Here is a 57,671-nt window from a genome sequence, read left to right as displayed (position 1 = left end):
CGTCACCCGATTGGTCGGTTTATTAAGAACCCCCGGATTAGCTGATAATCAGGGACTCTTACTCAAAAAATGCAATCAGGTTCATACCTTTGGGATGAAATTTTCGATTGATGTGATTTTTATCTCTAAAGAAGGTGAAATTGTGCATCTGCAACACGACATGGCACCAGGAAAAGTCAGTCCCCATGTCAAAAATGCATACTGGGTACTGGAGCTTAAGTCTGGCTCCTGCCAAAAATACAACTTAGAAATCACGCAGCGTCTTGTCATTAGGCAATAATTTTAGAAAGGTATGATTAATCATGGCAAAAAAATCCGAACAATTAACCTTAGATGAACTCAGAGATAAGTCAGTAAAATCAAAAACAAAATTATCTTTTGGAAAAGAAATGGGCGGATACAACAAAAAACAGGTCACCGAGTATATTGACAATCTAACCGATAGCTTAAGCAGTGCCGAAGAGTCTTTTAATAATCGACTTGAAGAATACGCTGCCATGATAACAATGTTAAAACAGGAACGTGATCAATATGGGGAAATGTATAATCACTGTAAGAGTTCAAAAAGTGAAATGTCAAATCAAATTGATGCGTTAAAAAGAGAAAATGACGAATTGAATCGCCTGGTTAATGAATTGAGTATTAACCCAGGGCCACAACCGGTTGAAGCGCTTGATGAACATCCTGGCAATGCCGTCATCGACGCACAAACTAAACTCGAAGAATACTTGAGCTATGAACAGGAAAGCCAAGAAATGAAAGCACAACTGGATCAGCTTAAATCGATGGTTCGGGAGTTAAGTACTGAACTTGAAACCTATGCCACCAAAAATCCGGCCGAAACAGCTTTGCAAAGTTGTTCAACTGACCAAAATCTGCCCAAAAAAGATGTCCTAAAATATCAATATGAGGACATTCTTAAGGAACGCAGTGCGTTACTCACAGAAAATAATGATTTAACTAAAATGAATGAACAGCTATCCGATGAAATAATGCTGCTCAAAGCACACATAGCAACACTCGAGTCAACCACCAATCAGAAGATTCAGCAAGCAATAACTGCGTATCAGTCAAAGACAGATGCGTTTATAAAGAATCATCAGATAACCCTGGGAAAACTCTCAGAAAACATGACCAATTCGTTACACCTGATTAAGACAGAGGGTGACGACTTCGTAACACTAAAAAATATGCTACTGGACGAGACGATTCAAAGTCCGTAAAAAATAGAGATGAATTTCTGATTGTGCGTTTAATCAATTCGCAAAAGGTTATAAAATAGAATAACAATTTTATTTTATAATTATGGAGGATTGATATGTTTGAAAAGATAATCGTTGTTTCCGAGGTTTCCAACGCATCGAATGAGATGGTGAAATGTATCCGAAGTCTTCGTGCTCTGGGTGCGACGGAATGTTTACTGCTTCAATGTTTTAATCCCCATGACGTTGACTCTGGCGTTTCCTCCTATTTAACATCCATATTTAATGAGAACCTGAAAAATCAGTCCAAGCTCCTAATTGAGCAGGGATTTACCGTAAAAACTCAAATTATTTCTGGCAATCTGAAAAGTGAAATCAATCAGATTGCCCAAGACGGTGATTACGCTCTAATTGTTGTCGGAGCTGAGAAGCACTCCATGGTAGGTGCCCTTTTTTTAGGTGGGGTTGCTTACGATATTATCTATGGTTCTACAAAACCCATCCTGCTCGTTAAGGACAATCATCAGGATCAAACTGTCCGAAATTCAGATGATCAAATCGATCATATCCTGTTTCCCACCGACTTTTCTGAAAATGCTGATATTGCCTTTGAATATGTTAAAGCGATGGTCAAACAGGGCGTCAATAAGGTGACGATTTTTCATATTCAAGATGAATCCAAAATAAACCCTTATCTGCTCCATCGATTGGTTGAGTTTAATGAAATAGACAATGGCCGCCTCCAAAAGCTTAAAGATGAATTACAATTACTCAATACCGTTGAAGTAGAAATAAAGATCCGTTACGGCATACCCACATCAGAGATTATTAAGTTGGTTGACGAGGAACGAATTCCCATGATTGTGATGGGCACCCAGGGGCGAGGCTTTATTAAAGAAATTTTCTTGGGCAGTGTCAGCCATAATATTGTTCGTCATGCTTCGGCCTCGGTTCTTTTAATTCCCGGCAGTCGGGCAGATTAGAAAAATTTAGTAAAAAAACGATAAACAGCTGAAATGAAACCCTGAATTTCAGCTGTTTATTTAATTTCGGGAAATATAACTTGAATTTTTATGCATGGCCAAATATAATGAAAGACGATACTTATATCGTAGGAGGAAAAAATGAAAAGAAAAAGTTATGTATTCATAACAATTGTGTTAGGAGTTGCCTTGTTTTTAACCGGCTGTGGTAGTAAATCTACCAGTAACGTAGATCCACTAGCTGATGGAGTATTAACTGCCGGAACCAATGATATGTATTTGCCATTGGAGTTCCGTGATGAAAACAATGAACTGGTCGGATTCGATATCGACTTGGGTCAGGCCCTGGCAGATGAACTCGGGGTTGAGATTAAATGGGTTCCTACAGCTTGGGATGGTATTTTCAATGGCTTAAACGCCAATCAATATGATATTGTTTTATCAGGAACCAGCATTACAGAAGAGCGTTTAAGCGGGTTTAACATGACCGATCCTTATCTTGCCAATGGGATTGTCATTGTCTCACGTAAAGATGCAACACCAGCAAAAACACCTAAGGATCTTGCTGGAAAAACAGTCGGTGTTCAAATTGAAACCACCGCTGATTATGCTGCGGAGGCTTTAAAAACCCAGGAAAACGTCGAATATACTATAAATAAATATGATGCTATGCTTGATGCCTTCGCCGCTCTGGAAGGAAAGCAAATTGATAATATTATGACTGATGTCAGTGTCGCTCAATTCTACACAACACTAAAACCTGATGTCTACACAATTTCATCCGATGTATTATCAAATGAACCCATCGGCATCACCGTAAGAAAAGCCGACACAGCCTTCAATGAACAGTTAAATACGGCACTGGATGCATTACGAGAAAACGGAAAATTAACCGAGCTATCCATGAAATGGTTTGGCCAGGATGTCACACAGAATATCAATACCGAATTAAAAGTCATTGAATAATTATAATTGTTAAAAGATCCCCGACGCTGAGATTTGATGTCAGCGTCGGGTCTTTTTGATTGCCAACACTTTTCTTTGCCATTATAATGATGATACACTACGTGATCCAAAATACGAAGGGAACAAGAAAAAGGTGAAAGATTTAATCTATTGGTTATGGTTTCTGCGTCTTGAAAAAATATCCCTCAAACAAAAAAATATGCTGATCGAACAATTTATGTCTCCTGATGTGATTTATTCATTAAAACCCGAAGCCCTTTTAAAGACGAAAATCATTGATGAAACGACTGTCAATGATTTTTGCCAGTCCCGTTCGCTGGTGCAGGCAACTAAGGATTTATCTTTTTTAGAAAAAAATAAAATTAGTCTGCTTTTGCGTCATGACCCTCAGTTTCCAAAATCGCTCTTAAATCTTTACACCCCGCCATTGGCGCTTTATGCCAAAGGCGATTTGTCGTTGCTACAAGCACCGCTATCGATTGCAATAATCGGTTCCCGCAACCCTACGATAGCCGGCGAAAAATACACCAAATTATTTTCACAGTCTCTTTCGTCAGTCGGAATTACCATTGTCAGCGGCTTAGCCGATGGCATTGATGGCAAGAGTCACTGGGGCAGCATCAATGAATTGGGAAGCACGATTGGCGTTTTAGGAACCGGCATGGACATCTGCTATCCTCGAGTCAATCAAAAGTTATTCGATTTGATGGCCCAAAAAGGTCTGCTGCTCAGTGAATTTAATCTGGGTGAAAAACCCCTGCCATATCACTTTCCGCAAAGAAATCGAATCATCAGTGGGCTTTCGCAGGGAGTTCTGGTGATTGAAGCCCGTAAAAAAAGCGGTTCACTGATCACAGTCAACCATGCCTTGGAACAGGGCAAAAATGTTTATGTAATCCCTGGGGACATTGGCAGCAGCAACTGGGCTGGCGGAAACCAATTACTAAAAGAAGGTGCAAAACTTGTTACCGATCCCAGCGATATTTTAGAAGATTATGTTTTATTCAATCAATACACGGATCACTCAGAAGCAAAGACTGATCCATATAATAAGCAGACTGAATTAAAACTGGCCAATCCAGATGAACAGCTACTCTTTGATCTGATTAAAAAGGGTTATCGCACCATTGACGATTTGGTGGCAGGCTCCGGATTACCCATCAATCAGGTGACTAGTCTGCTGACGATGATGGAAATAACAGAGATCATTCAAATTAAATACGGAAATATCCTGCTAATTTAAGGACAATGCGTTATATTCGACTGCATAAGTTTGTATTTTGTGGAAAGATTTGCTATAATGTTGCTATTTAAAGAAAAAAGCGTCGTTACTATATAAAAGAGAAGGAGGTATTCAATGAGTAAAACCTTGGTTATCGTTGAATCGCCGGCAAAAGCAAAAACGATTAAGAAGTATTTACCAAAAGGCTACGAAGTTGAAGCGACGATGGGACACGTCATTGATCTGCCCAAAAGCCGAATTGGTATTAATATAGAAGAAGATTTTAAACCGGACTATATAAAAATCCGGGGCAAAGCAGAATTACTAAAAAAACTGAAAAATGCGGCCAAAAAAGCCGATCAGGTCTATCTGGCCACTGACCCCGACCGGGAAGGGGAAGCAATATCCTGGCATATGGCAAATTTTCTGGACATCGATTTAGCGACAAAATGTCGGATTGAGTTTCATGAAATTACCAAAAAAGCGGTCAATGCGGCCATTGAAAACAAACGAACAATTGATATCGATTTAGTCAATTCACAACAGGCAAGACGAATTCTGGATCGACTGGTTGGGTATTCACTAAGTCCTTTTTTGTGGAAAAAGGTGAAGAAGGGGCTTAGTGGCGGTCGGGTTCAATCCGTTGTCACTCGAATTATTGTCGATCGGGAGGAGGAGATTGCCTCTTTTATTCCTGAAGAGTATTGGAATCTGGAACTGCTTTTAAAAAAAGCTGATGACGATAAAACGTTCATCTCCAAATTCTATTCAGAAGATGGCAAAAAGAAGACCATTACCAATGCAGAAGAGGCGTCTCGGCTGGAAAAAGTAGTGGAAGCCCATCCGATTGTTGTTGAAAATGTTAAAAAGCGGATCCGTTATCAAAAGCCACCGCTCCCCTTTACCACGAGCACCCTTCAGCAGGAAGCGTATAAGGTCCTGGGTTTTACCACCCAACGGACCATGCGTCTGGCCCAGCAACTCTACGAAGGGGTTGATATTAAAGGCAGCGGCCTGACGGGTTTGATCACCTATTTAAGAACCGACTCAACCCGGATTGCCGACGAAGCGATTGCCGAGAGCAAGGAATATATTAAACAGCATTTTGGCAATGATTATCTGGGCACCGAAAAAAAAGCCGGAAAGAAGAAAAATGTCCAGGATGCCCATGAAGCCATTCGTCCGTCATCCGTAATGCTGACTCCGGAAGAGGCCCGCAATTCGTTGGAGCCAGATCAGTATCGCTTGTATAAGCTGATCTGGGAAAGACTGCTCTGTAGTCAGATGGCGGATGCCCAGTATTTCGTTACCGATGTCGATATCGCCTGCAGCAATCTGATTTTTAAAACCAAAGGTGAAACCCAAAAGTTTGATGGCTTTACCCGGGTTAGTAAAGGTGCTGGTAAAAATGATGACAGCATCTTGCCGGAACTGGTCATCGGTGATGCGCTTGAACGGCTTAAGACAACAAAAGAGCAGAAATTCACCAAGCCTCCAGCCCGCTATACCGAGGCGTCGTTGGTTAAAATCCTTGAAGAAAAGGGCATTGGTCGACCCAGTACCTATGCCCCGACCATTGCAACCATTAAAAACCGGGATTATGTGGAAGTGGAAGATAAACATTTTAAGCCGACCGAACTTGGTGTCATGGTAACCCATCTGATGAAGGAATATTTCAGTGATGTGGTTAATATTTCCTTTACCGCCGAAATGGAAGATCGTCTTGATGCCGTTTCAGATGGCCAAACTGACTGGGTTGAATTGCTAAAAACCTTCTACCAGGGTTTTGAAAAAGAACTGACCAATGCCCAGGAAAAGGCTGAATCGGTAACCATCGCTGATCCTGAATCCGATGTGGATTGCGAATTGTGTGGACGCCGAATGGTCATTAAAAAGGGTAAATATGGCCGTTTCTTAGCTTGCCCCGGCTTTCCGGACTGTAAAAATACCAAACCTTATTTTGAAAAAACCGGGGGGATCTGTTCTGTTTGCGGCGGGGATATTGTTAAACGAACCTCAAAAACCGGGCGAACCTTTTATTCCTGCAATAATTACCCGGATTGCGACTATATGAACTGGGATTTGCCCATTCCCGAGAAATGCCCGGTCTGCGGATCAACGCTGTTTCAAAAAGGCCTGGGAAAACGTAAATCGATCTATTGCGATAAAAAAGATTGCGGTTATAAAGCACCAACTGCCGAATAAATTAAAGAAAAAGTGTTAAGAAAGCGAGAATAACTATGTTTCATGCAACAACCATCGTAGGAATCCGTCATAACGGTCAAGTCGCCATAGCTGGAGATGGTCAGGTAACCATGGGCGAAAAAACAATCATGAAAAACAAAGCCACGAAAATCAGACGAATCTATCATGATAAAATCCTGGTGGGGTTTGCCGGATCGGTTGCCGATGCCTTTACCCTGTGCGAAAAATTCGAGCATAAGGTTGAACAGTACAATGGTAATTTAAAACGCTCCGCAGTTGAATTGGCTAAGGAGTGGCGCTCGGATAAGATTCTTAGAAAACTTGAAGCCCTGCTGATCGTCATGGACGAGGCCGAAACCCTGGTATTATCAGGAAACGGCGAAGTCATTGAACCGGATGATGATGTTGCGGCGATAGGCTCGGGTGGATCTTATGCACTTGCTGCAGCCCGAGCTTTAAAAAGTCATTCAAATCTTAGTGCCGAAGAAATGGTCTTTGAATCGTTAAAAATTGCTTCAGAAATATGCGTGTTTACCAACAATAATATTTCTGTTGAAGTATTATAGAAACGGAAGAATGCTAATGAAAGAATTAACACCTAAAAAAATCGTTACTGAACTAAACCGTTATATCATTGGTCAGGAAGCAGCCAAAAAAGCTGTGGCTGTGGCGATTCGAAACCGCTATCGCCGCTCATTGTTACCCACTGATCTGATTGATGAGTTCACGCCCAAAAACATCATCTTGATTGGACCCACCGGAGTAGGGAAGACCGAAATTGCCCGAAGAATGGCAAAACTCGTGAAAGCGCCATTTATCAAGGTTGAAGCCACTAAATTTACCGAAGTTGGTTATGTTGGTCGCGATGTTGAGTCGATGGTTCGGGATCTGGTCAATACAGCCATCCGAAACGTCCAACAGGAAAAAATGAAAGAAGTTTATGCCGAAGCCGAAATAAATGCCAATAAAATTATTCTGGATATTCTGGTTCCCTCAAAAAAAGTCAAAGAAACCCTAAAAACCCCCTTTGACATCTTCATGAAACCATCCCCGCCGACAACCCCAACACTATCGGAGCTGGAAGGGGATGCTGAAAAAGAACAGACCAAAAAAGAAAAACGGGAAGCACTATCAAAGGATTTGGCTGCCGGTCGCCTGGAAGATCAGATGATTGAGATTGAAGTGGATGATGATGGTTCAAAAACCATTGGTATTATGCAGGGAATGAACAGCGATAGTATGTCATTTAATATGAATGATATTCTCGGCGACTTTTTGCCTCAAAAGAAAAAAAAGAAAAATGTCAAAATCTCTGAGGCTCGAAAAATCCTGATCAATCAGGAAGCCCAAAAGCTGATTGACATGGATCAGGTCAATGAGCAGGGCATCAAGGATGCTGAACAGAACGGCATTATCTTTATCGACGAGATTGATAAAATTATTGGTAACGGCAACAACCACGGACCTGATGTGTCACGTGAAGGCGTTCAACGGGATATCTTGCCGATTGTTGAAGGCAGTACGGTTAATACCAAATATGGTCCGATCAAAACCGATTTTATTCTGTTTATTGGAGCCGGAGCTTTTCATGTGTCAAAAATCTCTGACATGATTCCGGAACTCCAGGGCCGTTTCCCGATCAGTGTCCAGTTGGACAGTTTGACTGAAGATGACTTTATTCAGATCCTGACACATACTGAAAACTCGGTCATTAAACAATACCAACAGTTGATCCGAACCGAGGATGTCAATCTGATTTTTGAGGATGATGCAGTCCGATATCTTGCTAAAATCGCCTATCTTCAAAACGAAGAAGACGAAAACATTGGGGCTCGACGGTTGCACACCGTGATGGAAAAATTACTCGAAGAAATATCCTTTTATGCTTCAGATTACGAACAGGACGATTTTATTATTGATATACATTATGTGGAACGCGTCTTCAATATCTCTGAAAAGCGGGATAATTATCAAAAATATTTACTTTAAAAAATATATCTTGTGTTTGTCAAAACATTATGTTAATATATATCGGTATGTATTACACACATTCTCTCAGAGACATCAGGTGCCGGTTACTGGTCGATGTTCTTGATTGATGAGGATGGAGGAAAAACCAAGGAGGAACGAATTATGGCATGTGTTTCAATGAAACAATTATTAGAAGCAGGGGTGCATTTCGGGCACCAGACACGACGATGGAATCCAAAAATGGCTCCATATATTTTCACAGAAAGAAATGGTATCTACATCATTGATTTGCAACAAACTGTGAAACGAATTGAAAAAGCTTATGCTTTTGTCAAAGAATTGGCTGAAAACGGTGAAGAAATTCTTTTTGTCGGAACCAAAAAACAAGCGCAGACAAGCATCGAACGCGAAGCAAAACGAAGCGGCAGCTATTGCGTGAATCACCGTTGGTTAGGTGGAACTCTAACTAACTTCGGAACCATCAGCAAACGAATCGAGCGATTAAATGAACTAGAGCAAATGGAAGAAGATGGAACCTTTGATCTTCTACCTAAAAAAGAAGTTATTCAGCTGAAACGTCAACGTGAAAAATTACAAAAATTCCTGGGTGGCATCAAAGATATGAAGGGTGTTCCTGGAGCAATTTTTGTTATTGATACAAAGAAAGAAAGAATTGCGATTGCTGAAGCTAAAAAACTGGGTATTCCAATTATCGGTATCGTAGATACAAACTGCGATCCTGATGAAATTGACTATATCATTCCTGGTAATGATGATGCGATTCGTGCGGTTGCTTTAATCCTTTCTGTTATTTCTGATGCGATTATTGAGGGACGTCAGGGCGAACAAGTCGAAGAAGAAATTGAAGCAGCACCGGTAGCTGTCGTCGAAGAAGCTGTCAGCGACGTTGAAGAAGTCGAAGAAGTTGCTGAAGTTACTGAAGCAGAATAATTTATAATTACGATCAGGAGGAGAAAAGTGGACGCAAAATTAGTAAAAGAATTACGCGCTAAAAGTGGTGCCGGAATGATGGACTGCAAAAAAGCGCTTGTTGAAACAGACGGAAATATCGAAGACGCAATGGTTTATCTGCGGGAAAAAGGACTGGCTGCGACGAACAAAAAAGCTGGTCGCGTTGCCGCTGAAGGAATCGTTGAAGCATATATCCATATGGGTGGAAAAATTGGCGTACTCGTCGAAATTAACTGCGAAACTGATTTCGTTGCTAAAAACGAAGGATTCAAAAATTTTGTTAAAGACGTGGCAATGCACATTGCCGCAGCCAATCCTTTATATGTAACCAAAGAAGAAGTGCCAGTGGAAGAAATTGAAAAAGAAAAAGAAATTCTTCGAGCTCAGGCGCTCAATGAAGGCAAACCAGAAAAAATCGTTGATAAAATGGTTGAAGGCCGCGTCAGCAAATATTACAAAGAAATTTGTCTGTTGGAACAACCTTTTGTTAAGAATCCAGATCTGACAATTGAAGATCTGGTTAAAGAGCAAATTATGACAATCGGCGAAAATGTCAAAATCCGTCGCTTTGCTCGGTTCCAGATGGGTGAAGGTTTAGAGAAAAAAGAAGAAAACTTTGCCGAAGAAGTAGCGAAGCAATTAAACGCATAAACGCTGAAAAAGAACACATTCGTGTTCTTTTTTTACCGTTGATTCGATTGTAAATTATTTCACATTACGATATAATAAAGAAAATGAAAGGGGGAGTTTTATTGGAACCGAAATACAAACGTGTCATCATAAAATTAAGTGGAGAAGCATTAGCCGGTACAACCAGCCATGGTATTGATACGCCGACGGTACAATCGATCTGCAGCCAGATCAAAGAGGTCTTTGAATTGGGAGTAGAAATAGCCATTGTTGTCGGTGGTGGTAATTTTTGGCGGGGACGAAGCGGTGAAGGGATGGACAAATCTACCGCCGACTACATGGGAATGCTTGCCACCTGCATCAATGCCCTCGGTTTACAGGATGTTCTGGAAGAAATGGACGTGCCCGTCCGGGTTCAAACTGCAATTGAAATGAAACAAATTGCCGAGCCCTATATCCGAAGAAAAGCCGTTCGACATCTCGAAAAAAGAAGAGTTGTTATCTTTGCCTGCGGCACCGGAAATCCCTTTTTCACAACCGATACAACGGCTGCCCTACGGGCAGCGGAAATTGATGCTGAAATTATCCTCTTGGCAAAAAGCATTGATGCGGTGTACGATTCAGATCCCCTGGTTAACCCGGATGCAGTCCGCTATTCTGAATTATCTTACATTGATGTGCTGAATCAGGGCCTGAAGGTGATGGATTCGACAGCAACCTCATTATGTATGGATAACCACATCCCTATTCTTGTGTTTGGTTTAAATGAACCTAAAAATATTTTACGTGCAATTATGGGCGAAAAAATCGGAACAATTATTCAGGAGGTATAGAAGATGGTTAATGAGATCAAAGCCACAGCAAATGAAAAAATGGATAAAGCCCTTAAAAATCTTAATGAAAGTTTGGGAAGTCTCCGGGCTGGCCGCGCCAATCCAAGAATTCTCGACAAGGTCATGGTAGATTATTATGGATCGCCGACAAGTTTGAATCAGTTGGCAAACATCAGTACGCCTGAGCCACGCATGATCGTTGTAAGCCCTTATGATGCTACCGCTATTCCGGCCATTGAAAAAGGCATCCTCAAGTCTGATCTGGGCTTTAATCCCTCCAATGATGGTAAAATCATTCGCTTACTGATTCCCCAGTTAACCGAGGAGCGTCGTAAAGAGCTGGTTAAGCTGGTTAAAAAGTACGGTGAAGAATGCAAGGTCGCCATGCGAAACATTCGTCGTCACGCCATTCAGGAACTGAAGGACGGACAAAAAGAAGGTCTGATCACTGAGGATGATTTAAAACAAGGTGAAAAAGAAATTCAAAAGGTAACGGACGAAGAGATTAAAAACATTGATACCATTCTAAAAGATAAAGAAACGGAAATTTTAGAGGTATAATTGTTTTTCGGGATATGATTTATTTAATTGTTCATTCAATTATATAGTATTTCATTAAGAGTGGGGAGACCCACTCTTAACTATTTTTCAAGTCGGTATCAAAATGATGGCTGCTGTAGAAAATCCGACCCCATATTTTTAGATAAATAAAAAATTAGAAGGAATAAGTATGAAAAAAGTATCAAAAGAGTTCTTATTAGAAGAATTAGCTGCCCCAGTGGTCGAATCACTGGGCTATGAACTAACTGATCTGACCTTTGAAAAAAAAGGAAAGGACTGGTATCTGACCTTGTTTATCGATTCGGATAATGGCATTTCATTAGATGATTGCGAAAAAGTCAGCCGACCAATCAGTGAAATGCTTGATGAACAGGATCCCATCGAACAAAGTTATTTTCTGGAAGTATCTTCACCTGGAATGGATCGTCCATTGAAAAAAGAAAAACATTATCTGTCAAATCTTGATAAAAAAATAGCGGTTCATCTTTTCGCACCAATGGATGGGAAAAAAGATATCGAGGGGGTATTAAAATCATATAATACAGATGAATTAACCCTCGAATTGGAAACAGGTGAACTACTGACACTGGAAAACAGTAAAATTGCAAAAGCAAATCGGTTGGATGAGTTGAATTTTAAACCTCTTCCATCAGCTGAATAATACGGAAGGCGGAGAAAACCATTATGAATCAGGAGTTTATACGCGCTCTGGATGTAATTCAAGAAGAAAAATCAATTGATAAAGAAGAATTAATTCAAGCAATTGAAGCTGCTATTACCACCGCATATAAAAAGAATTATGGCAATGCACACAATGTTGAGATCAGCATTGACCGTGAAAATGGCGATATTCAAGTCTTTGCTTTAAAAGAAATTGTCGAAGTTCCGGAAAATGATCACAGTCAGATTTCGTTGGAAAAAGCCCGGGAAGTTGACAGCAATTACGAAGTCGGCGATTTTTTCAGAAAAGAAGTCCGACCCCGGGATTTTGGCCGAATTGCTGCACAAAATGCCAAGCAATTAATCATCCAACGGATTAAAGAAGCAGAACGAAACATCATCTACGACGATTACCTCAAACGACAAGATGAAGTTCTAACCGGGATTATTAAACGAATTGAAAAAGGTATTGTTTATGTGGAAATTGGTAAATTAGAGGCAGTAATGTTGCCATCTGAGCAAACGGCTGGCGAAACATATACACTGAACCAACGCTTAAAAGTGTACTTGCTGATGGTCAAAAAAACAACCAAAGGACCCCAAGTCAATGTATCCCGAACACACCCTGGGCTGGTCAAGCGCTTGTTCGAATCCGAAGTCCCGGAAATCTTTGACGGAATCGTCGATATTGTCTCCATTTCCCGGGAAGCCGGTTCGCGCACCAAGGTGGCCGTCAAAGCCAATGACCCCAGTATTGATCCGGTTGGTGCCTGTGTCGGTCAAAAAGGGGTTCGAGTTCAAAATATTATCAATGAGTTGCAGGGTGAAAAAATAGATGTCATTAAATGGAGTGACTCGGTTGAAGAATACCTGTCCAATGCTCTGAGCCCAGCGAAAGTTGTTGAAATCATCGCTAATAAAGATGAAAAATCAGCAGTGGCGATAGTTGATGACTATCAATTATCTCTGGCTATTGGCAAGGAAGGTCAAAATGTCCGTCTGGCCGCAAAACTGACAGGCTGGAAGATTGACATCAAAAGTAAAATCGACTATGTCAACCAACTTAGCGAATCAAAAACCCAAAATAGCGGTTTAACCGAGGATATTTTGCTGGAACTAAAAGAAGAGCTTGAATCTGCTGAGACTTTGGAGTTGATGAATTCGTCATTAACAGAAGAAGACTCTGTCTTTGACGATATTTCAGATCTTGAAAATTAAAGGTTTAATCACTATTATAGCTTTTTATGCTATAATACTTAGATAAAACAATGTCAGGGAGGTAAAATGAAAAAAATTCCACAGAGAACCTGTGTTATATGCCATTCCAAATTTGATAAACGTGACTTATTTCGGATTGTCTCAGATAAATCTGGCGAAATTTTTTTTGATCCCACTGGAAAAGCAAATGGACGTGGTGCTTATGTCTGCCAGTCCGATGCCTGTGTTGATCAATTCCTGAATAAAAATTATTTGGAACGGGCATTTAAAAGAAAAGTAGAAAGTGATGTTGTCGAAATTGTTCGACAGCAACTGTCAGAGAAAAAACAAATGAAATAAATAAAATATTGAAGGGAGGAATACTATGTCAAAATTAAGAGTATACGATTTAGCTAAAAAATATGATATTCCAAGCAAAGATTTCGTAAGCATTTTAAATAAGTACAATATTCCTGTAAAAAACCATATGAGCGCCCTGACTGATCAACAAATTGCTGAATTTGAAGAAAAATTCGATAAAAATAAGTATCAAGCAGAGCTGGAAGCTGAGCCGAAAAAGGCCCCAGTGAAGGAACCGGCCAAATCCAGTTCAAATCAAGTTGCCCCAAAGGTGACTCCTGAAACAAAGAAACCAACCAGACCACCCCAAAAAAAACAACCCAAAACTGGGGGGAATGGACCGAAAAAAACGGACGATAAAAAACGACCAGTATCCAATAACCAAGGTCAACAACCCAAGATGCGAGATCATAGCAAAAAAGAAAAAACTGCAAGAAGTGTTTACAAGCGCATTAAGGATGAGAAGAAGAAGTCAGTACAGTTAAACCAGACCTTTGAAATACCGGAGGTCTTAACGGTTGGTGAATTGGCTGATGTCCTTGAAATAAGCGCTACCGAGGTTATAAAAACGCTGATGCTGGCCGGAACCATGGTCAGTATCAATCAGGAAATCGATTTTGAAACAGCTGCGATTGTAGCAGCAGAGCTGGGTTTTGAAGTGGAAGCCATCAAAATTGAAGACGTCGTTTCAAAAATTTTGGAAGAATACGACGAAGAAGAAAGCGAAAACGAAATCCCCCGACCGCCGGTTGTCACCGTTATGGGACACGTCGATCATGGTAAAACATCGCTGCTTGACCGAATCCGTAAAGCGAATGTTATTGCTGGGGAAGCAGGCGGAATCACCCAGCACATTGGGGCCTATACCGTTAATATCAATAACCATGCCATCACTGTTATTGATACCCCGGGTCATGAAGCATTTACTGCCATGCGTTCCCGTGGTGCGCAGATCACCGACATCGCTGTTTTGGTGGTTGCAGCGGATGATGGGGTCATGCCTCAAACCGTCGAAGCGATTAATCATGCCAAAGCTGCTGGCGTTCCGATTCTGGTGGCGATCAATAAAATTGATAAGCCCGGCGCTGACCCGGAACGGGTTAAGCAGGAGCTGACCAAATATAATCTGGTTGTTGAAGAATGGGGGGGAGAAACCATTGCAGTTAATGTCTCAGCAAAAACCGGAGAAGGGATTGAATCCCTGCTGGAAATGATCATCATGATGTCGGAAATGGAAGAACTCACCGCTGATCCTGGCCGGGAAGCTCGAGGGAGTGTGATTGAATCTCAGATCAAACGTGGTAAAGGAGCCGTTGCTACCTTATTGGTTCAGCAGGGTACCTTGCATATTGGGGACTCGATTATTTCGGGAACCACCTATGGTAAAATCCGAACGATGATTGATGATAAAGGCAAACGTCTTAAAAAGGCCGGCCCATCAACACCGGTGGAAATTTCTGGACTATCCGATATTCCGGTTGCCGGAGACGATTTTATTGTTCTGGAAAATGAAAAAGAAGCCCGTCAATTAGCAGAAAAACGAAAAGAGATGCAAAAAGGCGAACGTCAGCGTCGTTCCAACATTTCGCTGGACGATCTGTTTAGTCAGATTCAGGACGGCAATATTCAGGATGTCAATATTATTATTAAAGCGGATGTACAGGGTTCCATCGAAGCGATCAAACAATCCCTGGAAAAACTGGATAACGAAGCCGTTCGCATCAATATTATTCACGGAGCGGTTGGCGCCATTAATGAAACGGATGTAATGTTGGCCGCAACTTCCAACGCCATTGTTATTGGGTTTAACGTTCGACCGGATAAAAACGCCGTCAAGCTGGCTGAAACCGAAGAAGTGGACATGCGGCTCTACCGGGTTATTTATGATGCCGTTGAAGACATCAAAAAAGCCATGGAAGGGATGCTGGCCCCAGAATTCCAGGAAAAGGTCATGGGTAATGCCGAAGTCCGGGAAGTCTTTAAGATCCCAAGTGTTGGCACTATTGCCGGTTGTTACATTACCGAAGGAAAAATCAACCGGAATGATGACGTCCGAATTATCCGAGATGGGATCGTCATACTGGAAGGAAAAATTGCCTCGTTACGGCGATTTAAAGATGATGTCAAGGAAGTTAACACCGGGTACGAGTGTGGTATTGGCATTGAAAAATATAACGATTTAAAGGTTGGCGATAACATTGAAGCATTTACCATGGAAAAAATTGAAAGATAAGCTCAAGCCTATCTTTCCCAGCAAGGAGGTAACACAAAATGGCATCGCATCGTAATGAAAAAATTAATGGCTTGATTCAGCGAGAATTGAGTTTAATCATCATTCATAAAATGAAGGATTCCCGGATCAAAGACAGCAATGTCAGTATCACCAAGGTTAAAGCCGCTCCCGACTTAAAAACTGCCACTATCTATGTCAGCATTCTCGGTGATGATCGTCAGAAGAAGGTTGTCCTCGAATTATTAAATAATGCCAAGAGCTTTTTAAGATCGAGCCTGGGACAGGTCATCACTGTTCATTCGGTACCGTCGCTCAGCTTTGAAATCGACAATTCCATTGAGTATGGCATGCATATCGAGTCAATTTTACAAAGTTTGAAAGACGATAAAAAAGAAATGAAGGATGAGAATGAACACGATTCCTGATGAGATTTTTAATTGTCTTTGCAACAATCAACGGTTTTTGATTCTGCTTCATCAAAAACCGGATGGTGATGCAATTGGTTCGGCAGTGGCTTTGGGAAAAGGTTTGAAGCAGCTGAATAAAACCGTTGATTATTATATCGACCTACCCCTTGAAGACAAGCTGGGATTTTTTGAAGAAATTCAATATTTTAACCAAACCTTACAGGACGACTATGATGTAATTATCTATCTTGACTGCTCCAGTAGCAGTTTTGCCTTTTCTCCGGCGGAAATGCCGACAGCAAAAACCAGACTGGTGATTGATCATCATAAAAGCAATGCCCACTATGGTGATCTGAACTTTGTTGAAATTACCGGTGCAACTGCCGAGATCGTCTTTCGGGTACTCCGAGGACTGAATGTGGTGTTTGATGAGGAAATGGCTGATGCCATTTTTACCGGAATTACCACTGATACCGGCAGTTTTCAATTTTCCAATGTGACTGTCGACACCCACTTAATTGCCAGTGAATTATATGCCATCAAAACCAATTATGCCCATCTCTCCAAACGACTTCATACCCAAAAGAACATCAATCAGATGAAAATGACCGGGGCAGCGATCCATTCCCTGGAAATTCTGGATGGCATGCCAATTGCGTTGATGATTCTGGATCACGAAACCATTGTTAAATTTGGTGGTACCATCAACATTACCGATGATGTGGCCAATTTGGGTCAAAATACCATCGGTGTGGCCATTACGGCCCTGTTAAAAGAAATCGATCCCGGTGAATACCGGGTGTCATTACGGGCCAAATATCCCTATGATATTCACGAAATTGCTTTAAAATACGGTGGTGGAGGTCATGAACGGGCCGCCGGTTTTAATTTTTGTGGCGATGTCGGGGAACTTAAGCAGGACTTGATGGAGGTTTATGCAAATCAAAATGGAGAAGCTTAACAGCCTTGATGGCTATCTCAATGTTAATAAAGAACCTGGGATGACATCCCATGATGTGGTATTTAAAGCCCGGAAGATTTTAAAAACAAAAAAAATCGGTCATACCGGAACCCTCGATCCAAATGCTCAGGGCGTGTTGGTGCTTTGTGTCGGTAAAGCTACTAAAATGGTCGAATACATCACGGATCATGACAAGGTCTATGAGGCTGAGGTGATTCTGGGGTTGGCAACCGATAGCTGTGATTTATCAGGAACCATCATTGATAAAAGTGAAAAGCAGATTGATGGGATCTCTTTTGAAACGATGCTACCCCAATTTACCGGTGACATCTACCAACAGCCGCCCATTTACTCGGCGATTCGGGTTAATGGTAAAAAACTTTATCATTACGCCAGAAACGGTGAAACGGTTGAAATTCCGAAACGGGCCGTTCATATCGCCGAAATTCGTTTATTGAATTTTGATGAAGAAGCCCAAAAAGCCCGGATTATGGTCAACTGTTCAAAAGGCACCTACATTCGGTCGTTGTGCCGAGATATCGGGGCAGCCTTGGGAACCCTGGGGTGTATGGGGCAACTGATCCGCCATCAGGTTGGCAGCTTTACGCTAACTGATGCCTTAACCCTAACAGAGATTGAACAATGCCTCAGTGAGGAGGCTTCTAAATCACTGTTATATCCGCTGGAGTACTCACTGGATCGGTATCGAAAGGTTTCTGCCACCGATCAGGGCCGCCGCTTTTTACTCAATGGTAATAAACTGTTTCAGTGGAACATTCAGGAATCACTGGATGATTTTTATCCCGGCGAAACCCTGCGGCTGTATGATGGAAATCAGCTAATAGGGATGGGCAGATATGTAACGAATGACGAAGGCAACTATATTAAACCGACGAAACTACTGTGAGGTAAAACATGACAGCAAAAACGTATCACGGCGAAGAAATGGTATTAGCCCTGGGTTTTTTTGATGGTGTTCATCTGGGACACCGGGCCTTACTGCAAAAAACGAAAGAACTCGGTCAGCGATTCGGGTATAAGACCGGGGTCATGACCTTTAAGGAACACCCCCTGGAACTGATTTTCCCCAATTATACCCCCTGGCTGATCACCTCCAATGCCCAAAAAGAAGCCATGATTCAGGAAGATGGCATTGATTTCGTTTTCTTGAATCCCTTCACGGAAAAACTGATGAAGCTAACCCCAGAGAAATTTATCACCGACTATCTGCTGAAAAAATACAATGTCAAAGTCATTGTTGTCGGTTTTAATTATAATTTTGGTTATAAGGGAGCCGGAACCACAGCCACTTTAGTCGAACTGGGTAAAAAATACGGCTTTGCCGTAGAAATACTACCACCGTTTATCATCAATACCCATCCCATCAGCTCCACCTTTATCCGTGAGCTGATCAGCTGCGGTCAGGTGGATGAAGTCAAAACGTTTCTGGGCCGAAATTATGCCCTTAGTGGTATCGTTGTTCAGGGCAAAGGATTGGGACACCAGTATGGCATTCCCACTGCCAACATCAAACTCGATAAAAAATTAATTTTGCCAAATACCGGCGTTTATTATACGCATGTCCATTATCAGGGACAATGTTTGCATGGCTTGACCAATTTGGGATTTAACCCGACTTTTGAGAAACACCCGTTTAGCATTGAAACCTATATTTATGATTTTGATGCGGATATTTATAATCACGAAATTACCATCGAATTCATTAAAAAAATTCGGGACGAAATCAAATTTGATACCATTGATGATCTAATCGGTCAGATCCGAATGGATATTGACCAGATCCGTAAGGATTTTATCAAATAATCCATTTACAACCCTAAATGTTTATGATATACTCATTAAGTTACTACCATTCACTTAGTTTTTTGAAACTCCAACAAAATACTCGGTTTATGGCTGAATTAAAAAAACAAGGAGATTTTACATGATCACAAAAGAATTAAAAGCACAGATTGTCGCCGACTACCAAAAAGCTGAGGGTGACACCGGTTCAGCAGAAGTTCAAATCGCATTATTAACAGCCCGTATCAATGACCTTAATGGACACCTTCAAATCCATAAAAAAGACCATCATTCACGACGCGGTCTGCTGAAACTAGTAGGTCAACGACGACGATTATTAACTTATTTAAAAGACAAAGATATCACACGATATCGTGAACTAATCCAAAGATTAGGCTTAAGAAAATAATTTGGGGCGGAGTATTCCGCCCTTTTTTTTTACCTGAAGGTTAGCACTTAATTTCCTTAACAAGGCTTGTGATCCTGATTGCTGACAAACGATAAATCTGCCATTTTTGGCGTATTATAATAGAAAGCGAGAAAAGAATGAATATTTTTGAAACTCAAATTGCTGGCCGCCCTTTCCGCGTGGAAATTGGCGAAGTGGCACAATTGGCAAAAGGTGCAGCGATGATCAGATATGGCAAAACAGAAGTTCTGGCGGTTGCTTCAGCTTCTAAAAAGCCCCGGGAAGGCATGGATTTCTTCCCACTCAGCTGTGACTACGAAGAAAAACAATACTCCGTGGGAAAATTCCCCGGTGGTTTTATTAAACGTGAAGGTCGTCCCACTGAACGGGCAATTTTAAATTCCCGCCTGATGGATCGACCCATCCGACCGCTATTCCCCAAAGGCTTCCGCAACGATGTCCAGGTGGTTGCCACAATTATGTCAGTAGATCAGGATAATGCACCTGAAATTGCTGCAATGATTGGCTCTTCAATTGCGCTGTCAATTTCAGACATTCCCTTCAATGGCCCCACCGGTGCGGTTGCTGTTGGTTATATTGACGGAAAGTATATTATCAATCCCAATGAGGCTGAGCGTGAAATCAGCGAGCTGAGCCTGGTTGTTTCCGGAACGAAAGACGCGATTATGATGGTGGAAGCCGGTGCCAATGAGGTTTCCGAAACGCTGATGCTCGAAGCGATTTTGCTGGCACACGAAGAAATTAAAAAAATTGTCGCCTTCCAGGAAGAAATCGTCGCCGCTGTGGGCAAAGAAAAACAGGAGTATACCTTGTTTACTCCGGCTGAAGAAATCAAAGCCGAAGTAGTGGCTTTCTTGGGTGATCAATTGTCAACGGCTGTTAAAACAGCCGATAAACTAGAACGACTGGATAATATTGAAGCCACTAAAAATCTGGTCAGAGAACATTTTGCCGAAGCTTATCCCAACCAGAGTAATGATATCGACGAAATCCTCAATTCACTGGTTAAAAAAGAAATCCGCCGGATGATTCTCGAGGATCGGATTCGTCCGGACAATCGAAAAATGGATGAGATCCGTCCAATCACTGCTAAAATAGACTATCTTGAGCGACCCCATGGTTCCGGATTATTTACCCGGGGCGAAACACAGGTACTGTCGGTCGTCACACTTGGTGTTTTAGGTGATGTCCAAAAGCTTGATGGTTTATCCAATGAAGATTCCAAACGCTATATTCACCACTATAATTTCCCGGCCTATAGTGTCGGTGAAGCCCGACCCTCCCGGGGGCCAGGCCGACGTGAAATCGGACATGGTGCTCTGGCTGAACGGGCACTGATTCCGGTGCTGCCATCCGAAGATGAATTCCCTTATGCAATCCGGGTGGTATCGGAAGTGTTAAGTTCCAACGGTTCTACCTCCCAGGCCAGTGTTTGTGGGAGCTCGCTTTCATTAATGGCGGCTGGAGTACCCTTAAAAGCACCAGTTGCCGGGATTGCCATGGGTCTGATCAAAGAAGACGATAAACTGGCGATACTTTCGGATATTCAAGGAATGGAAGACTTCCTCGGAGATATGGACTTTAAGGTAGCGGGAACTGCTGAGGGGATTACTGCAATTCAGATGGACATTAAAATCGATGGTATCAACAAACAGATTTTAACTGAAGCACTGGAACAGGCCCGGATCGGTCGCCTGCATATCCTGGGCATTATGAATGACGAAATTGCTGAGTCCCGCAAAGACTTATCACCCTATGCGCCACGAATTATTATCTTCCAGATTAAACCCGACAAGATCCGTGACGTTATCGGTTCTGGCGGTAAAGTCATTAATAAGATCATCGATGATACCGGCGTTAAAATTGATATTGAAGATGATGGCCGGATCTTCATTGCCTCTGTGGATACCGAATCCGGTAATCGGGCCAAAGAAATTATCGAAAACATCGTCCGTGAAGTGGAAGTGGGTGAGGTCTTAACTGGTAAGGTCGTTCGGATTATGAATTTTGGTGCCTTTGTATCCCTACCTGGTGGTAAAGACGGTTTGATTCACATTTCCAAACTGGCCCATGAACGGGTCAATGCGGTTGAAGATGTGGTCAAAATCGGCGATGAGGTCACCGTTAAGGTCATGGAAATTGATGGACAGGGACGCATTAATCTGTCACGGAAGGCCGTTTTGCCAAAGGAATAACATGATTAATACATATTCAATTAAAATACTCAGTCAATCACCATTTCCACTGCCGGAATATCAGACCCCAGGCGCAGCCGGGGTCGATTTACGGGCTAATCTGGATGAAAAAATGATCATCATGCCCCATAAGGTCTATCAGATTCCCACCGGTATTTTTCTGGAAATGCCCATTGGGGTGGAAGCTCAGATTCGAGCCCGTAGCGGTTTGGCACTTAAACATGGTTTATCGCTGGTTAACGGTGTCGGCACGATTGATGCTGATTATCGGGGAGAAATTAAGATAATTCTGATAAACTTACTCGATAAGCCCTACCAGCTGGAACCCGGCGAACGAATTGCCCAGATGGTCTTCTCGGAATATGTCAAAGCCGATTTTGTGGAAGTTTCAAGCGTCGACGAATTAGCCGCCAGTAAGCGGGGCGATGGTGGCTTTGGTCATTCAGGAAAATAAAGGTATTGTTAAAAAGTACGCTGAGGTCATGAACCCTTCATTGATTGCTGCACCGCTTTCCAATCATACTTCCATAACACAATTTCAAGGTGCAGGTATTCCTGCACCTTTTATTATTTCTTATTTGGTAATTGAGAAACTGCCGCAAGCATTGCGCCCAGTTTAGCACGATACAATAGCTACACCAGGCGAATGGCATTTTTTATGCAGTTGCCTACGCATTACAAATTCATAGTGCAAACTGTATACAAAGCAACCATTGTTCGATATTTTTTCATTCCACAATTACCGATTTCTTTTTTTAAACAGAGGAGCAACATGGCAACAACTAAGAAACCAAATCAAACCAAATCGAATAACAAATCAAATAAAGGTAAAACCAAAAAAAAGCCGGCCCCAAAAGCAGTCAAACGATTTTCCATCAGTAACATGGCCATCGGAATCTTCTTAATCATCCTGGGTGTTTTTTCAATTTATGCCTACATCGACTTTAACGCCGGGATGGTAGGCAACTTTGTCAGTCAGGCCTTTTCCTATTGCTTTGGCGCCCTGACGATTTTTGTATCACTCTATCTCTGCGCCCTGGGAGTAGTATTGTGCCTGAATAAAATAACCGATTGGGCTACCACCTTTGTGCTAACCTTCTTACTATTTGTCAACATGATGATCGGTTTTACCATTTATGCCCCCAATCTGATGGATTACAGCCTTCTGGAGCTGTTCAGTTTGGCACAATATGGCCAATACGGAGGGATTATCGGGATCCTGCTGGCGGTGCTGTTTATCAAGCTGTTTGCGGTCAAAGGCACCTTGTTGCTGATTGTTGTCAGCTCGGTGATTATTTTAATTTTTATTTTCCGTAACCGGTTAAAAAAATATTTAAATCAAATTAAAGAAAAAAGCGACAATGCCCCGCCGGTTAAAGATCGGCTGAAAGACCGACTGGCGATGCTTAAGGAAAAACAGCAGATCCGAAAAGAGGTTAAGGCGACCAAAGAACGAACCTCAGAAACTACACTGATTCCGATGGTAGGAGATTTTGACGAAAATGCGCCATTGTTTGAGCCCTACCAGATTAATGAATCGAGTCAACCCGTTCTGCCCACAGAAAAACCGTTATTTGAACCAGTTACCGGGGTGATTCCAACAGCCAAAAAGAAAACCCGGCAGGATCCCTTCGGTTTCATTGAAGAAGATGCCGACGAACCGGAAACCCCGATGAAGATTCACGAGAATTTCCTCAAACCGGCCAATTTTGACGATTTGGGGACGACTAAAAAAGCCAAGGATTTTCACAAAGAAACAAAAACGGACGATGAAACAAAGGTTTTAGACTTGTCAGCAGTCAGCTTTGAACATGAAGTTGAAGAATACACCTTTCCGACGCTGGAACTGTTAAATGCACCAGCCACTAAAAAAAAATCAAAAAAAGATGATGTCATCAAAAAAGCCCGGATCATCGAAGAAACACTGAAAAATTTTGGCGTCAAAGCAAAAATCGTCGAGGTCAATGTCGGCCCCAGCGTAACCCGCTTTGAACTGCAGCTTGATCCGGGGGTTAAGGTTAATAAATTTGTCAATCTCTCCTCGGATTTGGCATTGAGTCTGGCCACATCAGATATCCGGATTGAGGCCCCAATTCCCGGCAAGGCGGCGGTCGGCATTGAGGTTCCCAACGATGTATCAGAAATCGTTGGACTAAGGGAAATTATTGACACCCCGCCCTTTAAAAACAGCAAAAGTCCGCTGACCTTCGCGCTGGGGAAAACCCTGTCAGGGGAAAATGTTATTGGTGATATCGGCAAGATGCCCCACGTGCTGATTGCCGGCTCCACCGGATCGGGAAAAAGTGTCTGTATCAATAGTATTATTATCAGCCTGATCTTTAAGTCGTCACCGGAAGAATTGCGGTTTATTATGATCGACCCCAAAATGGTCGAGCTCAATCAGTATAATGCCATTCCGCATCTACTGATTCCGGTGGTGACCGATCCGAAAAAGGCCGCTTATGCGCTAAACTGGGGCTTAAAAGAAATGACTGACCGCTATATGCTCTTTAAAGATGCCGGAGTTCGGGATATTGAAGGCTACAATGAACAAATGCTTTCGTCCGGGCAGAAGAAACTGCCCCGGATCGTGATTGTCATTGATGAGTTGGCCGATCTGATGATTACCTCGCCCAAAGAATGTGAAAATGCCATCTGCCGGATCGCCCAATTGGCCCGGGCCTGTGGGATTCACCTGATCATTGCCACCCAAAGGCCGTCAGTGGATGTTATTACCGGTTTGATCAAGGCCAATATTCCCTCGCGAATTGCCTTTGCGGTGGCCTCTAATACGGATTCCCGGACGATTCTCGATACCGGCGGGGCCGAAAAACTGCTTGGTAAGGGAGATATGCTCTATTACCCGGTGGGGCAATCCAAGCCGACCCGGGTTCAGTGCACCTATGTCTCTGATGCCGAGATTAATGCCGTGATTGACGCCGTCAAACCCCAAAAGGGCCATCAGTATGATGCCGCCATTGAAGAAGCCATTTCCCAGGAACCGGAGGAAAAACCACAGAGTCGGGAAGGCGATGTGCTGCTGGAAGATGCCCTGAATATTGCCTTTGAATACAACCAGTTGTCAACCTCGATGCTGCAGCGAAAACTGCAGGTGGGTTACGCCCGAGCCGGCCGAATTATCGATGACCTTGAGGAACGAGGCATCATTTCCGGACCCAACGGCAGTAAACCCCGGCAAATTCTGATTACTGAAGATGAATATAATAGGAGAGATTAGCATAAATGAAGACTATCCACATGACCACTCTGGGCTGTGATAAAAACACCATCGATTCAGAAATGATGCTGGGTTTGATTGCCGAGAAAAACTACGAAATAATCGATGAGCCCCAGGAAGCTGCGATTATTATTGTCAATACCTGTTGCTTTATCCAGTCGGCCAAGGAGCAATCGATTGAGTATATTCTTGACTATGTTGGCTACAAAAACAGCGGCTCCTGTCAGCTGCTGATTGTCGCCGGTTGCATGGCCGAGCGTTATCATACTGAACTGGCCATTGAAATCCCTGAAATCGACGGCTTTTTAGGGGTGGGCCATTTTGACAATATCGTCGATCTGATCACGTCGCTGGAACGCCCGGCGTCCGATCCGGCCAGCCCCGTTATGCCCCAGTATTTTGGCGATATTGACAAAGCCATCATCCAGACCAGGCGCTATCTCAAACCTGGGACAGTGTCCACCTTTGTCCGTATCAGCGAGGGTTGCGACCACGGCTGCACCTACTGTGTCATCCCCAAGATCCGTGGAAAATACCGCAGTCGCCCCAGCCAGGAAATTTTTTCTGAACTTCAGTACCTGAGGGAGCAGGGGATTAAGGAGATCATCCTGATTGGTCAGGACATTGCGCCTTATGGCCAGGATCTGGATGAAGGTCTGGACTTGCCGGCACTGCTTGAACAAATTGCCACCAATTTTGATTTTACCTGGATCCGGATGATGTATCTTTACCCCGAAGGTATAACCGATAAGCTGCTGGCGGTGGTCAAGCGCCATCCGGCCATTTGTCAGTATTTTGATATTCCGCTGCAGCATCTCAATGATGAGGTCTTAAAACGGATGGGTCGAAAGATGAATTTTTTGCAGATCTGCCAACTGGTAAAAAAGATCCGCCAAACCCTGCCTGAGGCGGTGCTGCGAACCTCGATTATCACGGGTTTCCCCGGCGAAACGGATGAGGCACATGCGGATCTGATAAATAAAATAAAAGTGTTGCCTTTTGATCATTTAGGGGTATTTAAGTATTCACAGGAAGAAAATACGCCCGCCGCTGAATTTGCAGATCAGCTTTCTGAGACCCAAAAAGAACAGCGTTATGACGAAATTATGATCACCCAGCAGGCGCTTTCTTATCATCAGAAACAACGGTTTATCGGCAAAACCCTGATGGTACTGATTGAAGGTGCCGAGGATGGGTCTTATTATGGCCGTTTTTATGGTGATGCACCGGAAATTGATGGTACCGTTTTTGTCGACAGCCGTGATCCCTTAACAATCGGAGATTTTTATTCCGTTAAGATAGTAGAAGCCCTCGAATATGATTTGATAGGAGATATTGAAAATGAATTTACCAAATAAGATTACTGTAGTCAGAATGGTCATGATCCCTTTTTTCATTGCTGCATTGCTGATTGATTTTCCCTACCACCAGCCAATTGCGGCGGCTCTGTTCATTATCGCGTCATTAACCGATAGTCTCGATGGTTATCTGGCCCGTAGCCGTAACCTGGTTACCGATTTTGGTAAGTTTATGGATCCTCTGGCTGACAAGTTACTGGTCTGCTCGGCTCTGATCTGTTTTGTCCAGCTGGGCTCGGTACCAGCCTGGATGGTGATTATTATCATCGCCCGGGAGTTTGCCATCACCGGGCTACGCTCCCTGGCGGCGGCCGATGGGATCATCATTGCTGCCAGTAAATGGGGCAAGGCTAAAACCATTTCGCAGATGGCAGCCATCATTCTGATTCTCTTTAACAACTGGCCGTTTTCACTTTTCAATGTCCCAGTGGCCGACTGGATGATGATTGTTGCCACCCTGTTGACCCTGTATTCTGGAATTGACTATCTGATTCTGAATAAAAAAGTGTTTCGTTCGATGTAGTAAAAAAGTGTCGGCCGTTTGGCTTCAGTTTTTAACGAAACAATTGTTACACTCGCGGCGTACCGGCTATCACCAGCTCGCCTTTTTCTTACACAATTGTCTGTTAAAGCCGAAAGTAAGACAATGTTTTTTGTTACATCAATACGTATTCATAATCAAACTTTGAGAGGAAATGACCAATGAAATGTGAATTGATTTCTGTCGGAACGGAATTACTCGTTGGGGATACCCTAAATACCAACGTTCAGTTTTTATCCCGGGAACTGTCCCAGTTGGGAATCCGGGTCTTGTATCATACTACTGTGGGGGATAACCCCCAGCGTTTGGAAGAAGCGGTGCGCATTGCTTTTGAGCGCAGTGACCTGATTATTACTACCGGGGGACTGGGCCCCACCCAGGATGATCTAACCAAAGAAGTGATTGCTGAAATCTTTGGCAAAAAGCTGGTTCAGGATCAAAAAACCAAAGATGATTTGATGCAGTACTTTGCCAACCGGGAGTTTACCATGACCCCCAACAACCTCAAACAGACCTTTATTCCCGAAGGTGCCGAGATTCTTTTTAATCCCTGTGGCACTGCCCCGGGGATTTTATTACGGGAGCAGGGTCGAATCATTATCATGCTGCCAGGGCCACCCCGGGAAATGACCCGAATGTTTGAAGAAGCCGTATTGCCGGTGTTACAGCAGGATCATAATCAACTGGTTATTTCACGGTATTACAATCTCTCAGATATTGGCGAATCGGCCGCTGAAGATCGGCTGCTGGATTTGATTGATACGCAGGTCAACCCGACCATTGCCACCTATGCCAAGATGGGTGAGGTGCTGGTTCGAATTACTGCCAATGGCAATGATGAAAATGAAATCAATGCGCTTTTGGATCACTATGAAGGGATTATGTTGTCCCGTTTTGAAGATCATATTTTCACCTTTTCCAAAGCATCACTCCAGGAAACCGTCGCTAAACTATTGTTGGATAATACCATCACGCTAGCCACCGCCGAGTCCTGTACTGGCGGCCTGATTGCCGCTCAGTTGACCGAACACCCGGGAATTTCCAGAATTTTTGGAACCGGACTGGTGACCTATTCCAATGAAGCTAAAATGAAGCTGTTGAATGTTTCAAAAGACACCCTCGATACCTATGGGGCAGTCAGTGCCGAAACCGCCAGCGAAATGTGCAAAAACCTGTCAACACTGTCCGGAGCCCGGCTTAATGTGTCCGTAACTGGGATTGCCGGTCCAGACGGCGGAAGCGACGAAAAACCGGTGGGGCTGGTTTATATTGGTATCTGTTTTGATGATCAAACCGAAGTATATCGCTATCATTTTAACGGCGAACGCAAAGTCGTGCAGCAGAAAACCGCCAATAAGGTCTTCCATCTGATCCGTAAAACCATAGTTGACAAAGTCTGATTGAATCGTTATAATTAAATAAGAACGAACGTTCCAAAAACAAATGTTTTAATAAAGATAGGATGGTTACATATGGCTGAAAAATCAAAAATAAATAGTGAAGAATTAACCGATAAACAAAAGGCGCTGGATGCAGCCTTACGAAACATCGAGAAGAGCTTTGGCAAAGGTTCGGTAATGCGCCTCGGTGACGAAGCTGCCAAACTGAATGTGGAAGTCATTTCGACTTCATCCATCGGACTGGATATGGCGCTGGGTGTTGGCGGCGTACCCCGGGGCCGGGTCGTGGAAATCTACGGCCCGGAATCCTCCGGGAAAACCACCATTGCCCTGCATATCATTGCGGAAGCTCAAAAAGCTGGCGGCAATGCTGCCTTTGTCGATGCTGAGCATGCGCTGGATCCCACTTATGCCAAGGCTCTGGGGGTGGATATTGATAATCTGCTGGTAGCCCAACCGGATACCGGCGAGCAGGCCATGGAAATTGTTGAAGCGTTGGTGCGCAGTAATGCCATTGATGTCATTGTCATCGACTCGGTGGCGGCTCTGGTACCCCGGGCTGAAATCGATGGTGAAATGGGGGATTCCCACATGGGTCTCCAGGCCAGACTGATGTCTCAGGCGCTTAGAAAGCTGACCGGGGTCATTAAAAAATCGAACACCACCACCATCTTTATTAATCAGCTGCGAGATAAAATCGGGGTAATGTTTGGGAATCCCGAAACCACCACCGGCGGGAAGGCCCTTAAATTTTATGCCTCAGTACGAATTGACGTCCGCCGGATTGAATCCCTGAAAAAAGGCACCGAAATTATTGGGAACCGAACCAGGGCTAAAATTGTCAAAAACAAAATTGCGCCACCCTTTAAACAGGCTGAGTTTGACATCATGTATGGTAAGGGTATTTCCAAGGAAGGCGATCTCCTCGATGTCGGCGTCGATTTTGGAATCGTTGATAAGTCCGGCTCCTGGTTTTCGTATAATGAACAACGGCTGGGACAGGGCCGGGATAATTCCAAAGAGTTTTTGATTGCCAACCCCGATGTGGCTGATGCCATCGAAGCGGAAATCCGGGCCAAAAATGCGGCCAGCAAAATAACAGCTGAACCTGAAGCAGTTGAATCAGACCTACTCGAAGATGAAGAGATTGAATAAGCAAACCATCATTAAAACCATAAAAAAAGAGCCGTTTAACGGTTCTTTTTTTGATTTCTTAAAAATAACCCCTGGCGGTGTTCTTTGTTTCTTGACACTATTTTCAAAAGAGTATAAAATATAGATCATGATGAGTAGATTAAAAACATAGCAAATCGTTTATAAGGAGGTGAAAATTATAGACATACTAATAATTATTTTATTCATTGGTATCATTGTTGCGTTTGGGATTGGTTATTTGGTACGCAAAAATATTGCCGAAGGCAAGATAAAGAATGCTGAATTAACCGCCACAACCATTGTGAATGATGCCGTCAAAGAAGGAGAAACTTTAAAAAAGGAAATTCTATTTGATGCCAAGGAAGAATCCCTGAAATTGAAAGAATCCCTTGAAAAAGATAATCGTGAACGACGAGCCGAGCTTCAGAAACTTGAAAATCGCTTGATTCAAAAAGAAGAAAATCTTGAGAAGAAGCTGACTAATTTAGAGCGCAGTGAAGAATCTCTGGCCCGAAAAAGCAAAGAGCTCGAAAAGAAGCAAGAAAAAGTTGAAAGCATGTATGACGAGCAGGTCAAGGAACTTGAGCGAATTTCCGGGCTTACTTATGAAGAAGCAAAAGAAATTTTGCTTGAAGACATCAGTAAAGATACCCGTCAGGAAGCTGCGATTATGATTCGTCAGATTGAAGCCGAATCAAAAGCTACTGCTGATAAAAAAGCAAAAGAACTGATTGCCCAATCGATTCAACGGTGTGCCGCCGACCATGTGGCGGAACAAACCATTACTGTAGTCAACTTGCCAAATGACGAGATGAAGGGCCGTATCATTGGTCGGGAGGGGCGCAATATCCGCACCCTGGAAACCCTTACCGGGATTGACCTGATTATTGATGACACCCCGGAAGCTGTTATTCTTTCTGGTTTTGATCCGATTCGTCGGGAAGTGGCCAGATTGTCACTGGAAAAACTGATTATTGATGGTCGAATCCATCCTGCCCGGATTGAGGAGATGGTCAAAAAGTCTCAAAAAGAAGTCGATAACCATATCAAAGAGGTCGGTGAACAAGCTTGTTTTGATACCGGCATTCATGGCCTGCACCCGGAAATTGTCCGGCTTTTGGGACGGCTTAAATACCGTACCAGCTATGGTCAAAATGTATTAAAGCATTCCATTGAAGTATCTCATCTGGCCGGCATTATGGCCGCCGAATTGGATGGAAACATTAAGATTGCCAAGCGAGCAGGATTATTACATGATATTGGAAAAGCGATTGATCATGAGGTCGAAGGGCCCCATGTTGAAATTGGAGTCAATGTATTAAAGAAATACAAAGAAAATAAAAACGTTATTCATGCTGTCGAAGCTCATCATGGTGATGTTGAAGCCCGGACGATGGAAGCCGTTCTGGTTCAGTCAGCGGATGCCATTTCAGCAGCACGACCTGGTGCCCGACGAGAAACCCTGGTTTCTTATATCCAACGGTTACAGGAACTGGAAACCATTGCCATGTCCTTTGATGGTGTTGAGAAATCATACGCCATTCAGGCTGGACGTGAAGTAAGAATTATGGTTAAACCAAATGAAGTCAATGATGATGAAATGATTTTACTGTCCCGAGATATAGCCAAGAAGATTGAAGCTGAAATGGAATATCCCGGTAACATTAAGGTTAATCTGATTCGTGAAACACGCGCGAGCGACTACGCTAAATAGTCTAAAGGGGGAGAGATTCTCCCCTTTTTTTAGTCAGTTTTTAACGCAGAAGGATAAATGATGAAGATACTTATACTGGGGGACGTCTATGGCCGCCCCGGACGAAAAATTTTAAAAGACAAATTAGCCACAATCATTGCCGAACAGGCCATTGATTTCACGATTGTCAATGGCGAAAATGCCTCTGGGGGCAATGGCCTCTCGACTAAAAATGCCAAAGAATTGCTAAACCTGCCGATTGATGTCATCACCATGGGGAACCATGTATGGCAGCAAAAAGAACTGCTTGAAACCATCGCTGACTTTCCGCAGATTATTCGGCCGCTTAATTATCCCGAGCCGTGTCCCGGCAAGGGTTATGATTTTTTTAACTGTACATTAAAAGATGGCCGCACCAAAAAAATTGCGGTGGTGAATCTGTCCGGTCAGATTTTTATGCCAAACTTAAACTGCCCTTTTAATATGATGGCGCCACTTCGGGAGTCCTTAAAAGCCGCCGCCGATCTGGTTTTGATTGATTTTCATGCTGAAGCTACCTCGGAAAAAATTGCCTTCGGGTATTTTATGGACGGTTACGCCTCCGCTGTTTTTGGCACGCACACCCATGTCCAGACGGCAGACGAACGAATTTTGTCCGGTGGTACGGCCTATATTACCGACATTGGGATGACCGGACCGCTTGATGGCGTGATTGGGGTGGATTCCCAGATCATTCTTGACACCATGTTGACCAAACGACCCAGCCGTTTTGTGACAGCCACTGGTGCTGTTCAGATCAATGGGATTATTCTGACCATCGATGAACTTGAAAACAAAGTGACGCACATCACTCGATTATATCAAACCTACGAAACCGACCAGTAAGGGCCGGTTTTAAATGGAAAATTAAAAACTTCGAACAATGAGTGCTTTGGGTGCAGTTTCCACAAACAATTTTGTAACGTGTAGGCGAACAGTTCAGAGAACTGTCCGCCGTACAGTGTAAAAATTGTTTCGTGCGAAACTGGACGCAAAGCTCACGGATTTAAATATGAAAGGAATAAATTATGAAAGAATACTATGAAAACCCCCTGATTGAGCGGTATTCCTCAAAGGAGATGCTCCATATTTTCTCGGCGGACAATAAATTTCAAAGCTGGCGGAAGCTGTGGGTGGCTCTGGCCGAAGCCGAGCAGGAACTGGGGCTGAACATCAGCGACACCCAGATTGCCGAACTGAAAGCCAACATCACCAACATCGATTATGAGCTGGCCGCCCAAAAAGAAAAAGAATTGCGCCACGATGTCATGGCCCATGTCCATACCTATGGCGCCCAATGTCCAACTGCCAAAGGGATCATTCATCTCGGAGCCACCAGTGCCTATGTCGGGGACAATACCGATGTGATTGTCTATACCCAGGGCCTGGTTCATGTCCGTAAGCAGGTGCTTAATCTGATCAACCATCTGTCCCGCTTTGCCGCCCAGTATAAAGATTTGCCGACCCTCGGATTTACCCATTTTCAACCAGCCCAACTGACCACCATTGGTAAGCGGGCCTGTTTATGGATTCAGGATCTGCTGATGGATCTGGCCGACCTTGATCATCTGCTGGGAAACGTCAAGCTATTGGGGGTTAAAGGCACTACCGGCACCCAGGCCAGTTTTATGGAATTGTTTGACAATGATCACGAAAAAGTTAAAAAGCTTGATACTCTGGTGGCCGAAAAAATGGGCTTTAAAAAATCATTTGCAGTGAGTGGTCAGACTTATTCAAGGAAATTTGATGCTCAGGTGCTTGGTGTCTTAAGCGGCATCGCCCAGACTCTGACCAAATTTGCCACCGACATCCGTCTGCTTCAAAATCTGAAAGAAATCGAAGAACCCTTTGAAAAAAGCCAGATCGGCTCATCTGCAATGGCCTATAAACGCAACCCCATGCGTTCGGAGCGGATCTGTTCGCTGGCCCGCTATATCATCGTTAACGCCCTGAACCCGGCTTTGACCGCTTCAGCACAATGGTTTGAGCGAACCCTGGATGATTCAGCCAACAAGCGGATCTCGATTCCCGAAGGCTTCCTGGCCACCGATGCCATTTTGATGATTGCCATGAATGTTTCGGAAAACCTGGTGGTCTATCCCAAGGTGGTGCGCCAGCACATCGATGCCGAACTCCCCTTTATGGTTACCGAGAATATCATTATGGAAGGAGTCAAGCGGGGCGGTGACCGTCAGGATCTTCACGAAAAAATCCGGGTGTTGTCGATGGAAGCTGGCCATACTGTGAAGGTGGAAGGGAAGCCCAATGACTTGATTGAACGAATCCTTAATGATCCGTCTTTCAATCTGAAAGCCGAGGATGTTGATGCCTTGATGGACCCCAGCCTCTATGTTGGTCGGGCGCCCCAGCAGGTTGATGATTTTATCCGTGAGGAAGTGGCCCCGGTACTTGACGCCAATCAGGAGCTACTGGATCTCAGCAAGATTGATTTAAAAGTATAAAATTGCCAAAAGTTTAATAAAGATATTGACAAAAATAACAGTAGCACTTATAATATAGTAGTTGCTGTTGTAGGGGTATAGCTCAGTTGGTAGAGCAGTGGTCTCCAAAACCACGTGCCGAGGGTTCAAATCCTTCTGCCCCTGCCAAAAAAAATAATTAACTTCGATTCGATGAATCGAAGTTTTTTTATATCAAAAATTGCGATGGCTTTGGAGTGCAAAACGGTTCGGCCTGAAACGCTGGAATTATTAAATAATGCAAGAAATATATTTAAACTTTCAAATATATAATAATTTCACCTGTATTTACGGAAAATGAAACACTAAAAAGATATTGTAAAAGAGTGTCTTTCAAAAAAGCATAAAAAAATAATAAATTAACTTTATCTCACAGCGCTTTTAAGGTATAATAACTAACAATAAATGAAGCCCTTACAAAATGGACGATTAGCCAGACAAAACCCACTGCATTTTGTTATGGCCCAAAAATAAGAAAGATAGAGGAGATTGATGATGAATCGTGTGTTTTCGGAAATTACCCCTGAAATTATAGAGTATAGCGAGTTATGCGTAAAAAATAGCACCATTGAGCCGGAATTATATAAAAAATTCAAGGTCAACCGAGGCCTCCGGGATTTAGACGGCAACGGAGTCTTAACCGGACTGACGGAAATCTCAGAAATCCAGGCTTACATCTTTGAAGATGGCAAAAAAATTGGTACCGAAGGAAAACTATTCTATCGGGGTGTCGATGTGCAAGCCATGGTTGACGGTTTTGTCAAAGAAAAACGGTTTGGTTTTGAAGAAGTTGTTTATCTGCTGCTGTTTGGCAATCAACCCAATGCGGATGAGCTGGAGCGCTTTACGACCGTGCTGGGTAATTATCGCAGCCTGCCCACCAGCTTTGTTCGGGACATTATCATGAAGGCCCCCAGCTCGGATATGATGAACACCCTGGCCCGCAGTGTCCTGACTCTGTTTTCCTATGATGATAATGCCAGCGATGTCTCGATCCCCAATGTGTTGCGGCAATCTCTGGAGTTAATCGCTCTGTTTCCGCTCCTGGCGGTTTACGGTTACCAGACCTATAAACACTATCACGATGACCAAAGTTTGTTTATTCACCAACCACAGCCCCATCTGTCAACGGCCGAGAATATTCTCTACATTTTACGACCAGACAGTCAGTATACCGAGCTCGAAGCTCGGATTCTCGATATCGCCCTGGTGCTTCATGCCGAACACGGCGGTGGTAACAACTCCACCTTTACCACTCATGTGGTGTCGTCTTCGGGCACTGACACCTACTCGGTCATTGCGGCATCACTGGGTTCGTTAAAAGGCCCCAAACATGGTGGTGCCAATATCAAAGTGGTGGAAATGTTTGAAGACATGAAAAAAACCCTGGATGACTGGACTGATGAAAAACAGGTGCGCCAATATCTGGTGGATCTGCTCAATAAACGGGCCTTTGACAATGCTGGACTGATCTACGGGATGGGTCATGCCATCTATTCGGTATCAGATCCCCGGGCCAATGTCTTTAAAGGATTCGTCAAAAGCCTGTCTGAGGAAAAAGGCCTTCACGATGAGTTTGAATTGTACTCAATGGTGGAACGACTGGCACCGGAAGTCATCGGTGAAGAACGTAAAATCTACAAGGGTGTCAGTGCCAATGTGGACTTCTACAGCGGCTTTGTTTACAGCATGCTGGGCCTGCCATTGGAACTGTTTACGCCGATTTTTGCAATTGCCCGAATTGCCGGTTGGAGTGCGCACCGCCTGGAAGAGCTGATCAATGCCGGGAAGATTATTCGTCCGGCCTATATGCATGTCAGCGAACGTCGGGAATACGAACCACTGGATAAGCGCCAATAATTCTAAGGGTATAGACGGCGGCTCAGACGCCCCGTAAAAATCTCTCCGAATATTTAATAGTCTTTCTGATCGTTTCTGTGCTAGAATAAATCAGGAAGACTATTTTAATTTGATCGTGTCGCTATCCAGAACGTAGCTGATTTTTCATGAAGAACTTCGTTTTAGCGGCGAGGCAATTGTAACAAAATTGTGTCTTTATTATGGGTTAGAATTAGTGTATAATATTACAGATGAATTAAATGAGGTTAAGATGTACAATACTTTTGAAGAGATTGGCCAGACGGTGCAGGGTGGCCCCAAAGGTACCCTGGTAGTGGCAGCTGCGGCAGAAAGCGAGCTGCTGCGGGCGCTTTCTGCCGCGAATGGATTATATCTGGATCACATCATTCTGATTGGCAGTCGCAGCCAGATTGAGGGCATCGGCGTTTTGGAACACATTGATCTAAGCACGATGACGATTGTTGATTGTGACGATCTGGCCACGGCCTGTTCACAGGCCGTGGCCCTGGTTCGTCAGGGCCAGGCTGATTTTATTATGAAGGGGCTAGTCGATACCTCAATTTTTTTAAAAGCCGTCATCCATAAGACCGACGGCCTATTGATTGGCCGCCTGCTTAGCAGCATTATGATGGTTCGGATGGCCAGCTATCACAAATTTCTGATCCTCTCCGATGGTGGGATGATTATTGCACCGGATCTGGAAAAGAAAAAAGGCATTATTCATAATGCCGTCGATTTTTCCCGGCTACTGGGGCTTAACCCGATTAAGGTGGGGTGCCTGGCGGCCAAGGAAAAGGTGAATCCCAAAATGCCAGCCACAGTAGACGGAGCCGCCTTAAAAAAGCTGGCCGAAGCCAATTATTTTGGCCAGGATGTGCTCTTGGAAGGCCCGATTGCCATGGACCTGCTGATCTCTAAAACAGCGGCCCGGATTAAGGGCTATGAATCGGCGGTAGCTGGTGATGTTGACGTCATTGTCATGCCCAACATTGAAACCGGAAACGCCGTCATCAAGGTGATGACCCATTTGGGTCAGGCACAATTGGGAGGAATTGTGATGGGGGCCTGTGTCCCGATTATTTTGACCTCCCGATCCGATTCGTTTGAAAATAAATTAAATTCGATTATTCTCGGGGCTTTTTTGACCCAGAGAATGGATAATTGTCACCAATTACGAGAGGAGCATTAAATGAAGCTATTACTGACAGGAAATGAAGCCATCGCCCGGGGGGCCTGGGAGGCGGGGGTCAAGTTTGCCACTGCCTATCCAGGAACGCCCAGTACTGAAATTCTAGAAAACGTCGCCACCTATCCGGAGATTGTCTCGGAATGGGCACCCAATGAAAAGGTTGCCCTGGAAGCTGCTGCCGGGGCGGCCATCGGCGGCGTTCGCAGCCTTTGTGCAATGAAACACGTCGGCGTCAATGTTGCCACCGATCCGCTCTTTACCCTGGCTTATTTGGGGGTAAACGCCGGAGCGGTTCTGGTTACCGCCGACGAACCGGGGATGCACTCGTCCCAGAACGAGCAGGACAACCGCAACTATGCCCGTCATGCCAAGGTTTGCATGTTTGAACCCTCTGACAGCCAGGAAGCCAAGGACATGATCAAGGAAGCCTATGCTGTTAGTGAAGCCTACGATATGCCGGTGCTGTTCCGGATGACCACCCGGGTCTGTCATTCCAAATCGATTGTCTCCTGCAGTGACCGGGAGGAAGTAGCCGATAAACCCTATGAAAAAGATATCCGCAAATATTGTCCATTGCCGGCGTTTGCCCGGGGGATGCAGGTTAAGCTGGCCGATAACTTTGCCCGGCTGGAAGATTATTCCAATACCACGCCCTTTAATTACATTGAAGATAATGGCGCCGAGATTGGCATTATCGGTTCGGGCGTTGCCTACCGCTATGCCAAAGAAGTCTTTGGTAACAGCGTTTCCTATTTAAAGATTGGCTTTAGCTATCCACTACCGATGGCAAAAATCGCCGAGTTTGCCAAAGGCAAAAAAACACTTTATATTTTCGAAGAAAATGATCCGATTATGGAAAAAGAAATCAAGGCAGCCGGCATTGCCTGTGTTGGCAAGGAAAAACTACCGGCCATGGGTGAGCTGACCCCGGATCGAATTCGTCAGGCGCTGCTGGATGAAACACCCGAGGTAATCAATCCCAACCCTGAGATGGTGCTGCCCCGACCGCCAGCCCTCTGTGCCGGATGTCCCCACCGTGGCGTGTTCTACGAGCTGGGCCGCCGCAAGGATCTGATGATCTTTAGTGACATCGGCTGTTATTCTCTGGGGCTGATGCCACCATATAATGCCACCGATGCGATGATCTGCATGGGTGCCAGCATCAGTGGCGGTCATGGGGTGCAGAAAGCCTTTGACATCAAGGGCGATCACAGTAAAAAAGTGGTTTCGATTCTTGGCGACTCGACCTTTTTCCACTCCGGCATCACCAGTCTGATGGATGTAACCTATAACCAGAGCAATACCTTAACGATTATTCTTGATAACCGGATTACCGGAATGACCGGCCATCAGCAAAATCCCGGCACCGGTTTTGATTTAAGTGGCAACGCCGCCCCAATCATTGACATTGAAGCGATGGTGAAAGCCTGTGGCATTAAAAACCTGATTTCGGTTGATCCCAATAATCTTAAAATTGTTGCCGAAGCGATTGAATGGGGCTTAAATGTCGAAGGCCCGGCGGTGATTATCACCCGTTGGCCCTGTGTGCTTAAAAAGTTCTCGGCTCAGGATAATGAAGAATTCCCGACCGCTTTTAAAATGGTGGCCACTGTCAATGTAGATACCTGCATCGGCTGTAAAAAATGCCTGAAGTCCGGCTGTCCGGCCCTGGCTTTTGACCGGGCTAATAAAAAATCCGGTATTCTGAAAGAAACCTGTGTTGGCTGTGGTGTTTGTGCCCAGATCTGTCCCAAACAGGCGATCGCTGTGGAGGTAAGATAATGGAGACTAAAAATATTGTACTCGTTGGTGTTGGTGGTCAGGGGACCATCTTAGCCGCCAAACTGTTGACCAGTGGTTTAATGGCCGCCGGTTATGATGTTAAAATGAGCGAAATCCATGGCATGAGTCAGCGGGGCGGATCGGTTTCATCGCTGGTGCGTTATGGCGACGATGTCCAGTCGCCAGTGATTGAAATCGGCTCGGCAGACATTGTTGTGGCCTTTGAAAAAATGGAAGGGCTGCGCTCCATGGAATATTTAAAACCGTCCGGGAAAATGATTGTCAATGACACCGAAATTTTCCCGCTGTCGGTGATCATTGGGGCGACTACCTATCCGGAAAATATTCTGGATGAAATTAAAAGCAAGGTCAATCTACGGGTGATGGCCGCCACCAAAATGGCTGAAGACCTGGGGAACCCCAAGGTCATGAACGTGATTCTTCTGGGTTCGATTATTAAATCAATGGGGCTGACGGATATTGACTGGGAAGCGATCATTGCCGAAAACGTCAAACCGCAGTTTAAGGAACTCAATGTTAAAGCCCTCAAGGCCGGAATGGACGCGGTCTGAGCATGAAAAAGGGCGATTCAAATTTTAAGTTTTTTCAGCATACCACCTGTGAGTACTTTCCCTGCCATCCGATTGACGATTTAGCCGATTTTAATTGTCTGTTCTGCTATTGTCCGCTTTATGCCCTGGCGGAAAATTGCGGCGGCAGTTTTACCTATACCGAAAAGGGTATAAAAAACTGTAGCGGCTGTAATTTTCCCCATCAGCGGGAGCATTTTGATGCGATGCTGGAAAAGCTGGGAACCCTCATTGAACAACTCAGAACAGCTAAAATTAATCAGATAAAGGAGTAGTGTGATGTCGATTATTATTGGAATTGTTTTTGTTGTGGCGGCTTATTTAATTGGAAACTTGAACTTTGCCTATATTCTGGTAAAATTTTTAAAGAATGAAGATGTCCGAAACTACGGCAGCGGTAATGCCGGCACCACCAACGTCCTCCGGGTCATGGGGAAGAACGTCGCTATTCCGGTATTTGTGCTGGATGCCTTAAAGGGCACTCTGGTGGTTCTGGTTGGCCGCTATGCCCTGAATGTCGATGAGGTGTTTCTCGTTTTAGCCGGGATCGCGGTTGTCGCTGGCCATAACTGGCCCGTCTTTTTGCAGTTTCGTGGCGGCAAGGGTACCGCTACTTCGCTGGGGGTTTTTCTGGTCTATGACTGGGAAGTCGCCGTCATCGCCATTATGATTGGTCTGATTGTGCTGGCAATCTGGAAAATGGTGTCACTGACCTCGATGGTGGGAATGACGATGCTACCAATTTTCACCCTGCTTTTTGGCCGCTCGGTGGCCGAAGTTGTTTTCGCCTTTGTGCTCTGTCTGTTTAGTATCTACCAGCACCGCAAAAACATCGGCCGGATCATCCAGGGCAAAGAAAGCAAGCTGGGACAAAAAGTTAAGATGAAAAATTAAAACACTCAAGGCTCAAGCATGAGCCTTTTTATTTGCGCCCGGCCAGGCGGGTAAATTATCGGCGAAAAACATAAAAATACATTGTATGCCACTATATATATGTTTATAATTAGAGGTGCATCGCAAGATGGTGTATAACAAACATTTTACATTGATGCAATGAAGTCGAACAATAATTGCTTTGATGTCAGTTTTCACAAACGATTTTGTAACGTGTAGGCGAACAGTCGACAGACTGTACGACATACAGTGTAAAAATTCGCGAAGGTAATGAGCCAATCACAAGCTTGCTTGTAGTTGGCGACTACCCGCGACCTCGAAGAAATTCGCTTTGCGATTTCTTCTGGTGTTTGGTGCAAAACTGGCAGCGAAGCTCACGGCACTTTGGCAATTGCCGTATGTTTTATCTACAAGGAGGAACAAAGAAATTGAATCAAATAAATCAGCTGTTTACGCGGGTCTTTACCAAAGAACTGGAAGGTTCCGATAAAACCGTCTACGATCTGTTTTCGTGGCAGACCGTCGACGTGATCTTAAAAAACTATCAGACCGGAGAGATTATTTATGAAATGACCGATCTGGAATTCCCCGAGCATTACTCGCAAAATGCCTGTAACATTATTGCCACCAAATATTTCCGCCGCAAAGGTGTGCCCAATGGCTATGGCTACGAACACAGCATGCGTGAAATTGCTGACCGACTGGTCGGTTTCTGGACCGACGCCATCCGGGCGGAAGGACTGATTGATAGCGACGAGCAGTGGCAAATCTACTATGATGAGCTGGTCTATGCCTTTCTGATGCAGATGTGGGCCCCCAACTCGCCGCAGTGGTTTAACACCGGTCTGAAACGCAGCTATGACATTGCCGGTTCCAAGGATGATCTGTATTACTACGATGAAGAAAGCGGCCAGGTGCTGGAATCGGTTGACCGCTACAGCCGCACCCAGGCCAGTGCCTGCTTTATCCTCTCAATTCAGGATCGGCTGCTGGGGGATCATTCCATTTCCGAGCACTATGTCAGCGAAACCAAGTTGTTTAAAGGCGGTTCTGGCGTGGGTACCAATTTCTCCAACCTCCGGGCGGCCAATGAAGGCCTGACCAGCGGCGGTCAGTCTTCGGGGATGATGAGTTTCCTGCAGGGGTTGGATCGCAATGCCGGGGCCATTAAGTCCGGGGGCACCACCCGCCGGGCGGCCAAGATGGTCATTGTTGATATTGATCATCCCGAAATTGATGCCTTTATCAACTGGAAGGTCAAGGAAGAACAAAAAGTCCGGGCTCTGGGCAAAATGGGCTATGACACCTCGATGGATGGCGAAGCCTACCAGACCGTCAGCGGCCAGAACAGCAACAACTCGGTGCGACTCAATGCCGAATTTATGCAGGCGGTTTTAAACTTAAAAAGTGAACCCGATCATAAAATGAAACTGCGGGGTCGGGTCGATGACCGGGTTGATCGGGAAGTGCCGGTCAAGGAATTATGGCAGCATCTCAATGTGGCCGCCTGGGAATGTGCCGATCCGGGGATTCAGTTTGACGATATTTTCAATGCCTGGCATACCTGCCCGGGTGGTGAAGATGGTGACCTGACGGCTAAAATAAACCGTATCAATGCCACCAATCCGTGTTCTGAGTACGCTTTCTTGGATGACACTGCCTGTAATCTGGCGTCGATCAATGTCTATAAATTCTATAATCCCGAAGACAACAGTTTTGAGATCGAGTCGTTTATTCATCTGGTCGGTCTGATTCAATGTGCTCTGGAAGGCTCCATCTATCACGGCCAGTTTCCGACCCCGGATGTGGCCCGCAAAAGTTTTCTGTTTCGCACCACCGGACTGGGGATTGCCAATGCAGCATCACTGCTGCTGGCGCTGGGCTATCCCTATGACTCAGCTGAAAGCCGCAACCTGATCGCCGGAATCACCGGGATCATGACCGGAACCTCCTACCATGTGTCGGCGCTCATGGCTGGTAAAATTGGTGCCTTCCCCAAATACGAAATCAATAAACCGTATATGGGGCGGGTCATCCGCAACCACAGCCGGGTGGCCGGCGCCCGAACCGATGACTATGAGGCGCTGCACTATGAACCGATTAAGATAAACCACAAGCTGCTTCAAAAAATGGGCTTTAAGGAAATCAGCAGCCAGCTCAAAAACGCCTGGAAACTGGCGGAGGAAGCCGGCGAAGCGCACGGCTACCGCAACGCCCAGGTATCGGTAATTGCCCCCACCGGGACGATTTCCTTTGCGATGGACTGCGGTGCCACCTCGGTGGAACCTTTTTACAACCACGTCGTCTTTAAAAAATTAATTGGCGGCGGCTCGATGGAAATTGTCAATCCAGTGCTGGAGCAAGCGCTTTACAACCTCGGCTACAACGAAAAAGAAGTGGGGGATATTCTCACCTATATTCTGGAAAAAGACGCCAAGGGCTATTTTCTCCATGAGGGAGTGGCCGGAGCACCCCATCTTAAGCCCGAACATCTGCCGATTTTTGACACCGCCAATACCATCTCCCCGATGGGGCACGTCCTGATGGTTTCAGCGATTACTCCAATGATCAGCGGCTCAGTGTCAAAAACCGTCAACCTGCCCCATGATGCCACTGTGGCCGATGTCGAAAACATCCATCTGCTGGCGTACCGCACCGGCACCAAGGCGATTGCCATTTACCGGGATGCCTGCAAAGCCTCCCAGCCGCTGAGCTCCGGGATGGCCGAAGATGTCGATCGCAGTGTCGATGACTACAGCTATGCCGAGCTTTTGGCACTGGTCAAGGAAGGTACAAACAAGGCCTTAAACCGGGTCCGTCCGGAAGGGATGCGGCTCAGTCGCACCCATGCCGCCAAAATTGGCGATATTGAACTGTATATCACCATCGGCTTTTATGAAGACGGCGGCATTGCTGAGATTTTTGTCTCCACCGATAAAGAGGGGACAGTCGTCAAGGGGCTGTTGGCTTCGCTGTCGAAGTCAATTTCGAATATGCTACAGTATCATATCCCGCCGGATCAGATATCTAAAATGCTGCGGGGCCAGAAATATGAACCCTCAGGTTTTGTTTCCCGGCATCCCTATATCAAGTTTGCCTCATCTATTTCTGATCTGATCAGTAAGGTTATCGATATTGAACACGGCGACTTTTCCAATTGCCAGGTCAAACCCAAAAACTTTACCCTGATGAACAAACAAAACCTGGTTCGCAGCGTCAGCGCCGGTGAGGCCACGCCCGACTATAACAAGGATGGCGGCGGGGAAGTGCTCTACGGAGAAACCTGCAGCCACTGCGGCAGTGACCGGATGATGCAAAACGGCACCTGTAAGCTCTGCCTCGACTGCGGCACTACCACCGGCTGCAGCTAAAAAATCGTTGCGGTTTTCGCATTGTTTGATATAATAATTAACTAGGATGTATTGGCCATTGGGAATAAAGCGTTTATCGACGTACTGTGAGCTGTGTGTTCAGTTTCCCACGAAACACAAGAAGAAATCGCAAAGCGAATTTCTTCTTTGTCGCGAGCAGTCGCCAACTACAAGCAAGCTTGTGATTGGCTCGTTGCCTTCGCGTACTTTCTACACTGTACGTCGTACAGGCTGTCGCCTGTTCGCCTACACGTTACGAAAATGTTTGTGGAAACTGCCCCCCCAGCAATTAAGGTTCGTTCTTTATAATTCTCGTTTCTCAATGACCAACTGGAACCAAACTAGGAGATTAAGATGCGAGAAAAGATAAAAAACGCCACCACCATTGTAGTAAAGATGGGTACCACCTCGGTGACCCACCAAAATGGCACCCTGGATCTGCGAAAGCTGGAGATCCTGGCCCGGGTGCTGACGGATCTGGAAAACAGCGGCAAAAAAATGGTGCTGGTTTCCTCCGGAGCCATCGGTGCCGGGATGAACCGGATGAAGCTGACCGAACGGCCCAAAACCCTAAAAGAAAAACAGGCCGCTGCGTCGGTAGGCCAGGGGCTTTTGATGCGGGTTTATCATAAGTTTTTTGATGAATACCATCAGACGGTTGGTCAGATTCTTCTGACCAAGGATGTCTTTAAACACACCATTAAGCGCAACAACGCCATGAACACCTTCCAGGCCCTGATCGCCGGAGGGATCATTCCGATTGTCAATGAAAATGACTGTATCGCCACCGATGAGATTCAGGAGGAATGCTTTGGCGACAATGATATCCTCTCGGCGATGACCGCCGACCTGGTCGATGCCGATCTGCTGATCATCCTTTCGGATGTGGATGGTCTTTACGATGATAACCCGGCCGTCAATAAAGACGCCCGACTGATCCAGACGGTTGATAAGATCGATAATGAGCTGATGAAAAGCGCCGGCAACACCGCTTCCTGTCTTGGCACCGGCGGCATGATCACCAAGCTGGGCGCCGCCAAATACGCCACCGACTGCGGCATCGACATGATAATCGCCTCTGGGGAAGACGTCAAGGTGCTCTATAAAATTCTTGACGGCGAAGAAATCGGAACGATTTTTTTAAGTGATTCACAACAATAATAAAAATGAAACTGGCCGATAATTGGGAAAGACAAGCACCGAACAAAAAGTGCTTTGATGTCAGTTTTCACAACAATAAGAAATCGCTATGCGAATTTCTTATTGTTCGCGGGCAGTCGCCAACTACAAGCAAGCTTGTGATTGGCTCATTGCCTTCACGAAAACATTTTTGTAACGTGTAGGCGAACAGGCGATAGCCTGTCCGCCGTACAGTGTAAAAAATGTTTCGTGCAAAACTGGCAGCGAAGCTCACGGTACTTTAGTTATTGTCAGTACATAAAAAAATAATACGGAGGTTTCTTATGTTAAAGAAAATATTAGTGGGATTTTCGGCCGTAATGGCCGGAATGTTAATGGTTTTTGGTGGCATCTATTTTGTTGAAAAACGCAAAGAAGAAGCCATGGGCGGCAAACTGATGCGGGTTAATTACAAGTTTACCAAAGAATTCGAAGACTAAGGCCCGCCATGTCAAAGGTATTTATTTTTACAGCGTCAACCGGTGCCGGTCATAATCTGGCCGCCCAGTCCTTAAAGGAATCTCTGGATGAAGCCGGCTATCAAACCGAAGTTTATGATGCCTTTAAAGAAACCAACGTCACCCTGGATCGCCTGATTACCAAAGGGTATCAGCAGATGGTGGTGAATGTACCCAAGCTTTATGAGCAGATGTATAATCAGTTTAATAACATGAACCGCTTTCAGCAGGGTATTTTTCAGGTGTTGACCCGGGTGATGAACCCCGACATCGTGCCCCTGATCAAGTCCGGTCACCCCGATCTGATCATTACCACCCATCCCTTTGTGACCAATGTATTGGGCACCCTGAAGGAGCACCATGCCTTTGATGTTCCGGTACTGTCGATTGTCACTGACTATAAAATTCATACCCTTTATCTTAAAAAAATGATCGATGCCTATATTGTCGGCTCCGACTATACCAAAGAGACCATGGTCGAAAAAGGGGTGTCCGCCGACATTATCTATCCCTACGGGATTCCCATCCGCCAGACTTTTTTGCAAAACAACCATCTGCAGCGTCAGGAACTTGTCGATGTCGCTGGGACGATTCTTTTGATGGGCGGTAGTCTGGGCAGTAAACAGATGGAAAAAGCCTTTACCTCGCTGATGAAGGTCAAGGAAAAAATTCGTATCATTGTGGTCTGCGGCAATAATGCCCGGATCGAAAAAGAAATCCGGGCCCATTATGCCCGGGAAAAAACCGACAATAAACTTGTCGAGATCCACGGCTTTGTCAATAACGTCTCCGAGCTGATGGATCAGTCCGATGCCATTATAACCAAACCCGGGGGCCTGACCACCACCGAAGCGATTGTAAAAAACATTCCCATGATCATTCCCTTTTATTACCCCGGCCAGGAAGAAGAAAACGCCGATTATCTGGTGGATGGGGGAATGGCCATCAAAGTGGACAAGATCAAAGATTTAACCTCGATGGTTGATTTTTTGTTTGAAAATAAATACATCATCAAACGGATGTCAGAGAATATGTCCGAGGAGGCCCAGAAACGCTCGATGACCAAAACCATCGAGCTGTGTCACCGTCTGATTGCCGGTTATATCGAGAAAAAAGCCTTACCCGAACCCCAACCGGCCCTCTTTGACCCCTACAAAATTAAGGAAATAAAAGACCAATAGTTGGCAAGTGCGAAAAAAATAAACAATTAGTGTTTTTCTGACAGTTTCACAAACAGTTTTTACACTGTACGGCGAACAGGCGATAGCCTGTCCGCCGTACAGTGTAAAAACTGTTTCGTGCAAACTGGCAGCGAAACTCACAAAACCTTGGCAATTGCCTAACGACCAATAAGAATAGCAGGTGCATATATGAAGAAAGAAATGTCAAAAACCTATGATCCCAAAGAAGTAGAAGATAAAACCTATGCCAGTTGGCAGCAAAAGGGCTATTTCAAGCCGGAAGTCAATCCCGATGGTAAACCCTTTACGATTGTGATGCCGCCGCCTAACATCACCGGTCAGCTGCACATGGGCCACGCCTTTGACGGCACCCTCCAGGATGTTCTGACCCGCTACAAACGGATGGATGGCTATGCCGCCCTGTGGCTGCCGGGAACCGACCATGCCTCGATTGCCACCGAGGTTAAAGTGGTTGATAAACTCCGGGAAGAAGAAGGCAAAACCAAGCAGGAGATTGGCCGGGAAGCCTATCTGGAACGCGCCTGGGACTGGGCCCTGACCTATAAAACCCGGATCACCGATCAGCTTAAAAAACTGGGCGCTTCCTGTGACTGGAGCCGCGAACGCTTCACCATGGACGAAGGCTGCAGCCAGGCGGTCAACGAAGCCTTTGTCAATCTTTATGATAAAGGTCTGATCTATAAAGGCAGCCGCATTATTAACTGGTGTACCACCTGTAAAACGGCGCTCTCTGAAGCCGAAGTGGAATACGCCGAACACCAGGGCAATCTCTGGCATATCCGTTACCCGCTAACTGACGGCGACGGCTATCTGGTGGTGGCCACCACCCGGCCGGAAACAATGCTGGGGGACAGCGGCGTAGCCGTTCACCCCGAAGACGAGCGTTATCAGCACTTAATCGGCAAAACCGTGATGCTGCCCCTGCTTGATAAAGAAATTATTATTGTTGCTGATGACTATGTCGATATGAGCTTTGGTACCGGGGTGGTTAAAATGACACCAGCCCACGACCCCAATGACTACGAGGTCGGCCTGCGCCACAATCTGGAGCAGATTCGGGTACTCAATGATGACGGTACGATGAACGAACTGGCCGGAAAATATGCCGGCATGGATCGCTACGACTGTCGTAAAGCCGTGGTCAAAGATCTGGAAGCGCTGGGACTGCTCGAAAAAATCGAAGACCATCAGCATAACGTCGGCGAATGCTACCGCTGCTCCACCACCGTCGAAACCATGACCTCGGAACAATGGTTTGTTAAAATGGAACCACTGGCTGGCCCGGCGCTCGATGCTGTGCGTCAGCACAAAACTGATTTTATCCCCGACCGTTTCAGCAAAATTTATTACAATTGGTTGGAAAACATCCGGGATTGGTGTATTTCACGGCAATTGTGGTGGGGACATCGAATTCCGGCCTATTATTGCGCCGATTGTGGGGAGATGGTGGTTGCCAAGACGGCCCCCGACCATTGTCCTAAATGCGGCAGTACCCACCTCACCCAGGATGAAGATGTGCTGGATACCTGGTTCAGTTCGGGCCTGTGGCCGTTCTCAACCCTGGGCTGGCCGGAAAACAGCGAGGACTTGAAGAAATTCTATCCCACCTCGGTGCTGGTTACCGGTTATGATATTATCTTCTTCTGGGTTGCCCGGATGATTTTTATGGGCCTCTTCGAAATGGGCGAAACCCCCTTTAAAGACGTTTATATCCACGGTCTGGTGCGGGATTCTCAGGGCCGCAAAATGAGTAAATCTCTCGGTAACGGCATCGATCCGCTGGAACTGATTGAGACCTACAGCGCCGACGCCCTGCGCTTTACCATCATCACCGGAAACTCAGCCGGTAATGATATCCGCTGGCAGGATGAAAAAGTCGAGTCCAGCCGGAATTTCCTAAACAAGATCTGGAACGCCGCCCGCTTTGTGCTGATGAATCTGGATGACGATATCATGGAAAAAAAAGAAACGGCCATCGCTCATCTGGAAAACACCGACAAATGGATTCTGTCCCGGATGAATACCATCGTGGCCGAAGTCAATCACAACATGACCAAGTACGAACTGGGGATTGCCGCTTCCAAGATTTATGATTTTGCCTGGAGCGAATACTGCGACTGGTACATCGAGCTGGTAAAACCACGGCTCTACGGCGAGGAAGAAACAACCAAGGTCGCCGCCCAGTATACCCTGCGGGTGGTACTGGACACCATTTTGCGACTGCTGCATCCCTTTACCCCGTTTATCACCGAAGAAATCAACGGCTATCTGCCGGGCACCACCGGCGATATCATGGTGGCTCAGTGGCCGCACTTTGATGACACGCTGGTCTTTCCGGAGGATGAAAAACAGGTCGAGTTCCTGATGGAAGCGATCCGCAGCATCCGGAATATCCGCGCCGAAATGGATGTGCCCAATTCCAAGAAAACCCAGTTATTTCTGATTTGTGATAATCCCGAGCACCTGACATTGATGGCCGACTCCCTCCACTATTTCCAGAAGCTGGCCTCAGTCTCGACGATTCTGCCAATTACCAAAGCCGACATTCAGGAAAACTATGTCTCGGCCGTGGTGGAGGATTTAGAAATCTATATCAACCTCGACGAGCTGGTCGACAAGGAAAAAGAAATTGCCCGACTGGAAGCCGAGAAAAAGAAGCTCCAGCAGGAAATTGACCGGGTCACCCAGAAACTGGGGAACAAAGGCTTTACCGATAAAGCCCCGGAAAAGGTGGTTGAAGCTGAACGGGAGAAACAGAAAAAATTCCAGGAAACCATGGAAAAGGTGCAGGAACGATTGGATTATTTCAAGAAATAAGTGGCCCCCGCACTGATAATCCTATCAGTGGGATCACAGCTTATTCAAAACCCGGAACACCCTGAAAGATTCAGGCGGTTCCGGGTTTTTTGGTCGTTGATCGACATTCTCAAAGATCAGCTGACCGGCTCCCACACAGCGATTTTCCACTAGCCCTGGGGGAGCCGGTAGGCTTTGGCTAAAGCGCCTATCGCTTATGCGATCTGCCTGCAGTTATAAATGCTTCTAAATAGCGTTAAATGATATATTTTGAAAAGACGAAAAAATTAAGAAAAAAGTCACCCATCGAACCATTTATGTTGATCTTACTCGCGAATATTTTAGTGATTTAATACCAAGATGCATATATTGATACAATGAGGCGAAATCATAATCTCAAAAACCTCAAAAACGAAGGGGTTGCGAAGGGGTTGAGAAGGGATCAAACGGCTTTAATAAGGGATTGGAAGGGGTCGAAGGGGTTTTTCTCAAACTCAGCTATAAAGAACACAAAAGAATAAAATATAGATATGGATTTTTTTAACCCTAAACCCCTTCGATCCCTTCGGAAAGACTAGAACAGGGTGATCGAAAGGAAACTAAAATGTGGCTCATAAGGTATTTATGTAGCTTTCTAATAATTCTTATGGTTAGTTTTAAAAAGCGGTAAATAATCCGAATCAATGCCTGTGACCAGACCGATTTATTTGACTAGATTTTGACCGATCCCACATTTGGACAGATGGATGTGTTATTCTCAAATCAGGGCGATTGTGGCGGCAGGGAGGTTGATCGATTAAGTGAATTAAAAGAAGCAGCATTGCCTGAAACGTGAAATTTACGCTGGTCAGTGGCGGGGAAAAAGTTTATAATTAAAAAGATACGTCAATGCCAATAGTGCCAAAGCCAACTGCGGTAATGACGACCATTGGGCGATCAGCACGATAAAATCAACCATCAAAGACACGGAGGAACAATGGAAACTACAGGTAACATCGGGTTTGAAGAAACCCTCTGGAAATCAGCCGATAAACTGCGCGGCAGCATGGATGCCAGCGAATACAAGCATGTGGTGCTGGGGCTGATCTTTTTGAAATACATTTCCGACAAATTCGAAACCAAATATAACGAGCTGGTGGCCGAAGGGGAGAGCTTTGAAGAGGATCGGGACGAATACGAAGCCGAGAATATCTTCTGGGTGCCCAAAGAAGCCCGCTGGGCCTTTATTATGGATAACGCCAAGGATGTCAAAATCGGCGAGTATATCGACGATGCCATGATCCTGATCGAAAAAGAAAACACCTCCTTAAAAGGGGTGCTGGATAAACGCTACGCCCGGCCGGAAATTGATAAGAGGCGGCTGGGGGAACTGATTGATTTGATCTCCACCATCAAACTTCATGACAGCGGCGAAAAAGACCTTTTGGGCCGGGTCTACGAATATTTTCTCGGCCAGTTTGCCAGCGCCGAGGGCAAAGGGGGTGGCGAATTCTATACCCCCACCAGCGTCGTCAAAACTCTGGTGGAGATGATCGAACCCTATCAGGGCCGGGTTTACGACCCCTGCTGCGGGTCCGGGGGGATGTTTGTCCAGAGTGAGAAATTTGTGGAGGATCATCAGGGCAAAATCGAAAACCTGTCCATTTATGGCCAGGAGCTCAACGCCACCACCTGGAAGCTGTGCAAGATGAATCTGGCCATCCGGGGTCTGGATGCCAACCTCGGCAGCCATCACGACGACACCTTCCACAACGATCTTCACAAAACCCTCAAGTCCGATTTTATTCTGGCCAATCCGCCCTTCAACATCAGTGACTGGGGCGGGGCCCAGCTTCTGGATGATGTCCGCTGGCAATACGGCACGCCGCCGACAGGAAATGCCAACTATGCCTGGCTGGAGCACATGGTCTATCATCTGGCCCCTAACGGAGCCGCCGGGATTGTCCTGGCCAATGGCTCCTTAAGCTCCAATACGTCAAACGAGGGGGAGATCCGCAAGAACCTGCTGGAAGCCGATCTGGTCGACGCCATTGTGGCCCTGCCGGACAAGCTTTTCTACTCTACCGGGATACCTGTTTCTCTCTGGATATTAAACCGCAACAAGGCCGATAACCCCGGCTTTCGCAGCCGCTACCACGAGGTGCTGTTTATCGATGCCCGCCAGCTGGGCGAAATGATCGACCGCCGTCACAAAATTTTAACCAATACCGATGTGCAAAGAATCGCCGGGACCTACCACCAGTGGCGCACAAAAGATGGGGTCTATGAGGATATGAAGGGCTTTAGCAAAGCCGCCAAACTGGCGGAGATTAAGGAGCATGAATATGTCCTGACCCCGGGGCGCTATGTAGGGATTGAAGACGCCATTGATGACGGCATCCCTTTTGAGGAAAAAATGGAAAACCTGACCGCCGAGCTGGCAGAACTGTTTGCCAAGTCCCGGCACCTGGAGGAGGAGATCCGGAAGAATCTGGGAGGGATCGGGTATGAGTTTTAGGGAGACTCTGGTAGGGATTTTACCTGCTGATTGGAAAGTAGATGTAATAGACAACCTGAAAGCCAATAAAAGAAATGCAATTTCTATGGGACCTTTTGGTTCGAAAATTAAGAAAGAATGTTTTGTAGTTTCTGGAATACCAATTATTAGAGGCACAAATCTAAAACCGTTTTACTTTAATGAGGATGAGTTTGTATTTGTGACTGAAGAAAAATCCTTGGAATTGAAATCTAGTTTTGTCGAACGAAAGGATATTGTAATCACCCACAGAGGTACATTAGGGCAAGTTGGCTATATACCTGAAGGATCAAAATTTCAGAAATATATTGTGTCGCAAAGTGGAATGAAATTGACCTGTGATGAGAATAAAATAATTAGCAAGTTCTTATATTATTATCTAAATTCCAGTATGGGACAGAATTTTTTATTAATGAATCGTTCTCAGGTTGGTGTGCCTGCGATAGCGCAAGCATCGACAGCCTTGAAAAAAATACCTGTCCCAATACCATCATTAACCGAACAAAAAGCTATCGCTCATATCCTCTCAACACTGGACGAAAAAATCGAAGTCAACAACCAGATCAACAAAACCCTGGAAAAGATGGCCCAGGCCATTTTCAAGCAATGGTTTGTGGATTTTGAATTTCCCAATGAAGACGGCGAACCCTACCAGTCCAGCGGCGGGGAAATGGTGGAAAGTGAGCTGGGGTTGGTGCCGAAGGGGTGGGAGGTGGCTGAACTTCAAGACGTTGCGCAAATTACGATGGGTCAGTCTCCAAAAGGAACCAGTTATAATGAGACGGGTGAAGGGATGGTTTTTTATCAAGGGAGAACGGATTTTAATAAACGATTCCCGCTAAGAAGGCTCTTTACAACTGAACCAAAGCGAATCGCTAAAAAGGGGGATATTTTACTGAGCGTAAGAGCACCAGTGGGTGACTTGAATATTGCCAATGAAGACTGTTGTATCGGACGTGGCCTTGGGGCTCTTAGATCAAAAGAAGGTTTTGATTCGTATTTGCTTTGCACGATGTTTAAGCTCAAAGAAAAATTTGATATTTTTAACGGCGAAGGTACCGTTTTCGGTTCGATCAATAAAAATGATCTGTGTAGTCTAAAAATTATCAAGGCACCGGATGATGTCATCAGTCAATTTGAAAAAGTTGTTTCATTGATTGATAAACAAATCTATACATTAGAGATGGAATCGAGAAAGTTGACTAGAATCCGTGATGAGCTTCTGCCCAGGCTGATGTCAGGTGAGATTAGAGTGCCGTTTTTAGACGGCTTCAATGAGTTGTGAGCTATCGTAGTTTATTAGATAGCATAGATAATTCGAAAAAAACTTATGGGTAGGCGGATAGATGAGTGAATATTTAAGTACAAAATACAAAGAAAAGTTAGACAATAACGTCATCGATATTTCTTATCAGGATATTGTCAATTTGTATAATCAAAACATCAAAGATGAAAAAGAATGTGCGGAAGTAACCCAAAGTTCATATCGAAATGAGAATTATTATGATGAATACGGCGAAGATAATCAGAGATTTGCATTTTACAAAGAAGTTTTGTATAGAGATAAAAAGACCGCAGGTTTCATTATGGAATATCCACATGGCACTATAATAACCCAGGCAGAGAGAAATAGTTACTATCGCGGGGAGAATCAAATTTACACAAGTAGTATTCCTACTCTAACTAGAAAGTTAAGCCAAATTACTTCAGTGGAAGATATAGAAATTTATAAATTAATTGCCGATATGCGCATCGCGGAATTTGGAATATTTCTTTTTTCTTTTGGGTATGTGCAAGAGTGGGAAAGCAAATATTGCACGGTACTTTTCGATGCTTTAGCTCAGCATTATGGGTTAGAAACGGATTGGCTTGATATCACTAATGATTTTAACGTAGCGTTATTTTTTGCGACCTGTTTTTTTGACCTGCATGAAAGGGCTTGGAAACCATTAACGAAAAATGAAACTGAAAAAAATGAGAGTACAAAATATGGGATGATCTTTCATTGTCCTCAGTGGCAGGTTGGATTGAGAAACCTTACAGAAATGTTTATGGATTCTCAGAATGAAGAAGATCAAATCTTGATAAACAGTATTTTACCTATTGGTTTTCAACCATTCATGCGTTGCCATATGCAGTATGGGTATGGCATTAAAATGGAAAAAGAGTACCCATTGCAACAAGATATTATTTTTGAAAAACTACGATTTAGACATAATGAAAAACTTTCAAGAGATGTATTCGCTATGATGGAACAAGGCAAAAAGATATATCCACATGAAGGTTTATCAAATTTTCAGGATATTATCGATCAGATTAGAACAGCGACAACTTTTTCAGATGAAGCATTTGAATATGCTTTCGAAAAGGGCAGTTATTTCAAAGATAAAACAGTTTGTCGGGATAAAGTTATTAATGCGAAATTCTGTGGAAAAAATATTATTATTGAAAAAGATATCCATCCAATTAAAGTATCTCGCCAAAGAAGGAGAAGGCTGGATAGGGAATATTCTCAGTTTTCGATTGAGAAAAAATATGGCATAAAATTGAGCACACGATATGTTGTTTATCCTCAATAACGTGGGCCACAAGGGGCCGGTGGTGTTATTCACACACGCTTGAGAATAATTTATGAGCATTTAACGATTCTAAATCATGATGATTTTGGAGGTGTAGTTTGATTGTAACAACATGGAATAACGGGGAATTTTGTAATGATGGAAATGGTTACGGCATTCGTTTTTCAAAAGTAAACCTGCCTTTTTTAAAGCAGCTTGGCTGCACGAAACTACTTTTGCAATTCGGTGAAAATGGTGAGGAAGTCGAATGTAAAATAAATGCTACGTTTTGGACAACTTGTCCAGAAGTCAGATCTAAGATGATTGGGCAATACCTGATTAAAAATAACATGGACAAATGGAAAAAAGGAGAACCGTTCAAATTACCATTACTGCATTTAGGAGGGAATAGATTTATTCTGCTCGAAAATACAGCCAAAGAATTAGAAACATGGGCAGGTCGTAGTGTATTTTCATATTTAGGAAATGTAGCAACTGGGGTAAGGTTATCGTTTGGTAAATCCTCGGCAGTTGAAATAACAAAAAATCAATTTGATCAATTACTCAAGGTATTTCGTAGCAAAAGAATTAATATTGGGTCATCAAGAGATACCGCTGAAAAGGGGAGCCTAGGAGATTGGTTACAAGAAAATGTGACACCGACAGCCACAGCATCATATGTTGGGGCAATACTTCTTTATGAGGGGTACGCAAAAAAAGAAGGTTCAGAAATTATCTTCTACTAAAAAAAATGTTAAAACATGGAAGCAGAGAGATTGCGCACCTCTAAGGCCCACACACTAATGATCAGCCGCTTCATTTAGCCAATTCCTCAAAAGCGGCCTGATGTTTTTTAAGAATTCGTTTGGCAATGGCGTCAACTGCGTCATCGTCAACCACTACTTCTTCCTGAAAATGGCTAAATTCAATCAGGACATAGCGGGGGGGATTGTTTTTTAAAATGATGGTTGCGCCGTTTTCATCAACAAGACGGGCAACTTTCGAAAAATTCTGGTTGCTTTCGGTAATCGAAACTAAATTTTTGGTATTGATTTGCATAATAAGTACCTCCTAACCCCAAACGCTTTAATCTTGTAAAAAAAGGAGACAAAATGGATAAAAAGAAAGACATGATCCGCAGTTCTGCCGCAGAATATCTGACCTTCATTTCCGCCACCGGCGAAAGTGACGTCAATACGATCTATGCCGATGAAGATGTCTGGTTATCCCAAAAAATGATGGGTGTGTTGTATGCTGTTGAAACACATACAATTAATTACCATTTAAAAAAGATTTTTGCTGTTAATGAATTGATGGAAAATTCAGTTATTCGAAATTTTCGAATAAGGAAACTGTGCCCGACACCAACTGATAAACATATTCGGAATAAGTTAGACATGATCAAGAGCAGAAACTAGTAATCCTTCATCCAGGTGGCCATCACTGCCGTCGGTTTTGTTAATCATCAGAAGTTCTTGAGCCGGACACACTTAACTTATAAAACAATCAGAGATAATGCTGTTTTTACCAACAAACGTTATCCGCAAGGTTTTTGCGGTAAAAAGGTGGAAAGTTACTCCTGTCCAGACGTAGCGATTAAATAGACGCAATCATACTGCTCTTCTTGTTTACTATTGGTATAAAAAAGTCAAAGATTGGAGACCAAATGGAAATCAAAAACAAACTTAAACAGATCATCCATGAAACGGGCCATCATCCATTTCTTTTTGTTGGAGCGGGGTTTTCCAGACGGTATATAAGAACCGAAAAATGGGATGAGCTGCTTAGACATTTTTGTGAGGAATTTAGCCAGGATGAGTTCAAATACGATGCTTATGCGGCCCGGACTGACGAAAAGGATTATTATGGACAGCAACCTCAGATCGCCAGTTTTTTAGAGAAAGATTATAATTTGGCAGTGTTTTCGGATAACCGGTTCATCGATTTCAAGCAGATGCATCGTAAAGAAATTCAAGCTGGTATTTCGCCGTTTAAAATTGCCCTTGCGGAAAGGTTTAAAAAAGTTGCATACGATCGAGAAGACAAAGAGCTGGATTTACTGAAGAAACTGTCAATAAGAAGTATTTCAGGAATCATCACGACAAATTATGATTTCTTTCTGGAAAGTATTTTTGATGGTTTTCAGACTTTTACGGGTCAGGATGAATTGATTTTTGCAAATCTTGCTGAAAGCGGTGAAATTTATAAAATACATGGATCGGCTCAGAAGCCTGAGAGCATTGTCATTACCGCTGAAGATTATCAGCAGTTTGAAAAAATGGCATCCTATCTAATTGCCAAAATACTCACCATCTTTCTTGAGTATCCGATCATCTTTCTAGGCTACTCCCTGCAAGATCGCAACATCCGAAATATTCTCAGAACGATATCTGAATGTCTGCCTCAGAATAAGCTGGAACTGCTTAAACGGCGATTTGTCTTTGTTGACTACTCAGAGGGGAATATCATTTCGGAATACACCCAAACATTTGAAAATGGCAAAAGCATTGCAATGACCAAAGTTGCTACTCAGGATTTTATGCCGATTTATGAAGCGATTTATGAGGTCAAATCGAAATATAATCCCAGAATAATCAGAGAACTCCGACATGATGTCTATGAACTTGCAAATGAAACACATCCAACGGAGCGAATCAGTGCAACAGGTTTTGAAAAGCTTGATAAAATTGAAGAAGGTCAGCTGTTTATCCTTGGAGTGGGTGTTCAGAAGTATAATGGTCATCTTGTTAAAGCAGAACAGATCTATGAAGATATTGTTTTTGATAATCAGTTTTTTAATCCTGTTTTGGTGGTTGAAGAATACCTGCCAGAATTATTAAAAAGGAATACCGGCGGTTTACCCATGTATAAGTATATTCGTTATTACTCGGGGGAATTGTTTGAACGGATCAAGATTAATGTACTGAAATTTCAAACCTTGGATTCTTTTTTAAATGAACAACTTAGAAGAAGTAAAAGAAATTATCGGCAATCACAAGCCAATATTACAGTAGCCGGAATTATCCAGAGTGAAGGTAAAGAAGAAGCTTACAAGAAGCTGATTTATTTAGAGGCAGATGAATTTGATGTCGTTCAAATGGAAAGATATTTAGGAGAATTGATGAATAGTGATCAACACATATTAAAAGGGAATTGTGCCTGACACCAAATTATAAACTTATTTGGAATAAGTCAGCCTTGTGAAGGCAGTAGCCCTTCATCCCGGAGGCCATCACTGCCGCCGGTTTCGTTAATCTGCATAGTGTGAAGCCGTAGCACCTGCTGACGGGTCAGCCGCTTCATTTAGCCAATTCCTCAAAAGCGGCCTGATGTTTTTTAAGAATTCGTTTGGCAATGCCGTCAACTGCGTCATCGTTAACCACTGCTTCTTCCTGAAACTGGCTAAATTCAATCAGGACATAGCGGGGGGATTGTTTTTTTAAATGATGGTTGCGCCGTTTTCATCAACAAGACGGGCTACCTTCGAAAAATTCTGGTTAGCTTCGGTAATCGAAACTAAATTTTTAGTATTGATTTGCATAATAAGTACCTCCTAACCCCAAACGCTTTAATCTTGTAAAA

The 57,671-nt window shown here is 44.3% G+C and carries 51 protein-coding genes and 1 tRNA gene (1 of these 52 running past the window's edge); 50 read left to right on the top strand and 2 right to left on the bottom strand.

Annotation, left to right across the window (positions count from 1 at the left end):
* From Q7P33_RS03705 to Q7P33_RS03470, 48 genes are all read left to right on the top strand, one after another.
* Positions 1 to 280, top strand: partial view of a DUF192 domain-containing protein gene (locus tag Q7P33_RS03705; RefSeq protein ID WP_303867471.1) — the 3' portion only. The gene continues 68 nt to the left of window position 1, outside the view; only the last 280 of its 348 coding nucleotides appear in the window; the start codon falls outside the window, past its left edge; the stop codon is at positions 278 to 280.
* Positions 281 to 302: 22 nt separating this feature from the next.
* Positions 303 to 1,223, top strand: a complete 921-nt coding sequence (locus tag Q7P33_RS03700; protein WP_303867470.1) for a hypothetical protein — start codon at positions 303 to 305, stop codon at positions 1,221 to 1,223.
* A gap of 95 nt (positions 1,224 to 1,318) precedes the next feature.
* Positions 1,319 to 2,185 (top strand): universal stress protein, encoded by an 867-nt coding sequence (locus tag Q7P33_RS03695; protein WP_303867468.1) that lies wholly within the window; start codon positions 1,319 to 1,321, stop codon positions 2,183 to 2,185.
* A gap of 141 nt (positions 2,186 to 2,326) precedes the next feature.
* Positions 2,327 to 3,151, top strand: coding sequence for an ABC transporter substrate-binding protein (locus tag Q7P33_RS03690; RefSeq protein ID WP_303867467.1), 825 nt, complete (start codon positions 2,327 to 2,329; stop codon positions 3,149 to 3,151).
* A gap of 199 nt (positions 3,152 to 3,350) precedes the next feature.
* Positions 3,351 to 4,394, top strand: coding sequence for a DNA-processing protein DprA (gene dprA, locus Q7P33_RS03685; RefSeq protein WP_303867465.1), 1,044 nt, complete (start codon positions 3,351 to 3,353; stop codon positions 4,392 to 4,394).
* Between the two features lie 114 nt (positions 4,395 to 4,508).
* Positions 4,509 to 6,578: a type I DNA topoisomerase gene (topA, locus tag Q7P33_RS03680; protein WP_303867464.1), complete on the top strand. Its 2,070-nt coding sequence runs from the start codon at positions 4,509 to 4,511 to the stop codon at positions 6,576 to 6,578.
* A gap of 35 nt (positions 6,579 to 6,613) precedes the next feature.
* On the top strand, positions 6,614 to 7,144 hold the full coding sequence (gene hslV / locus Q7P33_RS03675; protein ID WP_303867462.1) for an ATP-dependent protease subunit HslV: 531 nt from the start codon (positions 6,614 to 6,616) through the stop codon (positions 7,142 to 7,144).
* 16 nt (positions 7,145 to 7,160) lie between these two features.
* Positions 7,161 to 8,567: an ATP-dependent protease ATPase subunit HslU gene (gene hslU, locus Q7P33_RS03670; RefSeq protein ID WP_303867460.1), complete on the top strand. Its 1,407-nt coding sequence runs from the start codon at positions 7,161 to 7,163 to the stop codon at positions 8,565 to 8,567.
* Positions 8,568 to 8,711: 144 nt separating this feature from the next.
* Complete coding sequence (gene rpsB, locus Q7P33_RS03665; RefSeq protein WP_303867459.1) at positions 8,712 to 9,500, top strand: 30S ribosomal protein S2; 789 nt, start codon at positions 8,712 to 8,714, stop codon at positions 9,498 to 9,500.
* Positions 9,501 to 9,527: 27 nt separating this feature from the next.
* Positions 9,528 to 10,172, top strand: coding sequence for a translation elongation factor Ts (gene tsf, locus Q7P33_RS03660; protein ID WP_303867457.1), 645 nt, complete (start codon positions 9,528 to 9,530; stop codon positions 10,170 to 10,172).
* A gap of 83 nt (positions 10,173 to 10,255) precedes the next feature.
* Complete coding sequence (pyrH, locus tag Q7P33_RS03655) at positions 10,256 to 10,984, top strand: UMP kinase (RefSeq protein ID WP_303867455.1); 729 nt, start codon at positions 10,256 to 10,258, stop codon at positions 10,982 to 10,984.
* 3 nt (positions 10,985 to 10,987) lie between these two features.
* Entirely contained in the window at positions 10,988 to 11,545 is a 558-nt protein-coding gene (gene frr, locus Q7P33_RS03650; RefSeq protein ID WP_303867453.1) for a ribosome recycling factor, read from the top strand.
* A 169-nt stretch (positions 11,546 to 11,714) separates the two neighbouring features.
* On the top strand, positions 11,715 to 12,206 hold the full coding sequence (rimP, locus tag Q7P33_RS03645; RefSeq protein WP_303867452.1) for a ribosome maturation factor RimP: 492 nt from the start codon (positions 11,715 to 11,717) through the stop codon (positions 12,204 to 12,206).
* A gap of 23 nt (positions 12,207 to 12,229) precedes the next feature.
* Positions 12,230 to 13,423, top strand: a complete 1,194-nt coding sequence (nusA, locus tag Q7P33_RS03640; protein ID WP_303867451.1) for a transcription termination factor NusA — start codon at positions 12,230 to 12,232, stop codon at positions 13,421 to 13,423.
* Between the two features lie 66 nt (positions 13,424 to 13,489).
* On the top strand, positions 13,490 to 13,762 hold the full coding sequence (gene rnpM, locus Q7P33_RS03635) for an RNase P modulator RnpM (RefSeq protein ID WP_070372203.1): 273 nt from the start codon (positions 13,490 to 13,492) through the stop codon (positions 13,760 to 13,762).
* Positions 13,763 to 13,787: 25 nt separating this feature from the next.
* Complete coding sequence (gene infB / locus Q7P33_RS03630) at positions 13,788 to 15,995, top strand: translation initiation factor IF-2 (RefSeq protein ID WP_303867447.1); 2,208 nt, start codon at positions 13,788 to 13,790, stop codon at positions 15,993 to 15,995.
* Between the two features lie 38 nt (positions 15,996 to 16,033).
* Entirely contained in the window at positions 16,034 to 16,420 is a 387-nt protein-coding gene (gene rbfA / locus Q7P33_RS03625) for a 30S ribosome-binding factor RbfA (protein ID WP_303867445.1), read from the top strand.
* The gene (locus Q7P33_RS03620) at positions 16,404 to 17,363 is read left to right on the top strand and encodes a bifunctional oligoribonuclease/PAP phosphatase NrnA (protein WP_303867443.1); all 960 of its coding nucleotides are present in this window, start codon (positions 16,404 to 16,406) and stop codon (positions 17,361 to 17,363) included. Before rbfA ends, Q7P33_RS03620 begins: the two co-directional genes overlap by 17 nt.
* Entirely contained in the window at positions 17,338 to 18,270 is a 933-nt protein-coding gene (gene truB, locus Q7P33_RS03615) for a tRNA pseudouridine(55) synthase TruB (RefSeq protein ID WP_303867442.1), read from the top strand. Before Q7P33_RS03620 ends, truB begins: the two co-directional genes overlap by 26 nt.
* An 8-nt stretch (positions 18,271 to 18,278) precedes the next feature.
* A complete protein-coding gene (locus Q7P33_RS03610; RefSeq protein WP_303867440.1) occupies positions 18,279 to 19,187 on the top strand; it encodes a bifunctional riboflavin kinase/FAD synthetase in 909 nt (302 codons plus the stop codon).
* A gap of 121 nt (positions 19,188 to 19,308) precedes the next feature.
* Complete coding sequence (rpsO, locus tag Q7P33_RS03605; RefSeq protein WP_303867438.1) at positions 19,309 to 19,575, top strand: 30S ribosomal protein S15; 267 nt, start codon at positions 19,309 to 19,311, stop codon at positions 19,573 to 19,575.
* 137 nt (positions 19,576 to 19,712) lie between these two features.
* On the top strand, positions 19,713 to 21,791 hold the full coding sequence (locus Q7P33_RS03600; protein WP_303867437.1) for a polyribonucleotide nucleotidyltransferase: 2,079 nt from the start codon (positions 19,713 to 19,715) through the stop codon (positions 21,789 to 21,791).
* A gap of 1 nt (position 21,792) precedes the next feature.
* Entirely contained in the window at positions 21,793 to 22,245 is a 453-nt protein-coding gene (gene dut, locus Q7P33_RS03595) for a dUTP diphosphatase (protein ID WP_303867435.1), read from the top strand.
* Positions 22,217 to 22,411: a hypothetical protein gene (locus Q7P33_RS03590; RefSeq protein ID WP_303867434.1), complete on the top strand. Its 195-nt coding sequence runs from the start codon at positions 22,217 to 22,219 to the stop codon at positions 22,409 to 22,411. The genes dut and Q7P33_RS03590 overlap by 29 nt, the downstream gene beginning before the upstream one ends.
* Positions 22,412 to 22,563: 152 nt before the next feature.
* The gene (locus Q7P33_RS03585; RefSeq protein ID WP_303867433.1) at positions 22,564 to 25,029 is read left to right on the top strand and encodes a DNA translocase FtsK; all 2,466 of its coding nucleotides are present in this window, start codon (positions 22,564 to 22,566) and stop codon (positions 25,027 to 25,029) included.
* A 5-nt stretch (positions 25,030 to 25,034) separates the two neighbouring features.
* Positions 25,035 to 26,387, top strand: coding sequence for a 30S ribosomal protein S12 methylthiotransferase RimO (gene rimO / locus Q7P33_RS03580; RefSeq protein WP_303867432.1), 1,353 nt, complete (start codon positions 25,035 to 25,037; stop codon positions 26,385 to 26,387).
* Entirely contained in the window at positions 26,371 to 26,910 is a 540-nt protein-coding gene (gene pgsA, locus Q7P33_RS03575; protein ID WP_303867431.1) for a CDP-diacylglycerol--glycerol-3-phosphate 3-phosphatidyltransferase, read from the top strand. Before rimO ends, pgsA begins: the two co-directional genes overlap by 17 nt.
* Before the next feature lie 179 nt (positions 26,911 to 27,089).
* A complete protein-coding gene (locus Q7P33_RS03570; protein WP_303867430.1) occupies positions 27,090 to 28,328 on the top strand; it encodes a competence/damage-inducible protein A in 1,239 nt (412 codons plus the stop codon).
* 72 nt (positions 28,329 to 28,400) lie between these two features.
* Positions 28,401 to 29,483: a recombinase RecA gene (recA, locus tag Q7P33_RS03565; RefSeq protein WP_303867428.1), complete on the top strand. Its 1,083-nt coding sequence runs from the start codon at positions 28,401 to 28,403 to the stop codon at positions 29,481 to 29,483.
* 169 nt (positions 29,484 to 29,652) lie between these two features.
* Positions 29,653 to 31,197, top strand: coding sequence for a ribonuclease Y (gene rny / locus Q7P33_RS03560; protein ID WP_303867426.1), 1,545 nt, complete (start codon positions 29,653 to 29,655; stop codon positions 31,195 to 31,197).
* 57 nt (positions 31,198 to 31,254) lie between these two features.
* Entirely contained in the window at positions 31,255 to 32,061 is an 807-nt protein-coding gene (locus Q7P33_RS03555) for a TIGR00282 family metallophosphoesterase (RefSeq protein ID WP_369693281.1), read from the top strand.
* A gap of 182 nt (positions 32,062 to 32,243) precedes the next feature.
* Positions 32,244 to 33,677 (top strand): adenylosuccinate lyase, encoded by a 1,434-nt coding sequence (purB, locus tag Q7P33_RS03550; RefSeq protein ID WP_303867424.1) that lies wholly within the window; start codon positions 32,244 to 32,246, stop codon positions 33,675 to 33,677.
* A 71-nt stretch (positions 33,678 to 33,748) separates the two neighbouring features.
* Positions 33,749 to 33,824: transfer RNA gene (locus Q7P33_RS03545), tRNA-Trp, on the top strand.
* Positions 33,825 to 34,187: 363 nt separating this feature from the next.
* Entirely contained in the window at positions 34,188 to 35,555 is a 1,368-nt protein-coding gene (locus Q7P33_RS03540) for a citrate/2-methylcitrate synthase (protein WP_303867422.1), read from the top strand.
* Between the two features lie 250 nt (positions 35,556 to 35,805).
* Positions 35,806 to 36,744 carry a phosphate acyltransferase gene (locus Q7P33_RS03535; protein ID WP_303867421.1) on the top strand — a complete coding sequence of 313 codons (939 nt, stop codon included), beginning with the start codon at positions 35,806 to 35,808 and terminating at the stop codon, positions 36,742 to 36,744.
* Positions 36,745 to 38,526, top strand: a complete 1,782-nt coding sequence (gene iorA, locus Q7P33_RS03530; protein ID WP_303867420.1) for an indolepyruvate ferredoxin oxidoreductase subunit alpha — start codon at positions 36,745 to 36,747, stop codon at positions 38,524 to 38,526. It abuts the gene before it with no gap.
* Positions 38,526 to 39,098: an indolepyruvate oxidoreductase subunit beta gene (locus tag Q7P33_RS03525; protein WP_303867419.1), complete on the top strand. Its 573-nt coding sequence runs from the start codon at positions 38,526 to 38,528 to the stop codon at positions 39,096 to 39,098. The genes iorA and Q7P33_RS03525 overlap by 1 nt, the downstream gene beginning before the upstream one ends.
* Before the next feature lie 2 nt (positions 39,099 to 39,100).
* Complete coding sequence (locus Q7P33_RS03520) at positions 39,101 to 39,391, top strand: cysteine-rich small domain-containing protein (RefSeq protein ID WP_303867418.1); 291 nt, start codon at positions 39,101 to 39,103, stop codon at positions 39,389 to 39,391.
* Between the two features lie 4 nt (positions 39,392 to 39,395).
* Positions 39,396 to 40,010 (top strand): glycerol-3-phosphate 1-O-acyltransferase PlsY, encoded by a 615-nt coding sequence (gene plsY, locus Q7P33_RS03515; RefSeq protein WP_303867416.1) that lies wholly within the window; start codon positions 39,396 to 39,398, stop codon positions 40,008 to 40,010.
* 428 nt (positions 40,011 to 40,438) lie between these two features.
* Positions 40,439 to 43,381, top strand: coding sequence for a vitamin B12-dependent ribonucleotide reductase (locus tag Q7P33_RS03510; RefSeq protein ID WP_303867415.1), 2,943 nt, complete (start codon positions 40,439 to 40,441; stop codon positions 43,379 to 43,381).
* Between the two features lie 354 nt (positions 43,382 to 43,735).
* Positions 43,736 to 44,542, top strand: coding sequence for a glutamate 5-kinase (proB, locus tag Q7P33_RS03505; protein ID WP_303867414.1), 807 nt, complete (start codon positions 43,736 to 43,738; stop codon positions 44,540 to 44,542).
* 302 nt (positions 44,543 to 44,844) lie between these two features.
* Positions 44,845 to 45,000, top strand: coding sequence for a stress-responsive transcriptional regulator PspC (locus tag Q7P33_RS03500; RefSeq protein WP_303867413.1), 156 nt, complete (start codon positions 44,845 to 44,847; stop codon positions 44,998 to 45,000).
* Between the two features lie 8 nt (positions 45,001 to 45,008).
* The gene (locus Q7P33_RS03495) at positions 45,009 to 46,199 is read left to right on the top strand and encodes a glycosyltransferase (protein WP_303867412.1); all 1,191 of its coding nucleotides are present in this window, start codon (positions 45,009 to 45,011) and stop codon (positions 46,197 to 46,199) included.
* A 189-nt stretch (positions 46,200 to 46,388) separates the two neighbouring features.
* The gene (locus Q7P33_RS03490; RefSeq protein WP_303867411.1) at positions 46,389 to 49,037 is read left to right on the top strand and encodes a valine--tRNA ligase; all 2,649 of its coding nucleotides are present in this window, start codon (positions 46,389 to 46,391) and stop codon (positions 49,035 to 49,037) included.
* A 955-nt stretch (positions 49,038 to 49,992) separates the two neighbouring features.
* Positions 49,993 to 51,513: a class I SAM-dependent DNA methyltransferase gene (locus Q7P33_RS03485; RefSeq protein WP_303867409.1), complete on the top strand. Its 1,521-nt coding sequence runs from the start codon at positions 49,993 to 49,995 to the stop codon at positions 51,511 to 51,513.
* Complete coding sequence (locus Q7P33_RS03480) at positions 51,503 to 52,816, top strand: restriction endonuclease subunit S (RefSeq protein ID WP_303867408.1); 1,314 nt, start codon at positions 51,503 to 51,505, stop codon at positions 52,814 to 52,816. The genes Q7P33_RS03485 and Q7P33_RS03480 overlap by 11 nt, the downstream gene beginning before the upstream one ends.
* Positions 52,817 to 52,877: 61 nt before the next feature.
* Positions 52,878 to 54,110, top strand: coding sequence for an FRG domain-containing protein (locus Q7P33_RS03475; RefSeq protein ID WP_303867407.1), 1,233 nt, complete (start codon positions 52,878 to 52,880; stop codon positions 54,108 to 54,110).
* A 98-nt stretch (positions 54,111 to 54,208) separates the two neighbouring features.
* On the top strand, positions 54,209 to 54,835 hold the full coding sequence (locus Q7P33_RS03470) for a hypothetical protein (protein ID WP_303867406.1): 627 nt from the start codon (positions 54,209 to 54,211) through the stop codon (positions 54,833 to 54,835).
* A 70-nt stretch (positions 54,836 to 54,905) separates the two neighbouring features.
* Here Q7P33_RS03470 and Q7P33_RS03465 read toward each other — a convergent pair whose 3' ends face one another.
* On the bottom strand, positions 54,906 to 55,148 hold the full coding sequence (locus Q7P33_RS03465) for a type II toxin-antitoxin system Phd/YefM family antitoxin (protein WP_303867405.1): 243 nt from the start codon (positions 55,146 to 55,148) through the stop codon (positions 54,906 to 54,908).
* A 53-nt stretch (positions 55,149 to 55,201) separates the two neighbouring features.
* Between Q7P33_RS03465 and Q7P33_RS03460 the strand changes: the two genes are divergently transcribed.
* Positions 55,202 to 55,507 (top strand): hypothetical protein, encoded by a 306-nt coding sequence (locus tag Q7P33_RS03460; protein WP_303867404.1) that lies wholly within the window; start codon positions 55,202 to 55,204, stop codon positions 55,505 to 55,507.
* Positions 55,508 to 55,755: 248 nt separating this feature from the next.
* A complete protein-coding gene (locus tag Q7P33_RS03455) occupies positions 55,756 to 57,252 on the top strand; it encodes an SIR2 family protein (protein WP_303867403.1) in 1,497 nt (498 codons plus the stop codon).
* A gap of 29 nt (positions 57,253 to 57,281) precedes the next feature.
* Here the strand turns inward: Q7P33_RS03455 and Q7P33_RS03450 are convergent, their stop codons facing one another.
* Positions 57,282 to 57,392 (bottom strand): cell filamentation protein Fic, encoded by a 111-nt coding sequence (locus tag Q7P33_RS03450; RefSeq protein ID WP_303867402.1) that lies wholly within the window; start codon positions 57,390 to 57,392, stop codon positions 57,282 to 57,284.
* Positions 57,393 to 57,671: the final 279 nt, after the last annotated feature.

Source organism: Acetobacterium wieringae (assembly GCF_026646375.1).
GTDB lineage: Bacteria > Bacillota > Clostridia > Eubacteriales > Eubacteriaceae > Acetobacterium > Acetobacterium wieringae_A.
This window is presented reverse-complemented; position numbering and strand designations above follow the sequence as displayed.

What these genes read in the sequence shown, in the direction of transcription:
- Q7P33_RS03465 (WP_303867405.1), bottom strand. Translation starts at nt 55,148, where the DNA reads ATGCAAATCAATACCAAAAATTTAGTTTCGATTACCGAAAGCAACCAG.
- pgsA (WP_303867431.1), top strand. Translation starts at nt 26,371, where the DNA reads ATGAATTTACCAAATAAGATTACTGTAGTCAGAATGGTCATGATCCCT.
- rimO (WP_303867432.1), top strand. Translation starts at nt 25,035, where the DNA reads ATGAAGACTATCCACATGACCACTCTGGGCTGTGATAAAAACACCATC.
- Q7P33_RS03700 (WP_303867470.1), top strand. Translation starts at nt 303, where the DNA reads ATGGCAAAAAAATCCGAACAATTAACCTTAGATGAACTCAGAGATAAG.
- purB (WP_303867424.1), top strand. Translation starts at nt 32,244, where the DNA reads ATGAAAGAATACTATGAAAACCCCCTGATTGAGCGGTATTCCTCAAAG.
- infB (WP_303867447.1), top strand. Translation starts at nt 13,788, where the DNA reads ATGTCAAAATTAAGAGTATACGATTTAGCTAAAAAATATGATATTCCA.
- nusA (WP_303867451.1), top strand. Translation starts at nt 12,230, where the DNA reads ATGAATCAGGAGTTTATACGCGCTCTGGATGTAATTCAAGAAGAAAAA.
- dut (WP_303867435.1), top strand. Translation starts at nt 21,793, where the DNA reads ATGATTAATACATATTCAATTAAAATACTCAGTCAATCACCATTTCCA.
- truB (WP_303867442.1), top strand. Translation starts at nt 17,338, where the DNA reads ATGCAAATCAAAATGGAGAAGCTTAACAGCCTTGATGGCTATCTCAAT.
- Q7P33_RS03480 (WP_303867408.1), top strand. Translation starts at nt 51,503, where the DNA reads ATGAGTTTTAGGGAGACTCTGGTAGGGATTTTACCTGCTGATTGGAAA.
- frr (WP_303867453.1), top strand. Translation starts at nt 10,988, where the DNA reads ATGGTTAATGAGATCAAAGCCACAGCAAATGAAAAAATGGATAAAGCC.
- dprA (WP_303867465.1), top strand. Translation starts at nt 3,351, where the DNA reads ATGCTGATCGAACAATTTATGTCTCCTGATGTGATTTATTCATTAAAA.
- Q7P33_RS03485 (WP_303867409.1), top strand. Translation starts at nt 49,993, where the DNA reads ATGGAAACTACAGGTAACATCGGGTTTGAAGAAACCCTCTGGAAATCA.
- pyrH (WP_303867455.1), top strand. Translation starts at nt 10,256, where the DNA reads ATGAAAGGGGGAGTTTTATTGGAACCGAAATACAAACGTGTCATCATA.
- rpsB (WP_303867459.1), top strand. Translation starts at nt 8,712, where the DNA reads ATGGCATGTGTTTCAATGAAACAATTATTAGAAGCAGGGGTGCATTTC.
- Q7P33_RS03495 (WP_303867412.1), top strand. Translation starts at nt 45,009, where the DNA reads ATGTCAAAGGTATTTATTTTTACAGCGTCAACCGGTGCCGGTCATAAT.
- Q7P33_RS03695 (WP_303867468.1), top strand. Translation starts at nt 1,319, where the DNA reads ATGTTTGAAAAGATAATCGTTGTTTCCGAGGTTTCCAACGCATCGAAT.
- Q7P33_RS03585 (WP_303867433.1), top strand. Translation starts at nt 22,564, where the DNA reads ATGGCAACAACTAAGAAACCAAATCAAACCAAATCGAATAACAAATCA.
- Q7P33_RS03455 (WP_303867403.1), top strand. Translation starts at nt 55,756, where the DNA reads ATGGAAATCAAAAACAAACTTAAACAGATCATCCATGAAACGGGCCAT.
- Q7P33_RS03490 (WP_303867411.1), top strand. Translation starts at nt 46,389, where the DNA reads ATGAAGAAAGAAATGTCAAAAACCTATGATCCCAAAGAAGTAGAAGAT.
- Q7P33_RS03600 (WP_303867437.1), top strand. Translation starts at nt 19,713, where the DNA reads ATGAATATTTTTGAAACTCAAATTGCTGGCCGCCCTTTCCGCGTGGAA.
- Q7P33_RS03475 (WP_303867407.1), top strand. Translation starts at nt 52,878, where the DNA reads ATGAGTGAATATTTAAGTACAAAATACAAAGAAAAGTTAGACAATAAC.
- Q7P33_RS03540 (WP_303867422.1), top strand. Translation starts at nt 34,188, where the DNA reads ATGATGAATCGTGTGTTTTCGGAAATTACCCCTGAAATTATAGAGTAT.
- hslV (WP_303867462.1), top strand. Translation starts at nt 6,614, where the DNA reads ATGTTTCATGCAACAACCATCGTAGGAATCCGTCATAACGGTCAAGTC.
- rimP (WP_303867452.1), top strand. Translation starts at nt 11,715, where the DNA reads ATGAAAAAAGTATCAAAAGAGTTCTTATTAGAAGAATTAGCTGCCCCA.
- hslU (WP_303867460.1), top strand. Translation starts at nt 7,161, where the DNA reads ATGAAAGAATTAACACCTAAAAAAATCGTTACTGAACTAAACCGTTAT.
- Q7P33_RS03525 (WP_303867419.1), top strand. Translation starts at nt 38,526, where the DNA reads ATGGAGACTAAAAATATTGTACTCGTTGGTGTTGGTGGTCAGGGGACC.
- Q7P33_RS03610 (WP_303867440.1), top strand. Translation starts at nt 18,279, where the DNA reads ATGACAGCAAAAACGTATCACGGCGAAGAAATGGTATTAGCCCTGGGT.
- Q7P33_RS03690 (WP_303867467.1), top strand. Translation starts at nt 2,327, where the DNA reads ATGAAAAGAAAAAGTTATGTATTCATAACAATTGTGTTAGGAGTTGCC.
- Q7P33_RS03450 (WP_303867402.1), bottom strand. Translation starts at nt 57,392, where the DNA reads ATGAAGCGGCTGACCCGTCAGCAGGTGCTACGGCTTCACACTATGCAG.
- Q7P33_RS03555 (WP_369693281.1), top strand. Translation starts at nt 31,255, where the DNA reads ATGATGAAGATACTTATACTGGGGGACGTCTATGGCCGCCCCGGACGA.
- rnpM (WP_070372203.1), top strand. Translation starts at nt 13,490, where the DNA reads ATGAAAAAAATTCCACAGAGAACCTGTGTTATATGCCATTCCAAATTT.
- proB (WP_303867414.1), top strand. Translation starts at nt 43,736, where the DNA reads ATGCGAGAAAAGATAAAAAACGCCACCACCATTGTAGTAAAGATGGGT.
- plsY (WP_303867416.1), top strand. Translation starts at nt 39,396, where the DNA reads ATGTCGATTATTATTGGAATTGTTTTTGTTGTGGCGGCTTATTTAATT.
- iorA (WP_303867420.1), top strand. Translation starts at nt 36,745, where the DNA reads ATGAAGCTATTACTGACAGGAAATGAAGCCATCGCCCGGGGGGCCTGG.
- rbfA (WP_303867445.1), top strand. Translation starts at nt 16,034, where the DNA reads ATGGCATCGCATCGTAATGAAAAAATTAATGGCTTGATTCAGCGAGAA.
- Q7P33_RS03535 (WP_303867421.1), top strand. Translation starts at nt 35,806, where the DNA reads ATGTACAATACTTTTGAAGAGATTGGCCAGACGGTGCAGGGTGGCCCC.
- Q7P33_RS03500 (WP_303867413.1), top strand. Translation starts at nt 44,845, where the DNA reads ATGTTAAAGAAAATATTAGTGGGATTTTCGGCCGTAATGGCCGGAATG.
- Q7P33_RS03620 (WP_303867443.1), top strand. Translation starts at nt 16,404, where the DNA reads ATGAACACGATTCCTGATGAGATTTTTAATTGTCTTTGCAACAATCAA.
- Q7P33_RS03570 (WP_303867430.1), top strand. Translation starts at nt 27,090, where the DNA reads ATGAAATGTGAATTGATTTCTGTCGGAACGGAATTACTCGTTGGGGAT.
- Q7P33_RS03590 (WP_303867434.1), top strand. Translation starts at nt 22,217, where the DNA reads ATGGTGGCTTTGGTCATTCAGGAAAATAAAGGTATTGTTAAAAAGTAC.
- topA (WP_303867464.1), top strand. Translation starts at nt 4,509, where the DNA reads ATGAGTAAAACCTTGGTTATCGTTGAATCGCCGGCAAAAGCAAAAACG.
- rpsO (WP_303867438.1), top strand. Translation starts at nt 19,309, where the DNA reads ATGATCACAAAAGAATTAAAAGCACAGATTGTCGCCGACTACCAAAAA.
- recA (WP_303867428.1), top strand. Translation starts at nt 28,401, where the DNA reads ATGGCTGAAAAATCAAAAATAAATAGTGAAGAATTAACCGATAAACAA.
- Q7P33_RS03520 (WP_303867418.1), top strand. Translation starts at nt 39,101, where the DNA reads ATGAAAAAGGGCGATTCAAATTTTAAGTTTTTTCAGCATACCACCTGT.
- Q7P33_RS03460 (WP_303867404.1), top strand. Translation starts at nt 55,202, where the DNA reads ATGGATAAAAAGAAAGACATGATCCGCAGTTCTGCCGCAGAATATCTG.